The following is a 44,703-nucleotide window of genomic DNA, read 5'->3' as shown; positions in this document are numbered from 1 at the left end:
TTGACTAGCTTTGTATTGCTTTTTCGTTCTTTGTTAATCCCTATAAGATTAACGTGGACGCTGTTGTTTTGTTTAGTTTTCAAAGATCATTTCAACCGTTTAGCTTGTCGCTCCGTGGCGACTTAATTACTATACCATGTTAACCGTTCAAGGTCAACACCTTTTTTAAAATTTCTTTGTTGCCGTGTTGTTTCGAAAAGTAATTTCGTGTTTTGCAGCAACGAATAATAATATACCATCTAACACATGAACCCGTCAACTGTTTTTCTAAAATAATATTTCCGTTAATAATTCCTTCTATTCTATTAGAGAATACTACTAATCTATTCTACCCTCCTAGAATGTTGTTTCTTCTATATTATTGTCTTTACCGTCCACGCCACTTACTAAACATTATTAACCGATTATTCTCCAGAAGTTTTTTCCATCTATCAAGCCACATATAGAAAACCCCCGCTCCATTAAGGAGCAGGGGTCAGATTCTAGTAATCTATTCAACTAAAAACACAAAGTATAAGATGAAGATGACGAACAGTCCGTACATGACAGGGTGAATCTCTTTTGCTCTACCCTTCATGATCATCGTGATCGGGTAGAAGACGAAGCCTGCCGCAATACCTGTTGCGATACTATAAGATAATGGCATCACGATGATGGTCAGGAATGCCGGTACAGCAATTTCGAAATTGTCCCATTTGATTTTGCCAAGCGCAGATACCATCAGTACACCTACGATGATAAGCGCTGGTGCTGTTACCGGTTCGGTGATGACAGATAGCAATGGGAAGAACCAAAGAGATAGGATGAAAAGTAAAGCTGTAACTACGGATGCGAAACCTGTACGTCCACCAGCTGCCACCCCGGCAGATGATTCAATATAAGACGTGGTAGTGGATGTTCCAAGGATTGCACCTGCAACTGTAGCAGTTGAATCTGCGAATAAGGCCTTGCCTGCTCTAGGAAGCTTGTTATCTTTCATAAGTCCAGCTTGGTTGGCTACCGCTACAAGCGTACCTGCTGTATCGAAGAAGTCTACAAATAAGAAAGTCAGGATAACAACCAGCATTTCTATAGTAAAGATGTCACCTAGGTGAGCAAAAGCCGCACCAAATGTTGGCTCTAAACTTGGCGGCACTGCACTAACGATGGCCTCAGGCTTATCAATTAAGCCGAAGATCATCCCTACTACTGCTGTAATAACGATACCGAAGAAAATTCCGCCTTTGAAGCCGCGGACCATAAGAACTACTGTCACGATCAACCCGAAGATTGCAAGAAGTGTATTTCCAGCTGTTAGATCACCCAGTCCTACTAGAACTGCGTCGTCCCCGACAATCACACCTGCATTTTGGAAGCCGATGAAGGTGATGAACAATCCGATACCCGCTCCAACTGCATATTTTAACTCTGCAGGGATGGAGTTGATGATTTTTTCACGTAGACCTGTAAGTGTCAAAGCGATAAAGATTAATCCCGATACCAATACCCCAGCCAAAGCAGTCTGCCAAGGAATACCCATTGTGAGAACTACTGTATAACCGAAGAATGCGTTAAGCCCCATGCCAGGCGCTAGTGCGATGGGATACTTGGCGTATAATCCCATGACTAGGCAACCAATAGCTGCAGATAATGCTGTAGCCGTGAAGACTGCTCCTTGATCCATTCTTAATGCATCCGGATAGTCTCCGACGCTTGCCAAGGAAAGCATAAGTGGATTGACAATCAGGATGTAGGCCATTGCAAGGAATGTTGTCAAACCTGCAACCGATTCTGTTTTATAGCTTGTTCCCAATTTTTCAAACTCAAAGTATTTCTTCATATGAATCCTCCTCGAATGTGTGAAGCAGATAATCGTATAAATCAGAAAAACGCCCCTGGATACCAGGGACGTTGACAGACGAGGATAAGGAAATGATACGGGTGCTCCATTAAAGAGCAGTCCATACACGATTCCATACACCTCGTAGTCAAGCCGTTTACGGTAGCCTGGTAGAAACTTTTGGGCCATATTCCCAAATTTATACGAGATTTGAACTATAAAAGATATGATTTCTGCTCTTATTTTACCAAGCAACCAGCAGCTCGTCAATACAAAATACGAACATTTTCGACAAGAACTTAATATTTATTCGTTTTTTAGTAATAAAAAAGCTGACTGGCATAAATCCAGTCAGCTTTTCGACCTATTCCCACTCAATCGTTGCAGGTGGCTTACTTGTAATGTCATACACGACGCGGTTGATATGATTCACTTCGTTTACGATACGCGTTGAAATGATTTCCAGTACATCCCAAGGAATACGCGCCCAATCCGAAGTCATTCCATCGATGGAAGTAACAGCGCGGATCCCGATTGTGTAATCATACGTACGCTGATCTCCCATTACTCCTACACTGCGGATATCAGGTAATACCGTAAAATATTGCCAGATGTCACGGTCAAGTCCCGCTTTCTTGATCTCTTCACGGAGAATGTGGTCGGATTCGCGAACGATTTCCAATTTCTCATCGGAGATTTCCCCAAGAACACGGATACCTAGTCCTGGACCTGGGAATGGTTGGCGCCATACGATTTCATCCGGAATACCCATTTCAGTTCCCAATGCACGAACCTCATCCTTGAACAATGTGTTCAACGGCTCTATCAGCTGGAACTGCATGTCTTCAGGAAGACCGCCTACATTGTGGTGGGATTTGATTGTTTGTGCTGTTGCCGTACCACTCTCGATAATATCTGTATAAAGTGTTCCTTGTGCCAGATAGTCGATGCCTTCGAGCTTGGACGCCTCATCATCAAATACGTAAATGAATTCGTTCCCGATGATTTTACGTTTTTGCTCAGGATCGGATACACCTTTTAGTTTATTTAAGAAACGGTCTTTTGCATCGACCTTGATTACATTCATATGGAAGCCTTCGGTGAATGTTTTCATCACCTGTTCCGCTTCATTTTTACGAAGCAGACCATGGTCAACGAAAATGCACGTTAACTGATCGCCGATTGCTTTGTGAATCAGAACCGCCACGACCGAAGAGTCTACACCGCCGCTAAGTGCACATAGTACTTTCTTGTCGCCGACGATGTCACGGATTTTCTGCATTTCAATTTCAAGGAAGTTCTCGATAGTCCAGCTGTCTGTACAGCCACAAACGTTGTAGACGAAGTTTTTCAACAGGTCATTTCCGTATACAGAGTGACGTACCTCTGGATGGAATTGAACACCGTACATTTTTTTCTCTTCATTACTGATGCCGGCAATCGGGCATGATGGACTCGTTAAGTCTGTCACGAAGCCTTCAGGTGCACCCACTACCAGATCCCCGTGACTCATCCACACAACCTGCTGATCTGGAAGCTCGCTGTATAATGCGGATTTGTTCATCACAGTAGCAAGCGCTTTGCCGTACTCACGGTGACTTGCTTTTTCCACTACTCCGCCAAAGTGCATCGTCATTAATTGCATGCCGTAACAGATCCCCAGAACAGGAATGCCAAGCTCAAAGATTTCCTCATCACAACGGAAAGACCCTTCTCCGTACACGCTGTTCGGTCCGCCTGAAAGGATGATTCCTTTCGGGTTCATCTTTTTGATTTCTTCCGCCGTAATCGTATGCGGGTGCAATTCACTGTAAACACCGAACTCACGGATACGACGAGTTATTAGCTGATTATATTGACTACCGAAGTCTAAAACGACGACCATCTGTTGAATACCTTCCAACCCAATTCACCTCATAATAGAATATTTATTTCGGAGCACAGCTTTCCGCTTATTTTGACCGTAAAAAGGAAAGATATGCCTGAAAAACACAAAAAAACCAGAATTCCCCCTCATATATACATAAGAAGGCAGAATCCTAGTTTAATAGAGGATAAAATCCCCAAAAGAATAAACTGCCTTCATAGTCGGGTAGTTAACGGCAACCCGGTAGAGACTCTCGAACCATATTATCGAGGATATATGAAGCCAATACTTATTTGATTTAAGCTTTTTCGCATCCATTGTTGCTTTTGACGCATCCAACGTAAACACGTTACATTATTTGCTTTCGTGCTCTATTCCATAAAATTGATTTGAATTTTATGGGGCTAAATGCAGTAAAAAATCCAAAAGCTAATTTTATACGGATATAGGCAACAAACCTTAAGAAAAGAGCCTTGATTTATAATTTGTCCTTATTCTATCAATGTGTTTCCAGGAGGTCAAGATGATGCCTTTTTAATTAAATTTTCCCATAATTCCACCGATTTCTCCCATTCTTCCCGAGAGGGGTTTCCTCGGTATAGTACTCGTTCGTAGTGGGACGTCAGGCTCTGCATATCGCTGCTTCTGTAAAAATTGTCAATGTACTTTGCGTACTCCCTTAAGGTCTGACCATCCTCGCGCACTAGTCCGATGGAATGAAATTGCTTCAATAAGGTGTTGTACGCTTTGCCAAAGGTTTTCTCATCTCTTCTGCCTTTATAGCGTGCAATATAGAAATAAGGCCTCCATTTGTTTCTTGTAAAGAAGAGAACGAGGAATGCTCCTACCCCTATCCCTAAAGTGAGGAGAACCGGTTTCCATGTAAGCTCAAAATCAAAGGTTGTACCTGTACCTTCCGAAGAACCCCCACCTTCATCTATGTCCTCTTGGCCAAGATCCGGTCGTTCCGCATCAGGTCGTTCTGGAGATTCAGGTTGTTCCGGGGTCTGTTCTTCCCCGTTTTGGCCTGCAGCATTGCGATCTACCGCTTCATACACGAAGCTGTAGGGATTACTGAAACCGCTTGTCGGTTCATAGGTGACCCATCCAACCTCCGGATAGTAGACCTCCACCCACGAGTGCGCATTGTTATTGGTTACTTCGAGCACTCTGTTGGCACTATTCACAGCTTGGGCGCCCTGGGCTGTTTCCCCTTCGGTATATCCCTTCACCCATCTTGCAGGAATATCGACTGCACGCAGTAAAGCGATCATGGAAGTGGAGAAGTTGTCGCAATAGCCCATCTGTGTTTCAAAAAGAAATTGATCGACATAATCCTGGTCTCCCGTTGGAACCGCTACGTTCGTTGTTTCATACGTGAAGCCATTGTTTCTGAAATAGCGCTCGACCGCCTGGACCTTATCATGCCTTGTGGAGTAGGAGTCCGTGATGTCGACAGCCAGTTCTCTTACACGCTCCGGCAAGCTTTCCGGCAATTGTGTGTACCGCTCGACGAATTCTTCCTCACTTTCCAGTCCGGTGCCTGGTACTGCACTTTTCAAGGATTCGATATAATATCGAGGAAAGTTGTAGTTAACCTGATATTCTTCCAATCGAATTGATTCCTCTTCCAAATCCCGGGTGGTTATCTTTTCCGTGATCGGGTTTATTTCATACAGCGCTTCTTCCTCTGCTTCCACTCCGGTAAAGCCGAGTGGATAGTTGATATGAGGATAGGTTTTTTCCATCGTGATCGTTGCGGTCAGCGGTGTCTTTTCCACCGCTTCGGCAATCCATTCCACAGCGGTGTTCTCTCCGCCTTCAAGTGGTACCGGATCTGCTTCTGTCGCATCCCAGCCCTTACCTGTATAGATGTCCTTTGTCTCTACCCGCCAATAATGCGACTCGGTGACCTCTGCCTGGAAAACCACCGTATCGTCCGGAATGAATGGCCCTCCCAGACGGGAATCATTTTCCCCATAGCCGATTTTTTTGACTCCGCCTGATCCGTTGCCGCTATCTTTATTGAAAGATGTAAGGAACGGAACCGGGTCAGGCCAGATTGGAGCGGCTTTAGGGGACAAGTATCCGACTGTAGCAGAAAGCAGAACAAAAGCGGTAAGGGGAATTCCCCATGCCAGCAACATTTTACCTGATTTGTAGATTCCTTCTTTCTCCTTCAGGCGCTCCATATGGACAAATCCGACAATGAGCAGGCCGACAATCATCAGGCGAACAATCGCTGCGTTCCCTTCATAAACCGTAAAGGTATCGAGGATGGCCACATAGGTGACCGTGAAAACGACAAACAGGAGCATCTGCTTGCGATACAGGATCCAGTAGATCACCAGATAGCTTACGAGCCATAATAAAATGAATAAGAGCAGGCTTCGAAACAGGCCGGTCATGGAAGTCCACTCGCCTGCCCATATGATATCGAAGTTAAAGGTCAGATCCTGCCATAAAAAGGAGAGCCATTCCCTGCTCAGGAACACGCCATCCATGTACAGGATGTGAAGGAAATACATCATAAACCCCATCTGCACGATAATACTCAAAATGGGAATGATCTGTAGAAAGGACAGGGCAAACGCCACTGTCAGGAACACGATGAAAACGTAGAGATTGGCGGTGTCTGTCACTTCCTCCAATGGGAGCACCCACTCAAGCAGCAGGATGAAGCCGAATACATGCATAAGGAAAGCATACAAGTTTCGTTGATACGGATTGGCTGTGGCCACGCTTAACTCACCTCACTTATCGTCTCGGTTGAATGACCAGCGTTACTGACCTTGACTTGAATATTTCTTCGTTTTAAGAGATTCATATACGAATGCTCTTCCTTCGACAACCTTGCCCCCTCATCCTTGGTGATGATCACCTGTAGATGAATATGGCGGTGCGATAATTTTTCGAGGCTTTCCACGGTTTCCTTTGTCAATTTACCTGTAAGGAAAAGAAAGGTCACCGTCGGCTGGAACTTTCCGATCTCCATTTCTATCACCTTAGCGAAGCTGCGTTTGCTGTTGGGCTGCACCTTGGCCAGATGATAGTAGATTTGCGAAAACTGCTCCTCCCCGCTGCGTAAAGGGAAAACGGAATGATCTTCTCCGACGGAAACGAGTCCGATCTGGGACCCATATTTCAATACCGCCTTTGTCAACGTGGCGGTATAACTGACTGCCGCTTCAAAGGACGAGGACTGGGACCGATCCAGCAGGAGCACCACATCATGGCTTTGCTGCTGCTCAAACTCTTTTGTCATAATGTCATTCTTTCTGGCTGTCGCCTTCCAATCTATCCAGGAAAAGCGGTCGCCCGGCTGGTATTCCCTGACCCCCACTGTCATCGAGGTATCGCGGATCAACCTCATATTGGAAGAAGTGGAGCCTTGATCAAATTTGTTTTCATTCTGCTTGTAGACCATTTCCGAATAATGTGGGTAGACCAGGAATTTCCGTTTCATTTGAATCAGTCTTTCCTTTTCCATCAGGCCCAGGAAATCCCCGGTCTTGAAGCGTATCGCCGATAGAGTGTGCTCTCCGCGAGGAATCCGGTCCAGTGCATACTGAAACGTGATGGTGTTTTTGAACCAAGGGAAAATGATCCTTTTCGCCTGCTTTGTCTGCTGGCTGAACAGAAGATTGCTCGGAAGCACTTCCTCGACCAATAAATAAGTGAGCGGAAAAGGAATGGTTCGTTTTAACGTAATGGTTCCGACCAGCCTGTCCCCTGCCTTGTACTGCTCCTGATTCAAGGTTCTCTCCACCTTGAAATCCCCCAACGGATAAAGCAGCACCAATAAGGAGAAGAGGGCAAAGGGCAAAAAGCTGAAAAATAGGAACCAGCTGACAAAGCCCCCCTGGAACATGGCATAAACAAACGTGATAATGACCAGAAATAGGAAGGAAATTAATTTTGAAACCTTTTTGGCTTTTTGGAAAAATCGTTTCATTAGCGGCTCATCGACCTTTGTACAGGGATTGGTGTCCGATCTATCACTTTTTTGACTACCTGCTCCGCTGTCATTCCTTCAAATTTCGCTTCCGATTTCAGGATAATACGGTGTGGCAGTACGTATTTAGCCAAATACTGCACATCATCCGGCAGGACATAATCCCTGCCATGGATAAAGGCATAAGCCTGCGCAGCTTTCATTAGTGCAACGGAACCACGCGGGCTCGCACCAAGATAGACAGATTGATGGGTTCTTGTTCGATTCACGAGATCTACGATATACTCCTTTACCGTGACATCCACGTGTACCTCTTTTACCTGCTTCTGCATCTCCTGGAGTTCTTCCAATGTAATAACAGATTGCAGTTCATTGATTGGCTGGCGTTTTTCTGTGGTATGTAAAATCTGCACCTCTTCTTCCGGAGTCGGGTAGCCCATATTCATCTTAAAGAGAAAACGGTCCAATTGCGCTTCCGGCAGCGGATATGTTCCTTCATATTCAATTGGGTTCTGGGTTGCCATGACAAAGAAAGGACTGCCCAACGAGAGCGTATTGCCATCCACCGTCACACTCGCTTCCTCCATCCCCTCGAGCAGGGCTGCCTGTGTTTTCGGCGAGGTACGGTTGATCTCGTCCGCCAATACGATATTGCCCATTATCGGTCCGGGTCGAAACTCAAAGCGCAGCTCCTTGGGATTATAGATGGAACTCCCCGTCACATCCGACGGCAAAAGGTCCGGGGTAAACTGAATACGCTTGAATTCCGCGCCGACGGATTTTGCCAACGAGCGCACCATCAGTGTTTTTCCGACACCAGGCACATCCTCCAACAGGACGTGACCTCCTGCCAAAAGTGCTACTATGCTTAATTCTGCAACATGCTCTTTTCCGATCATGACGTTTCCGATATTATCCAAGATGCGTTTGACTTGTAACTGAGAAGTTTCCATTGACTATGTACCCCCTAGAGAATCTATGTTTCTAGCATTTTTCCATAAAGACACTTAACCTTCATACTATTCGCCTGGCACCGGCTAAATTCCTTTTTTAGGCAATAAATATAATTTGCAATATTCCCTATTTATAGAATAACAAAAAAAATAGATTAATAGGTAGTAATCGCTCTTTTAAAAAAGGTTTCCAAACTTTTGTGTAGAATACTACAAGAAGCGTATTCACATGTGCGGTTAGTGTTCATTAATAAAGAGGTAGATACTGGGATATAAGCGTAATTGGTGGGATTGTTTCCTTATTTGCGTTATACTGTACTTTAGAAGTTTCTTTGTTTTTGGAAAAATTAACCCTGTTTGATAGAAAAATTATAAGGAATAAAGATATGATGCTTTGTTCTTAGAGGAATGACATGATGGGGATAAAGAAAAGCCAGCTGGAATTAGCAAGCAGTATCGGAAGAATTTTAAGGGATCACTTCGGAAAAGGTCCGGAATCCATTTTTGTAACCATTTCGAGGCCGTATATTACCATTTATTTGCGTAATTTTTTGACTCCCATGGAACAAGCATTAATAAATGAAAAGCATGAATTGACTGTCGAAGAGACACGGGATAAGCTCATGCAAAGACTGGCGCCTGAATTGAAAGAACTGATAAAAAATGTCTCCGGTATGGAGATAAACGAATTCTATTATGATTGGACATTAGCAAATGCTTCAGGCATATTCGTAGGGATCGGCGCGGAAGATGCATTTCCACCTGATTATTCCTACCCGGAGAGCATCAAAGTGGAATTGGAAGTCTCCAATGTAAGCAAAATTGCCGAAAAAGCACCAAATCAAATTTTTTCCCATCAATTAAACGCTCGAACTCTTATCGTTATCCGAAAAGGGATCCTGGTAGAGATCGAGAAGATGCTCATTGAGCTGGGTTTTGAAGAACCGTTGACTATTTCAAAAAGGAAGCTTGAAAAAGGGCTTCTCTATCAAAGGAAAGAACTGTTCGAAGAGTATCTGGATGCAGAGATTGACGATATATTTGTAAACTGGGACTTTCACCTGGACAAAAGCACCATCCTATTTATTCTAAATCCTAATAATAGGCAGCAATGATCTAGGCATGGAACTAGACATAAGCCAAAAAGAGGTAGTCACCTGACCTTCTTTTTGGCTTTTTTTATTTGCCGATGCTTTCAACATAGGGTTGCATGCCCTATTTTTATCTATATAATCAACAGACTTTACAAAAAGAGCCATATTAACTGAAATTCCTTATAAGTAATTTCAAATCAATATCTTACCCTTGGAGGGTTGCCGAATGACTGTTAAGCACCAACTGAAAATCAATGAAGAAAAAGATATCATACACGTCAGGAAAATTGGCCGTGAAGTCGCAAAAATGCTCGGCTTCAACCATATTGATCAGGTAAGGATCACTACCGCCATATCCGAGTTGGCCAGAAACGTAGTAAAGTATGCTGGCAATGGAACCATTTCCATTTCAACCATCCATCAGTATGCTCCGGGTCTCGAGATTGTGGTCCAGGACGAAGGACCGGGCATCGCGAATATCAAGAAGGCCATGGAGGATGGCTTTACCACCTCAAACAGTTTAGGTGCCGGACTCCCAGGAGTCAAACGACTGATGGACGAATTCCTCATTGAAAGCCAAGTCGACAACGGCACACAAATTCGAGTAGTCAAATGGTTGAAAAATTGACTGCTCTTCCACTAGGTAATATGCCCTACCACTTACTATTTACCCCTTTGATCTTTTCTTAAACCAAAACAATCAACCATTTCCCCTTTTCATTCACCTTTTAAACTGTCTATCTGCTTCATCTCCCATGAGTCCAACCTGAATGTCTTCAAAAAAAGCCCTAGTATTAAAACTAGAGCCCTAGTAGAAAACGAAATCTCCGTGGAATTAATCACCCGGGGCTATATCGTACTTATAGCCGCCATAAAAGGTAACATCTAAATCATCGTCAGTCGGATCCGAAACCTTCACCTTTAACGTCGGATCTCCGTCAACTGGTGTCTCCGCATCATCTGCAGGAGAAACGAGCTCCGGCTTTATTTAATGTGATAAATAAAAATGGTTTCCTAGTCTGGAAACCATTATTGTTGTTGACTATATGGTATTACTATCCGTTTATCTCTTTTAAGTAATAATAAAAATGGATTAAGTTGCAGAAATAACAAAAGAGGTTAATGCTCCAAAAGTGAGTTTAAGAAGTAGGGTGTCTTTGAACTTTTAAAAATTATTAATATTCCTAAAAGTTAACCTTAACAAAAGCTTTTTATTTGATTTTCAGTGATCCCTTTAATTAATCTCAGTTCACTAATCAAAAATTCATTTGCGTTATTCAGCATTCTTTTTTCGCTTGAATTAAGTGCTTTCTCCTTCTTCATACGCAGTAGATCACGTACAACTTCAGCACCTTCTTGTATTTTGCCTGTTTTGATTTTTTCCGTGTTCAATTTAAATCTTTGTTTCCACGGCATTAATCTATCTGATTCTCCATGCTGAAAAATGTGCATGATGTGTTTCAATGCAATGATGTCAGTAACAGGGCGTACACTGGAACTTAATATTTTACCCGTAGGAATCATGATTTGCATATTGCTCATAAACATTCTTATGACATAATACTGTTGTTTTTCCCCAGATATTTCCTTTTCTTCTATATCTTTAATTATACCTACTCCGTGCATTGGATAAACAATGTTATCGCCAATTTGAAACAAATAATCCACCTCCATATTTGGTAACCCTCTTAACCTTAACACATATAAAATTTTTTAACAAAATATTTTATAATATCATAACTTTATTTTTACAGTCAACAAATTTCCTTAAAAAAACAAAGAAATAGTAGGAATTAAGTCCAATTACTAATAAAAGGAAGTTTGCACCTGCGATTTCTACAGTCTAATACCAATAATTTGCAAGTTCTTTCATTTTCTGATATGATTAACTTAATTATTTTTGTTCGGTGTAATGGCTTGGCCAAGAATAGTAATACATTGTGTGGCAACGCACTAGGAGGCAACAAAAATGGAACAAGGTACAGTAAAATGGTTTAATGCAGAAAAAGGTTTCGGCTTTATCGAACGCGAAAATGGAGACGATGTATTCGTTCACTTCTCCGCAATTCAAAGTGATGGCTTCAAATCTTTAGACGAAGGTCAAAAAGTAACGTTTGACGTTGAGCAAGGTGCTCGTGGAGCTCAAGCTTCTAACGTTCAAAAAGCTTCTTAATCTTAAATCGTTTATACAAAAACAGGCCCTTTATATATGGCCTGTTTTTTTATGTTTTCCGAGAGAGGTGCAGGGCTCATCCCTCGACCCACTCCAAATCTCTACTAAATCCATTTCTAATCCCCTCTTAATGAGTAACCCCACTATATTTGTATTTCAATATACCTTTCGAAAATAGTCGATATTTCTCGAACCATTTTCAAGCCCGTTAATTCAATAACAAAATTCAATTTAATCAAACGTTTGTTTAAAAATTACTATTTCGACTAAAAGATAAGCTTCGAGTGTTTCGTAATCGGGCTCATTATTGCTTTAAGTCAAACTGGTTCATAGAAAATAGACACACGAAAACTCCAAAGATCTCAATGGTGTGTTCTATATGCTTTATTAGCGAAAAAAACTCCACCTCGACTAAAAACATTTAAAACTCTACCTGATTTTAAATTAAATACGAACATTTTATTATTTACATAACAATAAGGTTCGTTTATAATCAAATTTGTGTTGAAATTACTTATAAAGTTTCATTCGTATATTCTTAGAGATATGGTCTAAGAGTTTCTACTAGGAGCCGTAAAATCCTAACTACGAATGGGTAGGATTGCTCTGCCCATTTTTAGTCTGGATTTTTTGTTGTGTAAAAACCGAACATTACTATGAAAATTATTCTTTTAGGAGTGTGTCTCATGGAAAATGTATTTGATTATGAAGATATTCAGTTAGTCCCAAATAAATGTGTAGTTAACAGCCGATCTGAGTGTGATACCACGGTAACTCTTGGTGGCCGTCAATTTAAACTTCCTGTAGTGCCAGCCAATATGCAAACGATCATTGATGAAAAGATTGCCCTATATCTTGCTGAAAATAACTACTTTTACATCATGCACCGCTTTGAGCCACAAAAGCGTCAAGCATTCATTGAGAACATGCATGCAAAAGCCCTTTACGCTTCCATCAGCGTTGGAGTGAAAGAAGAAGAGTATTCCTTCGTTGAAGAGCTTGCAGCAGCAGGTCTTACTCCTGAATTCATCACAATCGACATTGCCCATGGCCATTCAAATGCTGTCATCAATATGATTCAGCATATCAAAAAACACTTGCCAGAGAGCTTTGTCATTGCCGGAAATGTTGGTACTCCTGAAGCAGTGCGTGAACTGGAACATGCCGGCGCAGATGCAACAAAAGTAGGAATCGGTCCTGGTAAAGTATGTATCACGAAAATTAAAACAGGCTTCGGAACTGGAGGCTGGCAGTTGGCAGCACTTCGTTTATGTGCAAAGGCAGCAAGCAAACCGATCATTGCCGATGGTGGAATCCGCACACACGGTGATATCGCGAAATCCGTACGTTTCGGTGCAAGTATGGTCATGATCGGCTCCCTTTTTGCCGGCCATGAAGAATCACCAGGAGAAACGATCGAAATAGAAGGAAAGCTTGTTAAAGAATACTTCGGTTCTGCTTCCGAATTCCAAAAAGGCGAAAAGAAGAACGTAGAAGGTAAAAAAATGTTTGTCGAGCATAAAGGTTCCTTACAGGACACATTGACCGAAATGGAACAAGATCTTCAATCTTCCATTTCCTACGCTGGTGGAACCACTTTAGACTCCATCCGTCACGTAGATTATGTGATTGTGAAAAATTCTATTTTTAATGGGGATAAGGTGTACTAAGCGTCTAGATATGGGACTTAAAAAAGTAAAATGGTCAGAAGAGAATTCATCTTCATAAAAGAAGAGCTGCTTGATATTAAATATCAGCAGCTCTTCTTTCATTTTACCAACGGGCCGTCAGCATTTTTCTTCTTGTATAAAATTCTACTCCGTCTGATCCGTTAGCATGAAGATCACCGTAGAAGGAGTTTTTCCAGCCTGAGAAAGGGAAGAATGCCATTGGGGCAGGGACACCTATGTTGACACCAAGCATGCCGACTTCAATGTTTTCTCTGAAGGTGCGGACATTGCTGCCATTTTGAGTGAAAAGACATGCGCCGTTTCCAAAATCAGAGTTATTGGTAAGTTCGATTGCTTCTTCCAGATTCTTCACGCGAACAATGGATAGTACTGGAGCAAAGATTTCTTCCTTCCAGATTTTCATAGTTGGTTGAACATGATCAAAAATAGTTGGGCCAATAAAATAACCCTTTTCGTGATAAGCTTCGTCATTGCGGCCGTCGCGGACAAGGGAAGCCCCTTCTTGTTCGCCACTCTCAATATAGCTACTTGTACGGTCTTTATTTTCTTGGCGGATAACTGGACCTAAGAAGACATCCTCGTCCATCCCGTTTCCAATTGTCAGCTGGCTTGCCTCTTTTTTCAATCTCGCAACAAGCTCATCTGCAACCGAGTCCACCGCTACTACAACGGAGCACGCCATGCATCTTTCTCCTGCAGAACCGTATGCTGCACCAATAATTTCTTTTACCGCACTGTCAAGGTCCGCATCCGGCATGACAATGGAGTGATTTTTCGCACCGGCAAGTGCCTGAACCCGTTTGCCTTTTGCTGTCGCAGATTTGTAAATGTATTCGGCAACTGGTTGGGAACCAACAAAAGAAATAGCAGGTACATCTTTATGCTCAATTAGGCTGTTTACTACATCATGTGCACCATGGACAATATTGAATACGCCAGAAGGGAGACCAGCTTCTGTAAACAATTCTGCCAGGCGGTTAGCTAGGATCGGTGTCCTTTCTGATGGCTTTAGGACGAATGTATTTCCGCATGCAATGGCAAGAGGGAACATCCAGCAAGGAACCATCATCGGAAAGTTAAAAGGTGTAATGCCGCCAATGACACCAACGGGATAACGGTACATGCCTGATTCAATATTTGTTGCAATATCTGGAAGCTGCTTACCCATCATCAGGGATGGGGCACCTGCAGCGAATTCCACACATTCTATGCCACGCTGTACCTCGCCATATGCTTCTTTAAAGCTTTTGCCGTTTTCCTGTGTAATCAATTTGGCTAACTCATCCCAGTGGTCTATTAATAGCTGCTGATATTTAAATAATACCCTTGCTCTCTTCGGAACTGGTGTTTTACTCCAGATTTTGAACGCTTCTTTTGCTGCTTGAACCGCTTTATCAACATCCACCTTTGTAGATATAGGCGTATGTGCAAGTACCTCACCAGTAGCAGGATTTGGCACAGCTTCGAATTTATCCGTATTGGCGTCGACCCATTCCCCATTGATAAAGTTTTTTAATATGTTTTGTGTTGCTGTTGTCATCTTTCATTTCTCCTTTCACCTTTAGAATCTATGAATTAGACTTTCTCTTCCTCAGTAGCAAGCTGATAGTCATAGCAAACATGGTACAGTTCTGCCAATTCAACCTGGGTCGGCACTCTTGGGTTATTTGCCGGACTGCCAGAGTCAATTGCGTCTGCTGTCATTTTCGCCACGGCAAGCTTAAATGCTTGCTCATCGATCCCCCAACCTCGCAAGTTAGGAATCTGTAATTTTAAGCAAAGCTCCTTAATAGATTGAACCGCAACCTCAGCCGCTTCTTTATTGGAAAGGGCTTGGTTTTGAGCTGTAAAAATCCTGCCGATATCCGCCATGCGATCCACACATGATTCCTGGCTGAATTCCAACACCGCCGGCAACAGCATGGCATTCGAAATTCCGTGTGGCACATGGAACAGAGCCCCTATCGGACGGCTCATACCATGCACTAGACATACAGATGCGTTTGAGAATGCCATTCCAGCCTGAAGCGCTCCCAAACTCATCGCCTCACGCGCATCGATATTTCCCCCATCATTGTATGCGGTTAAAATATTCTCCACGATAAGCTTCATAGCTGATAAGGCTATCGTGTCTGTCATTGGATGTGCTCTCTTGGACAAATAAGCTTCCACCGCATGACTTAGCGCGTCCACTCCAGTTGCTGATGTTACATGTTGCGGTGAGGATAAGGTCAGCAACGGATCAACAATTGCAACATTTGGCATAAAAGCAGGCTGTTTAATCATCATTTTGACATCAGTGGAGGAACTCGTAATCACCGTTACATCTGTTGCCTCAGAGCCTGTCCCTGCTGTTGTCGGTATCGCAATGTGAGGAACTGACGCTTGCATTGCGAGCTTCTTTCCACCCATATAGTCGCCAATATAGCCTCCGTTCGTCACAAGAACCGCAATTGCCTTTGCTGTATCGATACAGCTTCCCCCACCAACAGAGATGACCAAATCACATTGCTCTTTTTGGAAAATCTCCATTGCTTCTGCTACATAAACATCAGTTGGCTCAGACGCTACCCCAAGATATACGACACTTTGAACATCCGTTGCGTCCAAATACGTTCTGCATTCATTGACATATCCCAGTTGATCCATTATTCGATCACTAATGACTAAAGCTTTGCTCCCCCTTTGTGCAGCTTCCACTCCAACCTTTTCATAAGAGCCTCTTCCATAAAAAATAACCTCCGGAACACGAAAAATTGCTGGTTTCTCCATTGAACTTTCCACCCCTTTTGTTCTGTCAAAAACATACTTGCAAAAAGTGTGCCAACATGGAAACCCTTACATTCCAAAGTTCTATGACCGTAAAAATGTAGTCCCTACACTACAGTTGTAGATTTATTGTAGTGAAAACCCTACACCACCCTCATGCTAATCCGTGTTTTTTAAGCTTTTGATAAAGAGTTGTTCGATGGATGCCAAGCAATTCTGAAGCCTTGGATTTATTACCACCAGCTTTTTTTAGTGCCTCGAGAATTAATTCCGACTCTTTTTTGTTTCCCAAAAACTTGGCTTCTTCGAGAAAACCTCGTTCTACTTTTGTATTCGTAGTTTCCAAGCGTTTCAATATATCCGGCAAATGATGATATTCAATCACCTTTACATCTACAAGCGTCACCAGTTGCTCAATCGTGTTCACCATCTCCCTGATGTTTCCTCGCCAAGAATACTGGACAAAGGCCTTCACTGCTTCAGACGTGAAAATTTTTGCTGGCATCTGATACCGTTCACATATTTCTCTCAAATAATAAATCAGAAGAACCGGTATATCCTTTTTCCTTTCACGAAGCGGAGGGATATGCAATTGAATAATATTAAGCCGGTAGTATAGATCCTCCCGAAATTTTCCCACTTCAATTAATTGCTTTAGGTTACGGTTGGTCGCAGCAATGACTCTTGCATTGATTTGGATCTTTTTCAGACCTCCTACCCGTTCCGCTTCCTTTTCCTGAAGCACCCTTAATAGCTTCGTCTGCATCACAAGTGGCATATCTCCAATTTCATCGAGAAATATCGTCCCATTGTCGGCAAGCTCAAATTTCCCCGGCTTCCCGCCCTTTCTTGCCCCGGTAAAGGCCCCTTCTTCATAGCCAAATAATTCCGATTCAAAGAGATGCTCTGGAATGGCTCCACAATTCACGCTAATGAACGGACCGGTTGAAAAGGGGCTGAGGTGGTGAATGCTTTTTGCAAACATCTCCTTTCCCGTTCCGCTTTCACCTGTTATCAAGACCGTAGCTGCAGTTCTTGCTGCCTTACGAGCCATCCTCTTTACCTCCATCAGACCATCGCTCGTGCCAATGATTTGATCAATCGTAATCCGGCTGTCTTTTTCCTGTTTTTTTGTCAGCAAGTCTTGTTGCTTTTCTTGATTTCCCTGAAGCTTTTCATAGATTTTATATACTTCTGTAACACCTTCAAAAATGAGCATTCCAATAGCCCCAGCAATCCTGCCATTCTGCCAAAGTGGAATACGATGGACCACCATGTCATGTCCTTGAATGTTTTGGAGAACACCCCTTTCTGCAATCCCCGTTTTCACTGTCTCATGCAGGTGGGTATTATCAATTACTTCTGTCACATGCCTCCCAATGGCATCCTCACGTGAAATTCCTGTAAACCGGCTATATGCTTCATTGAATTCCTGCAAAATACCATTTTCATCGACTACCGCAATCCCCTCATACGCCGATTCTAGAATGGCCCCAAGAGCACTTGAAGAATGTTGTTGATTCAGTTTATACATATATTTGGACACCCCGTCGAGTATATCCCTTGCTGTTAGAACGCCAACAAGCTTGCCGCTTTTATCTAATACAGGATAATAATCATATGGAAGTGATAGGGTATGAAGAATAGACTCATCTGGACGGACAAAAGCGAGATTCGCCTTTGGAATGCTGCTGATTAGTTTTTCCCCACCATTGCCTTGCGCAAAATATTGTAGGAGTTTTCTCGAAGTAATAATGTCAATTATCTTATTGGCTTCGTCCACGACAGGTAGGCAATCCAGTTGAAAATGTACCATCATCTCAGAAGCCTTTCGCATTGTGTTCCATGGACGAATAAAATAAGGGCTTGGTGTCATCCAATTTTTGACTTGAAATAGCTCTTCTTGTTGAAGATGTAACTTCTCTTCTAATTTAGAAAGAGACATGCTAGCGCACCCTTCCGTTATAATTTTCTAAATTATAACACTTCTGGCATGCGTTTGCGGGAGCCCTGAGGGTTATATTCCTAACTAATATGTATCGTATATACAATTAGTTCCTATATTAAAATTCTTCCGAATAAAAAACGAGTATAAACCACAAATGGTTTCATACTCGCTTCACGCTACATATAAGGCTTTAATGCTATCTTACTTAAACCATCCCTTCCACTTAAACCAAATAAACAAGCTTATCCCCATGACGGCCATGACTCCAAGCGCGACAAAGTACCCGTATCTCCAAGCCAGTTGATTGTTTAATTTATGATGAGGATGAGTTGATTGCAAAAGTTAAGGGAGTGTTATTGTGACGAGAAACCGCTAAAATGGGTTCTTATGTCATTTTCTGATGGTATGAATTGGCTGAATCTGAACATAATATCAATGGTGCAAATACATTATTATCTTATTAGGAGATTGATGTTCATGTTTAGGAAGAGGACGAGTACAGGGGTAAGAAATAGCACAGAGCAAGCCCAAAATACACCAATCACACTAGAGGTTATCCTTGAACGCGTAGACAATATGGAAGACGCTGAAATAATAGAACATCAAACACCTAATGTTTCAACCATTATACTGGTATACATAAGAACATTGATTGATATCGCAAGGTTGAATGAATCTGTAATTCAACCATTACGGAGCTGCAGCAATGAAAATCATTTGGAATGTATTTCCGCCTCCAAAATCACAGAAATTTTAACGGTGGAAGAGGCCGAAAAACAATTGATGCTGGGATCCATACTTATTTTTGACACCGATGAAAATCAATGGTGTTCAGTCAATCTTAAAGATCCATCAGGAAGAGGGATAGAAACCTCTGAAACAGAAACAATTCTTTATGGAGCCAAGGACAGTTTCACTGAAAACATAGAACTGAATATAGCATTGATTCGCAGAAGGCTGCCAATAACAACCTTGAAAACAGAAAAATTCACGGTAGGATCACTAACTGAAACAAATGTTGTCTTAATGTATATCGAAGGTATAACGAATACTAAATTCATTACGATTGCAAGGGAGAAAATCAAGAATGTAAATTATGACCAAATCCTTGACTCCTCCCAACTAGCAGCTTTTATGGAAGATCACACACATACTGTATTTCCACAATTTCAACAAACTGACCGTCCTGATGTGTGTGCCTTCGCACTTGGCGTTGGTAAACTTGTCATACTGGTCGATAATACACCGTTTGCTCTGAATGCTCCAATCACCTTTTTCCATTTATTCCAATCACCTGAAGATTATATTAATCGTTGGATTGTTGCAAGCTTCTTGCGGATCATAAGATATTTAAGTTTCATGCTCTCCTTACTGATGGTTCCACTATATGTTGCGTTAGCGACACATCATTATCAGATGATTCCCTTGCAAATTTTATTCGTCCTTGTGGATACGAGAAGTCAATTGCCACTAAGCCCGTTTTGGGAATCGCTCATTATGTTGGTGACAATTGAAATCATTAAAGAAGCAAGTCTAAGAATGCCTACGAAATCTGGTCAAACATTAGGCGTCATCGGTGGTATTGTCGTTGGACAGGCAGCTGTAGAAGCAGGGTTCGCTAGTCAAGTTCTGATCGTTTTGGTTGGTATTTCTGCAATCGCTTCGTTTCTAGTGCCGAATTATTTGATGTCCAAAGCCAACACTTTGATACAATTCATACTATTGATCCTTGCTTCTTTTCTTGGAGTAATGGGCATTTTTATGGGCATCCTTATACTTTTTGTCCATATGAACGCACTTACTTCCTTGAAGCAGCCATATTTAGTCCCTGTTACACCTTTTTATGGGAAAGATTGGCTTGATCTATTTATTCGCGGACCATTGCAATGGATGAAAACAAGACCTGAGGCTCTTCATCCTTTACAAAAATGGCGTTATAGCCGAAGGAGATAATCCCATTGACTGAACTTTCATTGTTCGAGAAAACCTCTTCATATAATGGTGTTTATATGACTTTGATGGTCAACAGGATACAAATGCTATATTTTGCGATTATTATGCCAGTTTTTCTCATATACCCCTATATGATTTGGATGATTATCATCGTAGGGGGACTATCACAGGTCAGTATATTCATGTTATCGAAATGGTTTACTTCCAAGTATGCATCCAAAGGCTACGAAGGTTTTGTAGATCTTTTCGGTGAGCGTTTGGTACGGTTACTTTCTTTCATCGGAATCGGTTTCATTTTATTAAAAGTAACAGTAATCACACTCGGATATGTAGAAGTAGTACAACATTTTATCTTCCCTGCAGTGAATACGAATTGGATGATCCTTTTCATTTTGCTTATTTGCTGGTATGTTGCTTCACTTGGGATGAACAGTACGATCCGTTTTATCGTCATCGCTTTTTTGTTTACAGCTCCAATGCTCTTGTTATTATTGAACTTCCCTTTTCAGCCTTTTGCTACTATACATGATCTATTTCCGTTAATACCATATGAATGGACGATGAAATCATGGAAAAGTGTGCTGTTTATATGGTCCGCCTTATCTGGTCCAGAATATTTGGCTTTACTTGCACCTTGGTTCAATACGAGAGAAAAAATCCTCAAATACATGACAATCGGAAATACTTTTACCGTTTTTGAATATCTGTTTATATTCATTGCCTCTTTGTTTTTTTTCGGATCACATTATCTTGGAGAAAGCAAATTGCCGATCGTGGAAATGATACGCTACCTTAACTTTCCGGTATTTGAGCGAATTGATATAATTTTTATCTCTGTATACTTATTTCACTTTGTATTCGCCATATCAATATTCCTGTTACTTTTTTATGGTGCCATTCGTATCACTCTGAAGAAATCAAAAGTTCAAACAACTCGATTAGGTTTTGCATTATGTTGTTCTACATGTATCCTTTGTTTAATGATACTTAATGAAATGTTGTGGAAAAAGGCAACTAATCAAAATATTTTATTAGAAATAGCGATATGGGCAGGAGCACTCACTTATTTATTCGTACCATTACTTCTTTTCCTCTCTTTAAAGCGAAAGGTCCGTGACTAGTATGAAACATAAACATATCAAAATACATTTTGTCATTTTTGTTAATATAATCTTTTTATCAAGTTGTTCGCCTATTCCAGAAAAAAATCTGATTGAAGAAATCGCACCTGTGACTTTTTGGTCGATTCAGAAAGGAGAAGAGGAGAACTACAGAATGAGCACTTTGATACCTCCCCTTGTAAAAGAAAAGAAACGCCTTTTGACTGTTCAAGTCGACTTGTTAAAAGAAGGCATGAAGGGTTTTAATTTAAAATATTATAGAGAATTGAAAGTTGGACAACTCCGGATGCTGTTGATTAGTGATGAAATTGCAAAAGAAGGGATCAGTCCATTGATTGATACGATTTTGACAGATCCTGATATTTCTAAACGTTTGTATGTAGCCATTGTCAAAGGGGATTTTGATGAGTACATCAACAGTCAACTTGCAGCACAAAAAGACCTGGACTATTATCTCTATCGGATGTTCAAACATTACGAAGGTCAGGGGAAATTGACCGTTGTGAATTTGCATCAATTCATGAAAATGCTTCATTCACCAGCTAATTCTCCAGTAGTGCCTGTATTTGAAGCTAGTGGTGGTAATTTCCAATATCAAGGTACTGGTATTTTTAAAAATGACAAATTGATCGAAACCACCAACAACATGGAAGAGCTAATTTACCAGCTTATCGGCAACGATCACTTTTTAAAGTATTTTCCGATCCGTGACTTATCCTTTGTTCTAGGCCATGTGACAGCCAATGTTCATTGGAATATGGATAAGACATACTCTGAACTGAAGCTCACCGTTGAATTGAACGGACGGCTTGACGAGATAGCTCGGGAACATAACGTGCTCACCCCAGAAGAATTTTCAAAGTTCGAGACGGAAATTGAATTGTATCTAGAAGAACAGACTACCAAGTTTTTAAAAAAGCTTCAGGAGAATAAGGTTGACCCTTTACAAATAAGAAAGTATACCTTGAGACCTTTCTCAAAACCTCTTAATGAGGAAGAATGGTCAAACAGATGGGAGCAGATGGAGGTCACAGTCGATTATGACCTTAAAATCCAACCGCTAACAGATATCAAAAACTGATGAACTCAACTATGAAGAAAGTGCGGGACGTCTCCCGTGGAACTGTTGTCACTGTTTCACATATAGGGGGGCGTCCTTTTCCTTTCCGGCTTGGTCATACGGACGAACAAACAATGCAAAATGGATGCCTTCACGTCACAGAAGAAATGAAATAACAGGCGCAATTTGCCTTGAAGCAATATGATGTGTTAACGGTGAAGGATATACATGGGTATCCGGGGTGTTCTGGGTAAGGCTTTGGGGATGAGGGAGTTTTTATGATGGAGTCAAACTTTTGATGCTTATCATTTAAATCATAAACAAAGAGGCTTTCATCGTTTAATCAACTAATGGTAGGCCTCTTTAAATTTGTGTTATTTTGAGAAGTACTCTATAAACTTTAATAGCAAAGAGAAAGACAGCTATTACATCGTGCAGCCATTAGAGTGATAGTGATTAATATATTGTTGAAATTTCGAAAAAACGCGGTAAGTCAACCGTCTAGATAACTTGTCTTCAAAATATGTTTTGCTAAGGTGTTATATTCTTCAATTTTGAAAATAATTACAGAGCGACGGTTCTCATGCTTCTTTCAGAATTCGAAGGAAGCGTTAGAACCGTCCCCATGCTTTTGTGAGCTGCTTAAATGATCGGTGGTTACCTAGAAGTATTGAATGTCATCCTTATTCCTTTTTTAGACTTAATAAAGTGCCGTAGATTCAAGAAATGCACTCTTCACTAATTTTCTCAATTAATATATCAACTTTAAGGCGAAAACCCCTGCCATAACAATTTTGTTAATCGAATAAATAAAGTATAGCCATATCCCCTTTAGTATCAACTTCTGTAATTTCTTTGAAATTTTCCGCATTAAAATTTATTACCTTTAAATTCACTAACTCTAAAACATGATTTGCTAGTTCATCTTTAGCATTTCTTTTTTCTTGTTTTTTTTGGTGATTCATTACACGGTTTACACTTGCCGTAAACAAGTCGGCAACCTGTAGAAACCTCTCCATTTTTGAATCTATTGGTGCATAAGCATTTAATTTTAAATTTCCATCATAATGAGTATTGAGATTATCAGATATCTTTTGTGACATTTGTTCAATGTGAAAACTTGTTTCATTTCCTTCTTTGTCTTTTATATAACTTATTTGTTTTGGAAAATCAATTCTTCCTGTATTTGTTTCATGACTTATACCAAGTCGTATTAACTGGTAATAAAGTTCATCAACAAGCTCTTGAATTTTGACCTTAGTAATCTTTGTTTTATTGACACCGATTGCTTTAAAACTTATTACATCACTAAGACCTATAAATTTATTAAAAAATTCCTTGTAGGCCTCAATATTAGAACCATCATTACTTAATCTCTTGAAATGAAATTCCGAGGGGAATCCCGTATATTTGGATGACGCTTCGCCTAACCAATTTATTAAGTTCCTTTTGATTTCACCATTTCTTCGGTCATCTAACACCCATAACCCACCTACAATAACATAATCATCCGTTTTTCCCGTTTCATCTGCATAAATATGCATTATTGGCAATTCAGGCTTGGTGGCAATTTGATATTCGCTAGTTTGTTCTGCTAAAGCTTTCCTATAGGTTCTTACTTTTTTATCTGTTGGCAAGTATAACTTATACTCATTTTGTATTTTTGCTCTAGCTCTTGCAATGGTAGTTAACCTTTCCAATTTGAATAAATCGTTGTATGACACCGAACTCTTTGTATGCCCTTGAAAGACTTCCCAATACCTAATCATTAGGGCGACATCCGAATTTCTAGTTTCATCGAATCTATTTAAAATAGATGCTACTCTCTGAGTTACGTGTTTTGTTTCACCATTTTGAACTGCTTCCCATAATGCAGTTCTCTTCCTTGCTATTTCTGCCTCTTTTTGAGGGTCTATATCTGCTTCAACACTTTCATTACTATCCTCTGCTAATACCTCTTCTTCTATTTCTTGCAAGAGTTGGTCTCTTACAGATTCAACCATAATGTTCATTACTCCCTTCTATAACCAATTAATTTAAAATGGTTTCTTTTTTTTCTTAGGATCTTTTTTTGATTGTAAGCATACCATCCTGTGGTTTTGATTTATTTCTCTCTGATATGTCAGTTGTTAATAGTTTTTTATTTCCTATTCTACTACCTTCATCATAAAGTTCTTTGGTAAAACTAAAACATTTATATAAATTGCTTTCTGCTCCGTTGTTTTAGTTGGTATCTTTCAATTTTTTTTATTCTTCCAAACTAGATATTTTTTCTTTTGCCTCAACAACAAGCATTGGAATCCCAAGTTTATTTCTATTTTTACCATTTCTATGCAACCATAGAATTTCCCTGCTTGTTTCTCTCACTAAACTATTATATATAGACTGATGTAGTCGCTTAAATGTGAAATGTATTGATACACAAGGACACCTAGCATGTGGTGAATAGTAAGTGTTGATTGGAGTGGAAGGCGCGCACACTCTAGCGGGATAAAGGAGAGGGGAGATTTCGCAGGGCAAGACAGAGGAGACTTCCGGACCGCACGCAGGAAAGCGAAGCGCCTGAAAAGGGAATAAACAGAGTTATATAGTTTCTTACCTTTTTAATTAAGATGATGAAATCCAAATGGTTTCATACGTCTTCTCTATATCTCCAAATTTCCTCCTCTTTACCAACCATTGGACCGCGTCTGTTCCATCAGTAAAAAACCTCTGTTTTTGCAATTTACTCCAAAACCCAAATCTGGATTCCAATTTGTTGTTCTCATAACAAAAAGTTCGTTTATAATTGAACTTTTGTTAAAATCACTTTAAAGTTTCATTCATATATTCTTAGAGATATGGTCTAAGAGTTTCTACTAGGAGCCGTCAAATCCTAACCATGAATGGGTGGATTCACTCTGCCCATTCATAGTTAGGATTTTTTGATGCGTTAAGTTTTTATCTAACATTACTATGAAAATTATTCTTTTAGGGGTGTGTCTCATGGAAAATGTATTTGATTATGAAGATATTCCGTTAGTTCCAAATAAATGTGTGGTAAACAGCCGTTCTGAGTGTGATACCACGGTGACACTGGGTGGCCGTCAATTCAAGCTTCCTGTTGTACCAGCAATACACAAACCATCATCGATGAAAAAATTGCCCTTTACCTTGCTGAAAATAACTATTTTTACGTCATGCACCGCTTTGAGCTACAAAAGCGTCATGCATTCATTGAAAACATGAATGCAAAAGGCCTTTACGCTTCCATCAGTCTTGGAGTGAAAGAAGAAGAATATTCATTCGTTGAAGAGCTTGCAACAGCAGGGCTTACTCCTGAATACATCACGATCGACATTGCCCAAGGGCTTTCCAATGCTGTCATCAATATTATCCAGCATATCAAAAAACAGCTGCCAGAGAGCTTTGTCATGCCGGGAATGTTGGTACACCTGAAGCGGTGCGTGAACTGGAACATGCCGGAGTAGATGCAACAAAAGTTGGGATTGGTCCTGGAAAAGTATGTATCACAAAAATTAAAACAGGCTTCGGAACGGGCGGCTGGCAGTTGGCAGCACTTCTTTATGTGAAAAGGCAGCGAGCAAACAAATCATTGCCGATGGCGGAATCCGTACACACGGCGATATCGCAAAATCCGTACGTTTCGGTGCAACAATGGTCATGATCGGCTCCCTTTTTGCTGGCCATGAAGAATCACCAGGAGAAACGATCGAATTAGAAGGAAAATTAGTTAAAGATACTTCGGCTCCGCTTTCGAATTCCAAAAAGGTGAAAAGAAGAACGTAGAAGGCAGTTTTTAGAGGATCAAGCATGATAGCGTATTTAACCCGGAGTGGTTAAATACGCTGTTTTTTGTGTTGTGAATTCTTTAAAAGCAAGGGGGCAGATAACACAATGCCGCCCTATTTAAATACCATATATCGGAAAGAAATAGAGCAATGCAATATCAAAATTATGCTGCACACATCCTTTTTACTCCTGGTGAAGTGAAGATGGGAGAGGTGATTTAGATTTTGTTATGGATAAGATAAATCTGTTAAAAAAAGCATCATTGTGCAAAACTAAAAGCTGAAGTGGTAATCACAATTCCAGAAGGTATGGTGCTCGTTACAAAAGTTGAATATGAGCAAAGGAACTTAAGAATCGGATAAATAAAAAAGCTGAATAGATAAATGAAAATATTTTCTATTCTCTGCAGATTAAAAAACACCTGGTGTTAGAATTTGAGGATTTGTTTATTATCCTGAATCCAGTGGGTCTGAGGGACAGGTTGTTCTTCTCTTTTATGCTTTAAAGATAAATTGGGTCGAATGACCTGTCCCCTAGACTCTGAAAACAATAATTTGACTTACCGATTTTTCACTCTAAAATATATCCATTAATTCTGAATCAATTCAGAAATTGGTGAATATGATTTTCCAACTTCATTAATAGGTATTGCATATCCAATTCCAAGATTTAGATTTTGTTGCATTTCTTTAATTAACTCCTGAATCGCTTTAACCGGATCCAAGCTGCCCACAAAAATGGCACCTGTTGCTTGTGCTTGTTGAACTTCTCTTAAAAACGCTGATAAAGAGCCATGCTTAGCATTTACTATTCCTATCAACTCTCCTTCGTGATTGAATAGTGGACCGCCCGAATTACCGTGATTGACTGATGAATCTATCCTGATTAAGTCAAAACCGTTATTGGTTGGTGAAAAACCGGCAACATGAGCAAATAATGCAGTTATCTCCATAATTTTAGATGGAAACCCTACTACAAATGCTTCTTTCCCAATTTTTATGTTATCAGAGTTTCGAATGACGACTCCTTTACCCAAGGGCTGGCTAAACTCAAGAATTGCAATATCCTTCACTGGATCATTAAAAATGATATTTCCCAATTGGAAATTATTCGATCCTGAAAATCTTACACCATTTTTCAAATTGGGTAAGAGACAATGCGAACAAGTTACAACCTTATTCCCTTCCCCAACTAAAACCCCAGTTCCAGACGATACAATCTGCTGGTTCTGATCAAGAACCAAAACGTTTACTACTGAATCTTTAATTTGTTCAAATTGAGATGAAAAATCCATTATACTCCCCCTATTAATTGTGATAATTCCTTTAAAACTTTTATTAATAAAATTGTCAAATTATCCTTTGGTTAATAACAATACCACTATTCTTCTAAGAGGTGTTCAAATAATTCCCGTTATAAGGCGAGCAAATCGCCGATTAACAGGTATGTGAAAATTATATATCTTTCTGCCTCTTCAAGAGATACATCTGCATGAGTCCCTTTATTAGCTGCTCCATATATACTGTCTAGTCTTTCACCAAGATATTTTAGATGTGATCCGATTAATTCTTCAAAGCGCGCACTATGTGATTTTGAATCCACATATTGGATTATCCGATTTATAACTTGGTCTTCTCCTACTTTTATAGTTTTCCCTTTGACAATAATTGGTTCAGCTCGAGGTGGGTATAATGCATCAGCAATATCTTTTAATATTCTTCTACACGAATGAACTGCATTTGCCCAGTCTTCAGAATTAGTTGATCTTAAGTTCTCGTGAACAGACACAAATCTCGTGACGGCTTCTGGTGAAATTTCCGCAAGTCTTTTATCTACAAATAATCTCTTTTTATTAAATATACTTTCATTAATATCGCTAAATTTTAATTCATAGTTCACATTAAACACATAATCATAAAAACTAGCTCGTACCTTTTCAATTTTTTCAGTTAGTACTTTTATTTGATTAGCAATACCATTTCTTTCATGCTTATTCCCCTGTGGTAAAGGTTGGAGGAATGTTGATGCTGATGAAATTGATACATCCGGATCAAGCGAAACTTTCATTCTTTCTTTTAAAGCTTCTATTGTAGCTTCCATTACACTAACTGTTTCAGTGAAAGCTCTCTCGTCATCAGTATCATCGTTAAAATAAATTCTATTTGATTTTCGTGCAGATTTCCAAGCTATATCTGATAGATGGCCTGTTGGAGTTCTTGAAAAGCCTTTCATTTCTTCTCTAATCCATTCAACAGACTCCATGTCATTTATTAGGCGGGCAAGCCTAAGTGTTTTTTGAATTGCTGTTTGCAGTGGAACCTCACCTAGTTCAATATTTTGTAAGATATTTTCAGACAGTGCTAAAGCTTCATCTAACCTTGAATGCATTTGCATTTCCCCCTAATTTCGAATCCTCATACCTTGCCCTAAATTAAAACCTATTTATTTATAGTTGGACAAAATGTAAGCAAGCCCTACCAAAATGAATTTAAATCAATAGTCGAGTACAGTGATAATAAAGAAAATTATTCCCCCTATAAAAACACTCCCACTTTCAATTGTTTTACTACACCTTTTAATCTTCCCTCATATCCATTTGAATTAAATGCTTACATTTAGGACATTTACTAGATAACTTGTACACTTTTTTCTTAGGATTAAATTCCTTAGCAAACTGCTCAATCACACTAGGTATCGAAAAGAGAACCATGAATAGAGATATGTATGTAATTATTCGAGAGTTCTGATTAAGCTCTTCAATAGCTAATGTCAAGAAAACAAATATTATAAAGAAAATTATTAACGCCACTAAACAGATTCGAATGAATAAATTTCCTTTTTGTTTTAATAGTTCCCACATAATAACACTCCTTCCTGACATCTATACGAACGAAGGAGATTATAGTTTCATTTTACTAGTTTGCACTTAAGAAAACAGCCAAGGGAGATTATCTACACTAGCTTAACGCTTGTATTTAATCTAGAAAAGTCCATTTAAAAGCGGGATGGTTTTCTTGCTTCAGGATTTAAAGGAAGCGTTTGAAACGTCCCCTTTCAAATATCTCTATTCTTTCTTCTTGCTCTGGTCATCTACAAATCCCTTACCTCCTAAGTGGTATTTGTTTGTTTGAGAAAAGTAAAAGAAGCACCAAATTAAGGTGCTTCAAATTTGTAGCTATTCTTCTTCAGTTAGATGAAACGATAATAGTATTTCTCCTTCTATTAATATCTTTGTAGGCAGTATATTAGTAAAATTTTCAATGTTACCTATATCAATTTTTTCTGGTTTATCGCTTATCAGATCTGGAAACAAAATTCTATATTCATTTTGATATGCAAAAAACATGTCTTTTTGAAAGAAAAAATCCGAACGACTTGTAGCAAAAGCTTCCATTCGGTCTGTGTAATTGATAGACATATCCCTGTATTCAACAGGATTCCTTACAAGCGCAATGTTTTTATCCCTACAAACTTGCTCTATTCTATTCAAAAACTGGCCAATATTAATACACATCACATGGTCACCAAAATTTTCAAGAGCCCTCTCTTTTAATTCTTCAGGCAATACGAGCTTTGTAACAGCCACATTATCTTCTATATGAACTATTTCCAATAAATCAGTAGTTATTCCAGTCATACAGAATAGATGCTTTTGATAGTCTTCATTACTTTCCATGTTGGCATTACTTGCTCTTCCTGTAAAAAGAGTTTCACCTGTTGCAGGGTGTTTAAAAGTTAACTTTACATCAGAAATCCGCAGGGATGCATCAAAAGCATCACCTTGACCTTTTCTTTTCTCTTTTATTTCAAGATCCTTATAGTATTGGAAATTATTTAAGTAAAGTGTTCCATTTTGCAAGCTCTCTAAATTTTTTTTACTAGAAAACTTTAATGCAAAAGGTAGTTTATTATTCACTGCCAAAACCTCAATTAATCTTTGCTTTTTTTCCATAATTTCTAGTTCACCTTTCAATTTTATCTTAGAAAAACATAACTATTTTTAGTTTATATTTCTATATCATTTTAACGACAAATGCCGACAACTCTGATTCCTAAGAGAATCTCCTTTTCCTGGTACGGTTACTTCAACTTCCAACTCTTGGTGTTTGTTTTGACCATAGAAAAAGCACCTAAATAGATGCTCATAGTCCAAGTATACTCTTTATTTGAATGCTGGCATATTCTTTTAATACATCAAACGGAATAGAACCTAGTTCAAGACCTCTCTTCTTAACTCCATCTTTTGTTTTCACCCATACATTATCATTTTTAATAGAATCTAAAAATTCATGTCCATCCCACGTCAAGGATGCTATTAACCACATCGGCCTATTGTCAGCCCACTTGGTATTGTTATTTACGTATCCTGCTTGATCTAAAATTTTCAAATGGTATGCAACTATTTCTCTATCCCATTCCTTAGGGATTATTAATTCATTACCGTAGTTGTTTTCAATTAACAATAATAGCTCTCTCACTAACTCCATATCTCTTTTCAAATCCCAACACTCTCCTTAAGTAACTCTTTCAACAAAAGGAACTATATTCCTTCAAAATTATAATAATATCAGAATCATTTGATACATACCCAAAGCCTACTATTGATGTTACAAAATCAAATAAATTAGGAACCTTTATAGAGACTAAGAAATTTTAGAGGGCCTGAGGGACAGTTTCAGGTATATTACCCTTTGACGCTTTAAAGAAAAAATACGCTGAATTACCTGTCACCCTTAACTCTTTTAACAGAGGGGTTGAGTATGCTTTTTTTATGTTTTAAAAAAAGAAGCTTCCCACAAGTTCATTGAACTCATGAGAAGCCTCTGTTAATTTACTTCAATGTTAGCAAAATGTTAGCATTACACTCTCACCTTACTTAAAAACCCACTCATATCAAGTGTTTGGGGGCGTATTGTCTAGCTCCAGCGGCTAGCCCCTCGAGGTCATAAGCCACTCCAGGAATGAAGACAAAGAGCGTCTTCTTTCCTAGATCGTCTTATGCTTGTCGGGGCTGAACAAGCCGCTTCCGCTTTTCGGTATTACATCATTCCGCCCATTCCGCCCATTCCACCCATATCAGGCATTCCGCCGCCGCCCTCTTCAGGGATGTCGGCTACTACTGCTTCAGTAGTCAGGAACATAGCAGATACGCTTGCTGCGTTTTGAAGTGCGTAACGAGTTACTTTGGTAGGATCTACGATACCAGCATCAAGCATGTTTACCCATTCGCCAGTTGCTGCGTTGAATCCGATACCGATTTCTTCTTTTTTCAGGCGATCTACGATTACAGATCCTTCAAGTCCAGCGTTGTGCGCGATTTGACGTACAGGCTCTTCGATTGCACGCAATACGATGTTTACACCAGTAGCTTCGTCGCCTTCTGCCTGGATTTCGGATACTTTGTTGTAGATGTTTACAAATGCAGTACCACCACCGGCTACGATTCCTTCTTCCACTGCAGCACGTGTGGAGTTAAGAGCATCTTCAATGCGAAGTTTGCGCTCTTTTAGTTCTGTTTCAGTCGCCGCTCCAACTTTGATTACAGCTACGCCACCAGCGATTTTTGCTAGGCGCTCTTGTAATTTTTCACGGTCGAATTCAGAAGTTGTGTCTTCCAATTGCGCACGGATTTGGCCAACGCGAGCTTGGATCTCTTCTGTGTTTCCGTGTCCGTTGACAACTGTAGTGTTTTCTTTTGTAACCACGATTTTGTCTGCGCGGCCCAATTGGCTGATGTTCGCAGTTTTAAGGTCTAAGCCTAGTTCTTCCGTGATTACTTCACCGCCAGTGATGGCAGCGATATCTTGAAGCATCGCTTTACGACGGTCACCGAATCCAGGAGCTTTAACAGCTACTGCATTGAATGTTCCACGTAATTTGTTCACTACTAATGTAGCCAACGCTTCCCCTTCTACGTCTTCAGCAATCAACAACAATGGCTTGCCTTGTTGTACCACTTGCTCAAGTACAGGAAGGATTTCCTGGATGTTGGTGATTTTTTTGTCCGTGATCAATACGTACGGGTTGTCTAATACAGCTTCCATTTTGTCGGAATCTGTTACCATGTATGGAGAAGCATATCCACGGTCGAATTGCATACCTTCTACTACTTCAAGCTCAGTAGTGAAGCCTTTGGATTCTTCCAATGTGATGACGCCGTCGTTTCCAACGCGCTCCATCGCTTCTGCAATCAGTTGGCCAACCTCTTCGTCCGCTGCAGAAATAGCTGCAACCTGAGCGATGGAAGCTTTGCCTTCGATTGGTTTAGAAATGTTTTTCAATTCTTCAACAGCAACTGCAACCGCTTTTTCGATCCCTTTGCGGATTCCCATTGGGTTTGCTCCAGCAGTAACGTTCTTCAATCCTTCGCGGATCATCGCTTGTGCAAGAACTGTTGCAGTAGTTGTACCATCACCGGCAACGTCATTTGTTTTGCTAGCTACTTCAGCAACAAGTTTCGCACCCATGTTTTCGAATGCGTCTTCAAGTTCGATTTCCTTTGCGATAGTAACACCGTCGTTAGTGATTAGTGGAGAACCGAATTTCTTCTCAAGTACCACATTGCGTCCTTTTGGTCCTAATGTTACTTTCACTGCATCAGCTAATTTGTCTACACCGCGTAACATGGAGCGGCGAGCTTCTTCACTGAACTTAATCTCTTTTGCCATAATTGATAGACCTCCTCAGTAAAGTTAAGTTTTTTTATTTTATTTGATTACTTGCTTACTACTGCAAGTACGTCTGTTTCTTTAAGGATTAAATATTCTTTGCCTTCGTACTTTACTTCTGTACCGGCATATTTAGAGAAGATGATGCTGTCGCCTTGAGAAACTTCAAGCGCTACACGCTCACCGCTGTCAAGCACACGACCTGTACCAACCGCTACTACTTTTCCTTCTTGAGGCTTTTCTTTAGCAGAGTCAGGTAATACGATACCACTTGCAGTTTTTTCTTCTGACTGAACAAGCTCAATTACTAGACGATCACCTATTGGCTTTAACATGAAAACAACCTCCTTGATTTCATATGTAATATTTTTATTTATTAGCACTCTATAACCTTGAGTGCTAACACAATTATTATAATAATGAATCTCTTCCTGTTTTGCAAGTATCTTTGCTTAAAATTTTTCACCCTTTTTAGCACTTTTCCATTATCTCCCCGCAGTCTTCATTTAAACCAAAATATCGACATTTTTTTCGTAAGGATACCTGAATGTGGGAACCTTATCATTATAAGGGTAGACTTATAATATGATACAATACGGAAAGCGAATAATAGAGTTTAGAGGAGTTTACTATGACTAAAAAGTATTGGTATGTCATTTTGACCTATGTGTTGATGCAGCTGTCCGGATTTATTGGCTTTCCGATCTTGATGGCTCTCGGTGTGGAACGTGGAGATATTGTGGGGTATTGGACCTTTGTCAGTTTTACGATCGGTCTTTTGATTGTCTGCTATATCCTCCGGGATGAATGGAAGGAAGGCGACTTCAGGGGTAAGACGGCCTCTGTTCCAAAAACTGTTCTATGGACGGTGCTGGGCTTTCCAATGGCATTGTTCGGCCAGGGAATCGCTGCTCAAATTCAGCTGAAGCTTTTCGGTATCGAGCCTGGTTCCGAAAATACGCAGGAGATTATGGCCTTTGTCACAGCAACACCAATCATGATTTTTGCCATTACAATTGCGGGGCCTATTTTAGAGGAAATCATATTCCGTAAAATAATTTTCGGTTCTTTATACAAACGATTCAATTTTGCTGTCGGGCTTATTATCAGCTCCCTTCTTTTTGCTATTGTCCATAATGATTTCAAGCATCTGTTGATTTACTTTGTAATGGGTGGGATCTTTGCCTTCCTATATGTCAAAACAAACCGCATCATTGTTCCGATCATCGCCCATGTCGCCATGAATAGCTTTGTTGTCATTGTGCAGTATGTGTTCAGGGAAGATATCGAAGAAATGATCAAGCAAATGGAAGAGATGCAGAATGCGTTACCGAATCTTATCTCCTTCTTCTGATAGTTTAAAGAATCAATGATAAAGCCATCTACAACTGGAGGACTAGCACAATGAAAATAAAACCGATCAATATGGCCTTTTTCTATGCCGTCATGGGATGTCTATTTACGTATTTGGCAGTTGCGTCATTCAAGGAAAGCGTCTTTGAATGGCACACCATGCTGCTGATGCTGATCGCCACCTTCGACTTCGGCGTTTCCATCCGGGCATTTCTGCTTCATAAGAAAATAAAAAGTATGCAAAAAAAATAGGCTACTTACCTTTACGGTAGTTGCCTATTTTTTATTTAATTCCTCATTCAACTTTGCTTCCGCAAGCTTGACCTTTTTATAGCCGAAGCGGGAAATGATGATGCTGATCTCGTAAAGGATAAGAAGCGGTACTGTCACCATTAGATGAGAGATGATCTCCGGCGGCGTAATCAATGCTCCTATTACTAGCAATACGAAGTACGCGTACTTTCTTATTTTCACGAGGATAGCTGGAGTGATAATCCCAAGCCTAGTTAAGAACATCACAATAACCGGCATCTGAAACAGGATGCCGAATGGCAAGGTCAGCTGGAACAGGAATTGGAAATATTCGTTGATCCCGATCACTTGGTTGATATCCAGGCGGTCTGCCAGATTGCTCATGAACTTCACAACAAACGGAAACAGTATGAAGTAGGAGAATGTCAGTCCACTCAGGAACAAGAAGAGGGATATTGGGATATAGCTTAACGTCACTTTCCGCTCCCGCTCATACAAACCGGGGCTGATAAAAGACCAAATCTGATAGAGCGTAACGGGGAACGTAATGATAAATGCAATCAAAAAAGAAAACTGCATGAAGATCTTGATTGGATCTGTAATGCGAAAGGCATTCATCTGTAGCGCTTCCGCTTCATTTGTGTGCTGTAAATAGACAATGATCGGTTCCGCGAGGAAAAAACCGCCGATCGCTGAGACGAAAAAGAAGGAAGCAATGATGATCACTCTTTTTCGGAGCTCGCCTATATGGTCATACACCGACATTTCTCTATCTAGCATATATGTTCATCCTTACATTACTTCGTTTCTTCTTTTTTCTCTGGTTTGCTGTCGTCGTCATCCGCTAATCCTTTAGTTGCGTTTTTGAATTCACGCAATGTATTGCCAGCTGCCTTACCCAGTTGAGGTAATTTGCTTGGACCGAAGATTAGTAATGCTACGAAAACGATTAACAAGAGGCTACCCATTCCGATTGGACCCATTCTTGCCACCTCCTTGAAATATACTCATTCTACTACTTTTTCATTCTGTTGGATAGTGCTTGAGAAAATATACCAATGACTGTAGTTCTACGGCTAAATCAATATGATGGATACGGATGGTTTCCGGCACATTAATACGTGCTGGCGTAAAGTTCAGGATGCCCTTTACCCCTTTTTCCACCAATCTGTCTGCTATCGGCTGCGCTACTGGCGCCGGTACGGTGAGGATTGCCACCGTCACATCCTTCGGCAGATGCTCCTCGATGTCATCAAGATGATACACCGGTACACCGCCGATCTCCGTGCCGATTTTCGACTCGTCGATATCAAAGGCCATCACGATCTTCGTGTTATTGTTTTTCATGAAATTGTAATGCAGGAAAGCTGTCCCCAAGTTTCCTACACCTATTAGAGTAACATAAGTCAATTCATCCTGGTCGAGCGTTTTCCGGAAAAAAGTTAACAAATATTGAACATTATAGCCATATCCCTTTTTCCCCAGTGCCCCAAAATAGCTGAAGTCTCTTCTGATTGTGGCGGAATCCACTTTCACCGCTTCACTCAGCTCTGCGGACGAAACCCGCTGCTTTCCCGATGTATTCAAGTTCTTAAGAAAACGGTAATACAAAGGCAATCTCTTGGCAGTCGCCTGCGGTATTTTCATCGGTTCGTTATTCATCTTACTCCCCCATTGTCCAACCAGTTTGCGGTTCTTTTCTATATGTAACGGATGCCGGCTCCGTTTTTCGGATTTTAAATCGCTTTCATTTTACCCTATTCCGTGCAATTTTGTAAGAGGTTGCCGTTTCCAATTCTTGAAGTGGCGCTTGAAGAAGTATACACTTACATTAGAATTGCATGAGGTGAAAATGATGATTATTTTACAGATAAATCAATTAACGAAATATTTTGGTGCTGACCTTATTCTATCGAATATAAAACTAGAAGTACAATCGAAAGACAGAATTGCGCTTGTTGGACGTAATGGTGCAGGGAAGTCTACCTTATTAAAGATCATTTCCAATCAGCTGTCCTATGATTCCGGTGATATCATCAAGCCAAAGGTTGTAACAATCGGATATCTTGCACAGGATACTGGGCTGCAGACAGAGCGTTCCATCTGGGATGAAATGCTGACTGTGTTTTCCGGTCTAAAAGAGATGGAAAATCAGATGCGCACGCTGGAAGCGAAAATGGGAGATCCCGCTTATTTTGAGGATGGCCCGCTTTACGCCCGCATTCTGAAGGAGTATGACGAAATTCAGGAAGCCTTCAAGCAGAAGGGCGGCTTTCAATATGAAGCGGACATCCGCTCCGTGCTTCACGGCCTTCGCTTTTCCGAATTTGATTATCAGACCCCAATCGAGACACTGAGCGGTGGACAGAGAACCCGTCTTGCGCTTGCCAAGCTTTTGCTGACCAAGCCGGATCTATTGATTCTGGATGAGCCGACGAACCATCTCGACATCGATACCCTTTCCTGGCTTGAAGGATATCTCCAGAGCTATCCGGGTGCATTACTTATTGTTTCCCATGACCGCTACTTCCTAGACAAGGTGGTCACAACCGTCTATGAAATCTCCCGGAAGCAGTCTGCGAAGTTCCTTGGCAACTATAGTGCGTACCTTGCCCAGAAGGCCGAGCAATACGAACGTGATATGAAAATGTTCGAAAAACAGCAGGACGAGATTGCGAAGCTCCAGGACTTTGTACAGCGCAACCTGGCTAGGGCCTCCACCACCAAGCGCGCACAGAGCCGCAGGAAGCAGCTCGATAAAATGCAGATGATGGATCGTCCCCAAGGTGATGAAAAATCTGCCTCCATCATGTTTGATATTGATAGGCAGAGCGGGAATGATGTACTGAAAGCCAAGGATCTGGCCGTTTCCTATGACAGGACCCCCATTTTCCGGCATGTTGATCTTTCCTTGTCACGCGGCGATAGTGTGGCGCTTGTCGGACCGAACGGAATCGGTAAGTCCACCCTATTAAAAACACTCGTCAAGCAGCTGGATCCGCTCGAAGGCAGCTTTTCATTCGGGGCAAATGTTTCTGTGAGCTACTATGATCAGCAGCAGGCAGACCTCACTTCCAATAAAACGGTATTGGCCGAGCTTTGGGATGAGTACCCAAACAAGATGGAAAAGGAAATCCGAACAATCCTTGGAAACTTCCTTTTCTCCGGGGATGATGTACTGAAGCCGGTTTCTACTTTAAGCGGAGGGGAAAAGGCGCGATTGGCCCTTTCCAAGATGATGCTGCAGCGCTCCAATGTGCTGATCCTGGACGAGCCTACCAACCATCTGGATCTGGATAGCAAGGAGATTCTGGAGAATGCCTTGATTGATTACCCTGGTACCATCCTATTCGTTTCCCATGACCGCTACTTCATCAACCGCCTCGCAACCAAGGTCTATGAATTGAGCCGAATTGGGGCGACCGAATATCTAGGAGATTATGACTATTATATAGAGAAAAAAGAAGAGGCCTTGGAGCTTGCAAGGCTGGAAAGCGAAGCATCTTCCACTTCCCCTGTCAGAGCTGCTCAAGCTGATAAGGAAAAGCCGAGCTATGAACAGGAAAAAGAAGCAAAGCGCCTGGAACGCCAAAAGAAACGTCGCCTTGAAGAAATAGAAAAAGAAATAGAAGAGATTGAAAACAGACTGGAAGAAAACGAAAGCCAGCTCTGTCTCCCGGAAGTCTATCAGGACCATGAAAAAGTACTGGAGCTCAACACGCAGAATGAGGGGTTGCAGGAAAGATTGATGGTACTGATGGAAGAGTGGGAAGAGTTGGTGTGAAGAATAAGCTACTTTCTTTTTATAAGAGAGTAGCTTTTTTATTGAATTGTGGATAAAATCGTCCATTTAGCCGTTTTTGTCGATACCTGACCCCCTTTTTAAGAACTTTGTCGATAAAACTCACTTTTCCACACACATATTCACATATCATTCCTTATTCAATAAGTTATCAAGAGGTTTATACACACCATCCACAATTTCATCAAAAGTTATCCACATTTTTTATTCACATTTACGGAGTTGAATTTATAGGAAATTGATACTTTTATCCACATTTTATCCACAGGGTTGTGTATAACGTATGCGCTTTCTATTTTTGCACTAATAAAAAACCTTTCAACCAAAAGATCAGTTGAAAGGTTTTTCGATATCGAGCCCGGGATTTCCGTTCAAATTCATCCCTGAACGCTTTCCTTTGCGGTACAGGACACTTCCTGCAGCAGCAATCATCGCCGCATTATCTGTACATAGTGATAGTGGAGGAATCACCAATTCTTTCCCCACATTATCCACAGCAGTCTGAAGGGCACTACGCAATCCTTTGTTGGCTGCTACCCCGCCTGCCAGCAGAACCTGGTCCACCTTGTAGTGTTCCATGGCCTTCAGTGTTTTACCGACCAACACCTCGATGACACTCTCCTGAAAGCTTGCCGCCAAATCTGCAGGGCTGATCTCTTCCCCTTTTTGCTTGGCATTGTGGAGCGTGTTGATAACCGCAGATTTCAATCCTGAGAAGCTGAAATCATAGGAATCCTCCTCCAGCCACGCTCTTGGAAGTTTGATGGTAGGTTGTCCCTCCATTGCCAAACGGTCGATATGAGGACCGCCCGGGTAAGGCAGCTGCAAGGTTCTCGCCACCTTATCATAGGCCTCCCCTACTGCATCGTCTCGCGTTTCTCCGATAACCTCGAAGGAACCGTGCTCCTTCATGTAGATAAGCTCTGTATGCCCACCGGAAACCACCAGGGCCAGCAAGGGGAATTTCAACTCCGCTACCAGCTGATTGGCATAAATATGACCGGCAATATGATGAACACCGATCAATGGCTTCTGATGTGCGAATGCCATCGCTTTTGCTGCATTCACTCCGATTAAAAGCGCACCAACAAGGCCTGGCCCTTCCGTAACGGCGATAGCATCTATACTATCCATCGTAAGGCCGCTCTGCTTCATCGTTTCCTCAAGCACGATGGTGATCTGTTCCACATGATGCCTTGAGGCGATTTCAGGGACCACCCCTCCAAAACGCTGATGGCTTTCAATCTGGGAGGAAACCACATTTGCCACAATTTCCGTCCCGTTCTTGATGACAGCTGCAGCCGTTTCATCACAGCTCGTTTCAATCCCTAATATATATTCGTCTTTTTGTTCCTCATTTTTCATAAACTCACCCACATCACTAATGCGTCTTCATTGTTATCCACATAATATTTTTTTCGGATTCCGCCATTTTGGAAGCCATGCTTTCTGTACAGGTTCTGTGCCACTATATTGGAGACCCGCACTTCAAGCGATAACGAGATAGCCCCGATCATTCGGCAGTATGCAATAGCATTTCCCATCATTATATCCCCAAGCTTCCTCCCACGACACGAAGGATGAATCGCAATATTGGTGATCTGCGCCTCCCCCATGACCACCCATATCCCACAATAGCCAATCACTCTGTTTTCTTCCTTCATCACAAAATAATGGGCATAAGGATTATTGGTAAGCTCATAATAGAAGGCTTCTTTTGTCCAGGGAGTGGCAAACGAAAGCATTTCCACTTCATGGACCCCCTCAATATCATGGACCGTCATTTTAGCAATATCAATCATTGATTCCATCTTGTTCACCTATTTTTCTTTGCTTTCTAGCCATTTTGCTTCCGCTTCCGCTAAACGGGTGTAGTTTGGAACAAAGGTATGGACATCCTCCGCGTCCCTTTGCATCCCGATCAGAGCCAGCTCACTCGGACGAGGGTTGTTTTCACTTGTCTCGGCAAAATGTGCCATTTCCCCAAGATACTCTATGATGGTTTCCTTATGAAGGTGCACATCATTCCCGATGAATAATACGTCCTCATTCTTTTCTTTCAGCATGCCCAGCCAATCCGTCAGTGCGATATTCACATCTTCCACTTCCGTCTCTAGGCCTGTTTTATCCCATGTGTATAAACCGGTATACACCTGTCCGCGTCTGGCATCCATGATAGGAGATATAACTCCCTTGAAATAACGGCCATTAGCGGCCAACAGCTCCAGACTCGACACGCCTACAAGCGGCACATTCAACGACCAAGCCAAAGTCTTAGCGAGCGTAACGCCGATACGAACCCCGGTAAAGGAGCCCGGTCCTCTTCCTACCACAATTCGATCAAGCGTGTCCGGCTTTATCTCGCAATCTTTCATCAGGCTATCGACCGCAGGCATCGCACGCACCGAATGGTTTTTATTCAAGTTGGTTACAAGCTCCCCGATTACTCTGTCTTCCTCTACAATCGCCACACCAAGCACATAGCTCGATGTATCAATGGCCAGTACTCTAGTCATTCCATTAGCTCCTTACAAATATCTTCATAGCGTGCTCCCCTTGGAGTCAGCACAATCTTTCTTTCATCGTCGCCAAGATGGTAGATATATATCTCCAACCGTTCCTCTGGCAAATACTCCTCAATCAAATGGGCCCATTCCACAACCGTCACACCGCTGCCCATAAAATAATCATCAAACCCGAGATCTTCCTCACTGTCCGCTAAGCGGTACACATCCATATGGTAAAGCGGCAACCGGCCCTCATACTCTTTTATGATGGTAAACGTAGGACTGTTCACATTGCGGGTGATATCCAATCCTTTTGCCAGTCCCTTTGTGAACGTGGTCTTGCCTGCCCCCAGGTCACCCTCCAATAAAAGGACCTCTCCTCCATTCAGAAGCCTCCCAAGCGCATGGGAGGTTATCATCGTTTCCTCTGACGAATGTGTCTTCAACTCGACTTGCATCATATATCCATGCTCCTACTCTTTTAAAAAGTGATTATATCCTTCTTTTTTTAATAATACTTCACTATCTTCATCTCTCATAAAAACCTGTCCGTTCCCGGAAGCCATCACTTCACCAATTCTTGTGATCCTGATATCCTCATCCTGGCAGCGTTTCTGTAAAAGAGACCAATCCTTGGCACCAATCGTACCTACCAGCTCAAAATCCTCTCCACCGGTAAGTGCCCACTTCAGCGCCTTTTCTTCCTTATATTGAACCATTGATGTACTTAATGGTAGTGTATCCTTGTTTATCACAATATCTACATGGCTTGCTTCCGCAATTTCCATCAGCTCGCTTGCAATGCCATCACTAACATCATTTAGTGCTACACGGTCAAACCCCGTGAGAATCCTGCCTAAATCCACTTGAGGTGTCGGATTCTGATGCTTCCTTATCAACTCGGACCAACCGGAATGACCTTGTAAAAGAACATCCAATCCAGCCGCAGAATCACCCAAGGTTCCAGATACAAACACAGCATCACCCGGTTTGGCATTGGACCTGAGGAGACGCTTCCCCTCCTCCACCTTACCGATGACAAAGACACTCAGAACAAGGGCTTTCCCAGAAGTCGTATCGCCACCAATAAGGTCCATCCGATACTGATCACCCAATTCCTTCATCCCTTTATAGATGGCCAAAAGCTCTTCCTCCGGCCAATCTTTTGGAATGGTGATGGAAACCAGATAATAAAGCGGGATGCCACCCATGGCTGCAATATCACTAATATTCGCTGCCAGCGCCTTATAGCCGATATCATACGACTTCATGGTTTTCTTGCTAAAATGCACCTCGTCCACCATGGTGTCCACGCATACCACGCTTTCAAACCCCTCATCCACCGCAACGATTGCCGCATCATCCCCGATGCCCACAATCTTGCCCTGATGGAACAAAGACTCCGGGCTGATACTCCTAATGAAACCAAACTCATCCGAAACCGCCAAGAGACGACACCCCTCTGCTTCTTTATGCTATCCACTATTATAACGAAAGAAGAAAGATAAAGAAAATAAATCCTGTCCCATATCAAAAGGTTTAACCAATCCAAAAAAAGGATATGGACAAGGGATGCACTAAATTAAAGGAGGAATTCAATAATGGCACACACTGATCAAGATACTCAAAGCAAAGTCGAAAGAACAGTAGAAAACATGGATAATAGCAAGAAAGAAAGAATCCTGGCCGATTTTGATACCTTTAAGAGCTATTTGAACGACAAAGTATCAGCAGGAAAAAGAGTCGGACTCGGCGAAGAACAACTAGCCATCGCAGCCGAGAAAGTGGCCGACTACCTGGCCAAACACGAAGAGCCGAGAAACAGCGAAGAAAAACTCCTCCAGGAACTATGGAAAGTCGGAGACAAGGAAGAACGCCATAAACTCGCACATATGCTTGTTAAATTGGTAGACTAATAGAAAAGCAACTCTGTAGCGTACTGACTCTCCACACATAAATACAGTTGAGACAATAGCCCTACCCTAACCGGTAGGGCATTTGGCGTGGGAAGTTTCCTTACAACAAAAATTTTCTGAAAATAAAGGATTTTCAGGTATTTTGTAGAATACTTATCCTCAGGCACAAATAAGTATCAATTGTGGACAAAATTATGTTTAGGAGGGAAATTAATGCGTTTGAAGGGTTTATTGTTTTTTTTCATCATTGTTTTAGCTTTAGCAGGTTGTGGCAACGGAGAGAGTGCAGGTACAGTCAGTGGAGAAGAAGGATTATCTTCTACATTTAAGGAAAACGATCAAAACTTCGAAGTAATACACGCTTACCAATTATTCAATCCATACTATGAAGAATCAAAGAGCCTTCCAAAAGAAGAAGTTTTGGCTTTATATAAATCGAGTATCATTGACCAGGTCAACGATAAATGTTTTAAAGACGGCGAAAATATTCAAATGGCGGAAACAATCTTGAACGAGGAGCCCAAGAATAGAATTGCCGTTCAGGACGTAATCAAGAAAATCGATTATGCAAGTACCAATGAAGCGGTAAAAGAAGCACTTATCCAATCTTCAAAACTATTACCATCTGGAAAAGATACCACAGTATGTATATTCCCTACCAATGATTCTACTACTTTATCGTTTTCAGTCGGATCCGGGAAGATCATCCTACTATACAACCGCAACTATTCAACTGATATCATCAAATCTGCAGTAGCACATGAATACTATAATAGTGTCGCTTATGAGAAGCAATTTGCTGATTCGACGACTGTCCTGGATCAACTTGTCAATAAAGGAAAGGCTGTCATGTTCGAAAAAACTGTATTCCCTAATTTCTCTTTAACACCGGTTGATGAAGCATTCAAAAAGGAGCAGTGGGCAAAGATTGAAGGCGATCTTGGCAACACTGATCCTGACAGAGGAAATGCGATCCTCAAAGGTGGCGCACAGGTTCAGCAGCTTCCAAAAAGCTATGGTGCAAGCGAAGGCTACAAAATGGTCAAGGCCTACCTAGATGCAAACCCTGATACTCCTGTCGAGGAATGGGCAGCAAAGCCTGCAAGTGAGATTTTTGAAGAAACCGATTATCAAGCTAATTACAATTAAGCAAAAACCCTCGCCATCTTGTGATGGTGAGGGTTTTTTTGTATGTGTTGTAGTCAGAAGGAGGCTCGCAAAACTGTTTGGCATCAACCCTGTGTGGTTTGGCACGAACTCCTATAAAAGCATAAAAAATAGCCTGTGTTTCTAGGCTCATTTCGATGAGTTGCTGTATTTCACTTATAATTTCAATTCAAATTCATCATTTATGTAAAAAAGACCAAAAAAAATAACGAAACCAAGTTTCGTTTTCTTTAAAAATGGCGGTCCCGACCGGGATCGAACCGGCGATCTCCTGCGTGACAGGCAGGCATGTTAACCGCTACACCACGGGACCTTATTGGTTGCGGGGACAGGATTTGAACCTGCGACCTTCGGGTTATGAGCCCGACGAGCTACCAGACTGCTCCACCCCGCGATAGTGATAAGTAAGGAAGTTTTCCTTATGCTTTTTTCAACCGACTGTCCCAACCTCTAAAAGATGATTCAGGGATGTGTGTCGATCGGTACAACTCGAAGTGATTACAAGAAGCATATGCTCGTTGCTCCACCCCGCGATAATAATATGTATAGTATTTATACGCCTGGCAACGTCCTACTCTCACAGGGGGACAGCCCCCAACTACCATTGGCGCTGAAGAGCTTAACTTCCGTGTTCGGTATGGGAACGGGTGTGACCTCTTCGCTATCGCCACCAGACATATATTATTATACTATAACTTTGAAGAAAATCAAGCATTATTTGCTATATTCCTTCAAAACTAGATAACGTTTTTTTCTTACCAAGATTCACAAGTGTCGTTCATTGTTTTTGGGTTAAGTCCTCGATCGATTAGTATTCGTCAGCTCCACATGTCGCCATGCTTC

General features: G+C 41.2%; 39 protein-coding genes, 2 tRNA genes, 1 rRNA gene, 1 pseudogene and 4 riboswitches. Of the genes and pseudogenes, 15 read left to right on the top strand and 28 right to left on the bottom strand.

The genetic code is table 11. The annotated features are described in order from the left end of the window. Positions 1-490: 490 nt before the first annotated feature. From ACFVAD_RS23160 to ACFVAD_RS23140, 5 genes are all read right to left on the bottom strand, one after another. Positions 491-1,819, bottom strand: a complete 1,329-nt coding sequence (locus tag ACFVAD_RS23160; RefSeq protein WP_386645981.1) for an NCS2 family permease — start codon at positions 1,817-1,819, stop codon at positions 491-493. A gap of 125 nt (positions 1,820-1,944) precedes the next feature. Next, positions 1,945-2,046, bottom strand: a riboswitch (purine riboswitch). A gap of 137 nt (positions 2,047-2,183) precedes the next feature. After that, a complete protein-coding gene (guaA, locus tag ACFVAD_RS23155; RefSeq protein WP_386645989.1) occupies positions 2,184-3,704 on the bottom strand; it encodes a glutamine-hydrolyzing GMP synthase in 1,521 nt (506 codons plus the stop codon). Positions 3,705-3,884: 180 nt separating this feature from the next. Continuing rightward, a riboswitch (purine riboswitch) is annotated at positions 3,885-3,986 on the bottom strand. A gap of 218 nt (positions 3,987-4,204) precedes the next feature. Continuing rightward, entirely contained in the window at positions 4,205-6,427 is a 2,223-nt protein-coding gene (locus ACFVAD_RS23150) for a transglutaminase TgpA family protein (RefSeq protein WP_386645978.1), read from the bottom strand. Between the two features lie 2 nt (positions 6,428-6,429). Further along, positions 6,430-7,641 carry a DUF58 domain-containing protein gene (locus ACFVAD_RS23145; RefSeq protein ID WP_386645975.1) on the bottom strand — a complete coding sequence of 404 codons (1,212 nt, stop codon included), beginning with the start codon at positions 7,639-7,641 and terminating at the stop codon, positions 6,430-6,432. Beyond that, positions 7,641-8,594 carry an AAA family ATPase gene (locus ACFVAD_RS23140; RefSeq protein WP_386645972.1) on the bottom strand — a complete coding sequence of 318 codons (954 nt, stop codon included), beginning with the start codon at positions 8,592-8,594 and terminating at the stop codon, positions 7,641-7,643. Before ACFVAD_RS23140 ends, ACFVAD_RS23145 begins: the two co-directional genes overlap by 1 nt. A gap of 413 nt (positions 8,595-9,007) precedes the next feature. On the opposite strand from ACFVAD_RS23140, the gene ACFVAD_RS23135 reads away from it, so the two are divergent. Together ACFVAD_RS23135 and ACFVAD_RS23130 are read left to right on the top strand one after the other, a co-directional pair. Next, complete coding sequence (locus ACFVAD_RS23135) at positions 9,008-9,709, top strand: Na-translocating system protein MpsC family protein (protein ID WP_386645969.1); 702 nt, start codon at positions 9,008-9,010, stop codon at positions 9,707-9,709. A gap of 205 nt (positions 9,710-9,914) precedes the next feature. Continuing rightward, positions 9,915-10,316 carry an anti-sigma regulatory factor gene (locus ACFVAD_RS23130; RefSeq protein ID WP_386645967.1) on the top strand — a complete coding sequence of 134 codons (402 nt, stop codon included), beginning with the start codon at positions 9,915-9,917 and terminating at the stop codon, positions 10,314-10,316. Between the two features lie 569 nt (positions 10,317-10,885). Here the strand turns inward: ACFVAD_RS23130 and ACFVAD_RS23125 are convergent. Beyond that, positions 10,886-11,362 carry a CarD family transcriptional regulator gene (locus ACFVAD_RS23125; RefSeq protein ID WP_386645964.1) on the bottom strand — a complete coding sequence of 159 codons (477 nt, stop codon included), beginning with the start codon at positions 11,360-11,362 and terminating at the stop codon, positions 10,886-10,888. 295 nt (positions 11,363-11,657) lie between these two features. On the opposite strand from ACFVAD_RS23125, the gene cspC reads away from it, so the two are divergent. Together cspC and guaC are read left to right on the top strand one after the other, a co-directional pair. Further along, positions 11,658-11,861 (top strand): cold shock protein CspC, encoded by a 204-nt coding sequence (gene cspC / locus ACFVAD_RS23120; protein ID WP_047972459.1) that lies wholly within the window; start codon positions 11,658-11,660, stop codon positions 11,859-11,861. Between the two features lie 508 nt (positions 11,862-12,369). After that, a riboswitch (purine riboswitch) is annotated at positions 12,370-12,469 on the top strand. 78 nt (positions 12,470-12,547) lie between these two features. Then, positions 12,548-13,531 (top strand): GMP reductase, encoded by a 984-nt coding sequence (guaC, locus tag ACFVAD_RS23115; protein ID WP_386645960.1) that lies wholly within the window; start codon positions 12,548-12,550, stop codon positions 13,529-13,531. Between the two features lie 103 nt (positions 13,532-13,634). On the opposite strand, the gene ACFVAD_RS23110 is transcribed toward guaC, so the two are convergent. From ACFVAD_RS23110 to ACFVAD_RS23100, 3 genes are all read right to left on the bottom strand, one after another. Beyond that, positions 13,635-15,092, bottom strand: a complete 1,458-nt coding sequence (locus tag ACFVAD_RS23110; RefSeq protein ID WP_386645957.1) for a CoA-acylating methylmalonate-semialdehyde dehydrogenase — start codon at positions 15,090-15,092, stop codon at positions 13,635-13,637. 35 nt (positions 15,093-15,127) lie between these two features. Then, on the bottom strand, positions 15,128-16,324 hold the full coding sequence (locus ACFVAD_RS23105; protein ID WP_386645954.1) for an iron-containing alcohol dehydrogenase: 1,197 nt from the start codon (positions 16,322-16,324) through the stop codon (positions 15,128-15,130). A gap of 151 nt (positions 16,325-16,475) precedes the next feature. Then, a complete protein-coding gene (locus ACFVAD_RS23100; RefSeq protein WP_386645952.1) occupies positions 16,476-18,266 on the bottom strand; it encodes a sigma 54-interacting transcriptional regulator in 1,791 nt (596 codons plus the stop codon). A 480-nt stretch (positions 18,267-18,746) separates the two neighbouring features. On the opposite strand from ACFVAD_RS23100, the gene ACFVAD_RS23095 reads away from it, so the two are divergent. From ACFVAD_RS23095 to ACFVAD_RS23085, 3 genes are read left to right on the top strand one after another with little or no spacing between them, the layout of a single operon-like run. After that, the gene (locus ACFVAD_RS23095; protein ID WP_386645949.1) at positions 18,747-20,222 is read left to right on the top strand and encodes a spore germination protein; all 1,476 of its coding nucleotides are present in this window, start codon (positions 18,747-18,749) and stop codon (positions 20,220-20,222) included. Positions 20,223-20,227: 5 nt separating this feature from the next. Then, the gene (locus ACFVAD_RS23090; RefSeq protein ID WP_386645946.1) at positions 20,228-21,343 is read left to right on the top strand and encodes a GerAB/ArcD/ProY family transporter; all 1,116 of its coding nucleotides are present in this window, start codon (positions 20,228-20,230) and stop codon (positions 21,341-21,343) included. A gap of 1 nt (position 21,344) precedes the next feature. Then, entirely contained in the window at positions 21,345-22,424 is a 1,080-nt protein-coding gene (locus tag ACFVAD_RS23085; RefSeq protein ID WP_386645944.1) for a Ger(x)C family spore germination protein, read from the top strand. 776 nt (positions 22,425-23,200) lie between these two features. On the opposite strand, the gene ACFVAD_RS23080 is transcribed toward ACFVAD_RS23085, so the two are convergent. Then, a complete protein-coding gene (locus ACFVAD_RS23080; protein ID WP_386645941.1) occupies positions 23,201-24,415 on the bottom strand; it encodes a DUF3800 domain-containing protein in 1,215 nt (404 codons plus the stop codon). A 790-nt stretch (positions 24,416-25,205) separates the two neighbouring features. Further along, positions 25,206-25,305: riboswitch (purine riboswitch) on the top strand. 83 nt (positions 25,306-25,388) lie between these two features. Between ACFVAD_RS23080 and ACFVAD_RS23075 the strand changes: the two genes are divergently transcribed. From ACFVAD_RS23075 to ACFVAD_RS23065, 3 genes and pseudogenes are all read left to right on the top strand, one after another. Further along, on the top strand, positions 25,389-25,631 hold the full coding sequence (locus tag ACFVAD_RS23075) for a hypothetical protein (protein ID WP_386645938.1): 243 nt from the start codon (positions 25,389-25,391) through the stop codon (positions 25,629-25,631). Further along, positions 25,628-25,873 carry a hypothetical protein gene (locus ACFVAD_RS23070; RefSeq protein ID WP_386645935.1) on the top strand — a complete coding sequence of 82 codons (246 nt, stop codon included), beginning with the start codon at positions 25,628-25,630 and terminating at the stop codon, positions 25,871-25,873. Before ACFVAD_RS23075 ends, ACFVAD_RS23070 begins: the two co-directional genes overlap by 4 nt. After that, positions 25,846-26,192 (top strand): annotated as a pseudogene (locus ACFVAD_RS23065) (IMP dehydrogenase). The gene ACFVAD_RS23070 and the pseudogene ACFVAD_RS23065 overlap by 28 nt, the downstream one beginning before the upstream one ends. Before the next feature lie 592 nt (positions 26,193-26,784). On the opposite strand, the gene ACFVAD_RS23060 reads toward ACFVAD_RS23065, so the two are convergent. The 7 genes from ACFVAD_RS23060 to groES all read right to left on the bottom strand — a co-directional run bounded on the left by ACFVAD_RS23060 (position 26,785) and on the right by groES (position 33,198). After that, complete coding sequence (locus ACFVAD_RS23060) at positions 26,785-27,489, bottom strand: S1 family peptidase (RefSeq protein ID WP_386645932.1); 705 nt, start codon at positions 27,487-27,489, stop codon at positions 26,785-26,787. 119 nt (positions 27,490-27,608) lie between these two features. Next, positions 27,609-28,583 (bottom strand): AbiTii domain-containing protein, encoded by a 975-nt coding sequence (locus tag ACFVAD_RS23055; protein WP_386645929.1) that lies wholly within the window; start codon positions 28,581-28,583, stop codon positions 27,609-27,611. A 187-nt stretch (positions 28,584-28,770) separates the two neighbouring features. Then, on the bottom strand, positions 28,771-29,055 hold the full coding sequence (locus ACFVAD_RS23050) for a hypothetical protein (RefSeq protein ID WP_386645927.1): 285 nt from the start codon (positions 29,053-29,055) through the stop codon (positions 28,771-28,773). A gap of 315 nt (positions 29,056-29,370) precedes the next feature. Next, positions 29,371-30,147 (bottom strand): hypothetical protein, encoded by a 777-nt coding sequence (locus ACFVAD_RS23045; protein ID WP_386645924.1) that lies wholly within the window; start codon positions 30,145-30,147, stop codon positions 29,371-29,373. Between the two features lie 190 nt (positions 30,148-30,337). Beyond that, positions 30,338-30,694 (bottom strand): DUF2513 domain-containing protein, encoded by a 357-nt coding sequence (locus tag ACFVAD_RS23040; protein ID WP_386645921.1) that lies wholly within the window; start codon positions 30,692-30,694, stop codon positions 30,338-30,340. A gap of 540 nt (positions 30,695-31,234) precedes the next feature. Then, entirely contained in the window at positions 31,235-32,863 is a 1,629-nt protein-coding gene (gene groL, locus ACFVAD_RS23035; RefSeq protein ID WP_386645918.1) for a chaperonin GroEL, read from the bottom strand. 47 nt (positions 32,864-32,910) lie between these two features. Continuing rightward, positions 32,911-33,198 (bottom strand): co-chaperone GroES, encoded by a 288-nt coding sequence (gene groES, locus ACFVAD_RS23030; RefSeq protein ID WP_386645915.1) that lies wholly within the window; start codon positions 33,196-33,198, stop codon positions 32,911-32,913. Positions 33,199-33,494: 296 nt separating this feature from the next. Between groES and ACFVAD_RS23025 the strand changes: the two genes are divergently transcribed. Together ACFVAD_RS23025 and ACFVAD_RS23020 are read left to right on the top strand one after the other, a co-directional pair. Then, on the top strand, positions 33,495-34,217 hold the full coding sequence (locus tag ACFVAD_RS23025; RefSeq protein WP_386645912.1) for a CPBP family intramembrane glutamic endopeptidase: 723 nt from the start codon (positions 33,495-33,497) through the stop codon (positions 34,215-34,217). Between the two features lie 50 nt (positions 34,218-34,267). Continuing rightward, positions 34,268-34,468, top strand: a complete 201-nt coding sequence (locus ACFVAD_RS23020) for a YdiK family protein (protein WP_386645909.1) — start codon at positions 34,268-34,270, stop codon at positions 34,466-34,468. Between the two features lie 24 nt (positions 34,469-34,492). Here the strand turns inward: ACFVAD_RS23020 and tatC are convergent, their stop codons facing one another. Genes tatC through ACFVAD_RS23005 form a run of 3 tightly spaced genes read right to left on the bottom strand, consistent with a single transcriptional unit; the run spans position 34,493 to position 36,130 of the window. Further along, on the bottom strand, positions 34,493-35,248 hold the full coding sequence (tatC, locus tag ACFVAD_RS23015) for a twin-arginine translocase subunit TatC (RefSeq protein WP_386645907.1): 756 nt from the start codon (positions 35,246-35,248) through the stop codon (positions 34,493-34,495). 17 nt (positions 35,249-35,265) lie between these two features. Next, on the bottom strand, positions 35,266-35,451 hold the full coding sequence (locus ACFVAD_RS23010; protein WP_386645904.1) for a twin-arginine translocase TatA/TatE family subunit: 186 nt from the start codon (positions 35,449-35,451) through the stop codon (positions 35,266-35,268). A gap of 40 nt (positions 35,452-35,491) precedes the next feature. Next, on the bottom strand, positions 35,492-36,130 hold the full coding sequence (locus ACFVAD_RS23005; RefSeq protein WP_386645901.1) for a redox-sensing transcriptional repressor Rex: 639 nt from the start codon (positions 36,128-36,130) through the stop codon (positions 35,492-35,494). Positions 36,131-36,323: 193 nt separating this feature from the next. Here ACFVAD_RS23005 and ACFVAD_RS23000 point away from each other — a divergent pair, with 193 nt between their 5' ends. Beyond that, on the top strand, positions 36,324-38,252 hold the full coding sequence (locus tag ACFVAD_RS23000; protein WP_386645984.1) for an ABC-F family ATP-binding cassette domain-containing protein: 1,929 nt from the start codon (positions 36,324-36,326) through the stop codon (positions 38,250-38,252). 348 nt (positions 38,253-38,600) lie between these two features. On the opposite strand, the gene tsaD is transcribed toward ACFVAD_RS23000, so the two are convergent. The 5 genes from tsaD to thiL are packed head-to-tail and all read right to left on the bottom strand — an operon-like array spanning position 38,601 to position 42,225. Continuing rightward, positions 38,601-39,635 carry a tRNA (adenosine(37)-N6)-threonylcarbamoyltransferase complex transferase subunit TsaD gene (gene tsaD / locus ACFVAD_RS22995; protein WP_386645898.1) on the bottom strand — a complete coding sequence of 345 codons (1,035 nt, stop codon included), beginning with the start codon at positions 39,633-39,635 and terminating at the stop codon, positions 38,601-38,603. Beyond that, a complete protein-coding gene (gene rimI / locus ACFVAD_RS22990) occupies positions 39,632-40,081 on the bottom strand; it encodes a ribosomal protein S18-alanine N-acetyltransferase (protein ID WP_386645896.1) in 450 nt (149 codons plus the stop codon). The genes tsaD and rimI overlap by 4 nt, the downstream gene beginning before the upstream one ends. A gap of 9 nt (positions 40,082-40,090) precedes the next feature. Next, entirely contained in the window at positions 40,091-40,786 is a 696-nt protein-coding gene (tsaB, locus tag ACFVAD_RS22985) for a tRNA (adenosine(37)-N6)-threonylcarbamoyltransferase complex dimerization subunit type 1 TsaB (protein ID WP_386645893.1), read from the bottom strand. Then, on the bottom strand, positions 40,783-41,238 hold the full coding sequence (tsaE, locus tag ACFVAD_RS22980; RefSeq protein ID WP_386645890.1) for a tRNA (adenosine(37)-N6)-threonylcarbamoyltransferase complex ATPase subunit type 1 TsaE: 456 nt from the start codon (positions 41,236-41,238) through the stop codon (positions 40,783-40,785). Before tsaE ends, tsaB begins: the two co-directional genes overlap by 4 nt. A gap of 12 nt (positions 41,239-41,250) precedes the next feature. Then, a complete protein-coding gene (gene thiL, locus ACFVAD_RS22975; RefSeq protein ID WP_386645888.1) occupies positions 41,251-42,225 on the bottom strand; it encodes a thiamine-phosphate kinase in 975 nt (324 codons plus the stop codon). A gap of 153 nt (positions 42,226-42,378) precedes the next feature. Between thiL and ACFVAD_RS22970 the strand changes: the two genes are divergently transcribed. Together ACFVAD_RS22970 and ACFVAD_RS22965 are read left to right on the top strand one after the other, a co-directional pair. Beyond that, the gene (locus ACFVAD_RS22970; protein WP_386645885.1) at positions 42,379-42,693 is read left to right on the top strand and encodes a DUF3243 domain-containing protein; all 315 of its coding nucleotides are present in this window, start codon (positions 42,379-42,381) and stop codon (positions 42,691-42,693) included. 213 nt (positions 42,694-42,906) lie between these two features. Continuing rightward, positions 42,907-43,842 carry a DUF2268 domain-containing putative Zn-dependent protease gene (locus ACFVAD_RS22965; RefSeq protein ID WP_386645883.1) on the top strand — a complete coding sequence of 312 codons (936 nt, stop codon included), beginning with the start codon at positions 42,907-42,909 and terminating at the stop codon, positions 43,840-43,842. 255 nt (positions 43,843-44,097) lie between these two features. Here the strand turns inward: ACFVAD_RS22965 and ACFVAD_RS22960 are convergent. From ACFVAD_RS22960 to rrf, 3 genes are all read right to left on the bottom strand, one after another. After that, positions 44,098-44,173: transfer RNA gene (locus tag ACFVAD_RS22960), tRNA-Asp, on the bottom strand. A 4-nt stretch (positions 44,174-44,177) separates the two neighbouring features. Then, positions 44,178-44,254 (bottom strand) — tRNA-Met (locus ACFVAD_RS22955). A 164-nt stretch (positions 44,255-44,418) separates the two neighbouring features. Beyond that, a 5S ribosomal RNA gene (gene rrf / locus ACFVAD_RS22950) occupies positions 44,419-44,535 on the bottom strand. Positions 44,536-44,703: the final 168 nt, after the last annotated feature.

It is taken from the genome of Sutcliffiella sp. NPDC057660 (assembly GCF_042800035.1).
Lineage (GTDB): Bacteria > Bacillota > Bacilli > Bacillales > Bacillaceae_I > Sutcliffiella_A.
Note: the sequence above shows the minus strand (reverse complement) of the source record. Positions and strands in the feature narration are given on the sequence as shown.

Bases quoted from the DNA above. Each gene is read 5' to 3' on its own strand.
- ACFVAD_RS23160 (WP_386645981.1), bottom strand. From the start codon at position 1,819: ATGAAGAAATACTTTGAGTTTGAAAAATTGGGAACAAGCTATAAAACA.
- guaA (WP_386645989.1), bottom strand. From the start codon at position 3,704: ATGGTCGTCGTTTTAGACTTCGGTAGTCAATATAATCAGCTAATAACT.
- ACFVAD_RS23145 (WP_386645975.1), bottom strand. From the start codon at position 7,641: ATGAAACGATTTTTCCAAAAAGCCAAAAAGGTTTCAAAATTAATTTCC.
- ACFVAD_RS23140 (WP_386645972.1), bottom strand. From the start codon at position 8,594: ATGGAAACTTCTCAGTTACAAGTCAAACGCATCTTGGATAATATCGGA.
- ACFVAD_RS23135 (WP_386645969.1), top strand. From the start codon at position 9,008: ATGATGGGGATAAAGAAAAGCCAGCTGGAATTAGCAAGCAGTATCGGA.
- ACFVAD_RS23130 (WP_386645967.1), top strand. From the start codon at position 9,915: ATGACTGTTAAGCACCAACTGAAAATCAATGAAGAAAAAGATATCATA.
- ACFVAD_RS23125 (WP_386645964.1), bottom strand. From the start codon at position 11,362: ATGGAGGTGGATTATTTGTTTCAAATTGGCGATAACATTGTTTATCCA.
- cspC (WP_047972459.1), top strand. From the start codon at position 11,658: ATGGAACAAGGTACAGTAAAATGGTTTAATGCAGAAAAAGGTTTCGGC.
- guaC (WP_386645960.1), top strand. From the start codon at position 12,548: ATGGAAAATGTATTTGATTATGAAGATATTCAGTTAGTCCCAAATAAA.
- ACFVAD_RS23110 (WP_386645957.1), bottom strand. From the start codon at position 15,092: ATGACAACAGCAACACAAAACATATTAAAAAACTTTATCAATGGGGAA.
- ACFVAD_RS23105 (WP_386645954.1), bottom strand. From the start codon at position 16,324: ATGGAGAAACCAGCAATTTTTCGTGTTCCGGAGGTTATTTTTTATGGA.
- ACFVAD_RS23100 (WP_386645952.1), bottom strand. From the start codon at position 18,266: ATGTCTCTTTCTAAATTAGAAGAGAAGTTACATCTTCAACAAGAAGAG.
- ACFVAD_RS23095 (WP_386645949.1), top strand. From the start codon at position 18,747: ATGTTTAGGAAGAGGACGAGTACAGGGGTAAGAAATAGCACAGAGCAA.
- ACFVAD_RS23085 (WP_386645944.1), top strand. From the start codon at position 21,345: ATGAAACATAAACATATCAAAATACATTTTGTCATTTTTGTTAATATA.
- ACFVAD_RS23080 (WP_386645941.1), bottom strand. From the start codon at position 24,415: ATGAACATTATGGTTGAATCTGTAAGAGACCAACTCTTGCAAGAAATA.
- ACFVAD_RS23075 (WP_386645938.1), top strand. From the start codon at position 25,389: ATGGAAAATGTATTTGATTATGAAGATATTCCGTTAGTTCCAAATAAA.
- ACFVAD_RS23070 (WP_386645935.1), top strand. From the start codon at position 25,628: ATGAATGCAAAAGGCCTTTACGCTTCCATCAGTCTTGGAGTGAAAGAA.
- ACFVAD_RS23060 (WP_386645932.1), bottom strand. From the start codon at position 27,489: ATGGATTTTTCATCTCAATTTGAACAAATTAAAGATTCAGTAGTAAAC.
- ACFVAD_RS23055 (WP_386645929.1), bottom strand. From the start codon at position 28,583: ATGCATTCAAGGTTAGATGAAGCTTTAGCACTGTCTGAAAATATCTTA.
- ACFVAD_RS23050 (WP_386645927.1), bottom strand. From the start codon at position 29,055: ATGTGGGAACTATTAAAACAAAAAGGAAATTTATTCATTCGAATCTGT.
- ACFVAD_RS23045 (WP_386645924.1), bottom strand. From the start codon at position 30,147: ATGGAAAAAAAGCAAAGATTAATTGAGGTTTTGGCAGTGAATAATAAA.
- groL (WP_386645918.1), bottom strand. From the start codon at position 32,863: ATGGCAAAAGAGATTAAGTTCAGTGAAGAAGCTCGCCGCTCCATGTTA.
- groES (WP_386645915.1), bottom strand. From the start codon at position 33,198: ATGTTAAAGCCAATAGGTGATCGTCTAGTAATTGAGCTTGTTCAGTCA.
- ACFVAD_RS23025 (WP_386645912.1), top strand. From the start codon at position 33,495: ATGACTAAAAAGTATTGGTATGTCATTTTGACCTATGTGTTGATGCAG.
- ACFVAD_RS23020 (WP_386645909.1), top strand. From the start codon at position 34,268: ATGAAAATAAAACCGATCAATATGGCCTTTTTCTATGCCGTCATGGGA.
- tatC (WP_386645907.1), bottom strand. From the start codon at position 35,248: ATGCTAGATAGAGAAATGTCGGTGTATGACCATATAGGCGAGCTCCGA.
- ACFVAD_RS23010 (WP_386645904.1), bottom strand. From the start codon at position 35,451: ATGGGTCCAATCGGAATGGGTAGCCTCTTGTTAATCGTTTTCGTAGCA.
- ACFVAD_RS23005 (WP_386645901.1), bottom strand. From the start codon at position 36,130: ATGAATAACGAACCGATGAAAATACCGCAGGCGACTGCCAAGAGATTG.
- ACFVAD_RS23000 (WP_386645984.1), top strand. From the start codon at position 36,324: ATGATTATTTTACAGATAAATCAATTAACGAAATATTTTGGTGCTGAC.
- tsaD (WP_386645898.1), bottom strand. From the start codon at position 39,635: ATGAAAAATGAGGAACAAAAAGACGAATATATATTAGGGATTGAAACG.
- rimI (WP_386645896.1), bottom strand. From the start codon at position 40,081: ATGGAATCAATGATTGATATTGCTAAAATGACGGTCCATGATATTGAG.
- tsaB (WP_386645893.1), bottom strand. From the start codon at position 40,786: ATGACTAGAGTACTGGCCATTGATACATCGAGCTATGTGCTTGGTGTG.
- tsaE (WP_386645890.1), bottom strand. From the start codon at position 41,238: ATGATGCAAGTCGAGTTGAAGACACATTCGTCAGAGGAAACGATGATA.
- ACFVAD_RS22970 (WP_386645885.1), top strand. From the start codon at position 42,379: ATGGCACACACTGATCAAGATACTCAAAGCAAAGTCGAAAGAACAGTA.
- ACFVAD_RS22965 (WP_386645883.1), top strand. From the start codon at position 42,907: ATGCGTTTGAAGGGTTTATTGTTTTTTTTCATCATTGTTTTAGCTTTA.